Below are 57,671 nucleotides of genomic sequence, written 5' to 3'. Positions count from 1 at the left end.
GTGTTTTCGATTGGCGGAGGCGCATTCGGTACGGTATCGCCTCAGCAAACGTTTTTTGGCCCGATTAATACGCTGCTGCCGGAAGGCAAAACCCTGAACTACACCATTGAGGGTACGGACAGTAAAGGTTATGGCGTGGCATTTTGGGGCAATCAGACGGGCCTGGCCTACGATTCGCGCCGCATGAAAGAAAGCGAGTTGCCCCGTACCCTGCCGCAGCTCACCACCTTCCTGCAGACTCATCCTCAGGAGTTTGGCTTTAACGTGGAAAACGGCGGTTCCGGTCCGGCGTTTATTGAATCTGTCACGCGTACGCTGGTGCCTGGCTTTGATTTCACCAAAGGCGATGCGGATGTAAAAAGCCTGACGGCCTTACAACCGGCCTGGAACTGGTTCAAACAACTGCGTCCTGATTACATTATTACCGCCTCTAACGCCGACAGCGTAACGCGACTGGTGAGCGGTGAGTTTCTGCTGGTCCCCGCCTGGGAAGACTATCTGGTGGGCTTAGAAAACCACGGCGAAGTCCCCAAAACCATCCGACTCTACATCCCCGATTTTGGCATGCCCGGCGGCGGAAATATGGTGGCGATTCCCAAGAATGCGCCGCACAAAGCGGCAGCATTACTGTTTATCCACTGGCTGACGCTGCCCACGACACAAAGGCTGTTTCAACAGGTTTATGGCATTACGCCACAAAATAAAGAAGTGAATCGCGATGCTGGTCTGATCAACAGCAAAGAACGTGTTCATGGCACCCAGTTCATGCCTAAACCGCTGGGCGACGAAGTCAGAACCGAATTTTCTAACCAGGTCTTACTTAAGTAAGCCTGTGCTAACCCGACAACAGAAGGTAACGCTGAGCATGCCGACAAAAAAACACCCTGTACGCGTAGTGAATTCCCGCCTGATTGCACATCGTGGTGCGCCTCTGCTGGCACCAGAAAACACACTGCCTTCTTTTCAGGCGGCCGTTGAGCATGGCGCGACGTGGATAGAGGTGGATGTCAAACTGACCAAAGACAGGCACCCGGTCATCATTCACGATGATGCGGTGGATCGGACAACAAATGGCACCGGCTACGTCGCCAATTTAACCCTGGACCAAATCCGGTCGCTGGATGCGGGCGTCTGTTATGGCCACCTGTTCAAAGGCGTTAAAGTCCCTACACTGGCTGAAACCGTGGGATTTGTGCTGGATAAAGGTATTGGCCTTCAGCTGGAGATCAAACCAACGTCTGGTCAGGAAATTGAAACCGCGGAAATTGCCATTACGCAGCTGAAATCGCTGTGGCCTGCGGATGAAAAGAAGCTCTTTATCAGCAGCTTTTCTGAGCTCTCGCTGAAGGTTGCGGAAAGGATCATGCCTGACGTCCCGCGTGGACTGGCCGTGTGCGTTCCTCCCAGCGATCCTGTGGCATTACTGGCCAGAACCGGCTGTCAGATCCTGCACTTCCTGGCGGACTTTGCGACGGATGACGACCTGAAACGCCTGGCCGATTCCGGTATTGAATTTGCGATTGCCACAATTAATGACCCTGCTGTCGCCCGTAAATATTTACACAGTGGCGCGCAAACGATATTGAGCGATATACCTGATTTAGCCATTTAATAATAAATACATTATCAAGGCGTTATGCGCCCTGATAATCAACACCAGGGAAAACCATAAAAATACGGCCACATGATGTAGCCACGTAACGCTTTTAATTATTTCGTCATAACGAAACTGACATTTTTGAACAATGCCGCCTTGTGCGGAAATAAACCTCATGCTTCACCAACATTAAAGGGTAGATGATATGCAACGTAAAATAAAAATATGCGCGCCGCATGCACTGTGTTTGCTGATCTCATTTTCTGCATGCTCCGCTGAAATTTATAATAAAAACGGTAATAAACTTGATCTGTACGGTAAAGTCGATGCGCGTCATGTCTTTTCGGACAATACCGCCGAAGATGGTGATAACTCTTATGCGCGCCTGGGTTTTAAAGGTGAAACCCAAATTAACGATCAGCTGACAGGCTATGGTCAATGGGAATATAACTTCCAGCTGAACCACAGTGAAGGCGGCACTGACGCACAAACCGGGAATGCGACGCGTCTGGGTTTTGCAGGTCTGAAACTGGCTGACTTTGGCTCATTCGATTACGGCCGCAGCTTTGGCGTGCTGTATACCGCATCGGCTTACACCGATATGGCACCGATTTACGGTTCCGGCACCATGACCACCAACGACAACTTCCTGTCAAAACGCTCAACCGGCCTGGCCACCTGGCACTCGCCAGACTGGAACGGCCTGAAGGTCATTCTTCAGTATCAGGGGAAAAACGACCGCTCAACCGCTAAGCTGGCAAACGGCGACGGCTACGGTGCCGGTCTGACCTACAGCATTACCGATGGTTTGAGCATTGCTGCGGCCGGTATGAAAGCCAATCGTACGCTGACACAGCAAGCTGACGGTCAGGGTGACGATGCGACGGCATGGGTGACCTCGGCCAAATACGATGCGAACCAAATCTACCTTGCCGCGATGTACGGTGAGGCCAACGATGTGACCCCGTACGGCCAGCTGTCGCAGATTGCTGATAAGACGCATAACTTCGAAGCCATTGCGCAATATCAGTTCCTCAATGGCTTACGCCCTTCCATTGGTTTTGTCACGCAGCGTGGGGAAAACCTGCAAGGCGCAGGCAACTTTGCCGGTGGAAGCCAGACCATGCAGAAATATATTGCGGTGGGCACCTATTACTACTTCAACAAGAACATGCTGACCTATGTGGATTACCGCATTAACCTGTTGAAAGATAATGACTTTACTCGTGCTACCGGTATCACTACGAAAGACAGCGTCGGGATGGGCCTGACCTATCAGTTTTAATCGCAGTGACCGTGCTTTATCACATGCTTTGCCCTGTGTCGCTTCAATCCTGAGAATCGCTGTTTTAGCGAGGCCGGCAACTGCCGGCTTTTTTTATGACCGGCGTCGCCAGGATAACTAAAGGACAGTGGCAGACCGATGCGTCAACGGTGAGGGGTTCTGATCAAGGTTTTCCAGCCATTTCACATAGGCCTGATCCCACAGCGCAGCCGGCGTGCCCGCTTTACCCAGGCCAAAACCATGCCCGCCGCTGGAAAGCTGAATCAACTGAACCGGCACGCGATTGCGGCGACAGGTATCGCGCATTAACTGCGTGTTAAAGGGTTTCGAAGTGTGGTCGTCACCGGCCTGAGCCAGGAAGGTTGGCGGATAAGCGTGCGTGACATAATTTTGCACAGACCAACTGGCTTCTTCCTGTGGGCTGGCATCATTACCGACCATCATCAGATGTGTATTGGTATGTTGATAAGGGGCTTCCAGGGTAATGACCGGATAAATCAGCCCGACACTGTCCGCTTTGGGGATTTCATGATCCACTCTGTCAATGGGGGGATAGGACTGAAAGTCCGGACGCGCCGCCGCCATCCCCAGCAAATGCCCACCGGCCGAAAATCCTAATACATGCACTTTTCGTTCGAATGAGCGAAGCAGACGCAGCGCGCGCTGGGCATCCTGTAAAGGCGCCAGATTTCCGGCCTGCCACTTTTCACGCGGCAAACGGTAGCTGAGAACATAGGCGGTATAGCCGTTGGCATTTAACCAGTGTGCAACGGGCCAGGCTTCACGTCCCATACCGATCCAGCGGTAGCCGCCGCCTGCCGCGATGAGCACCGCTTCACCGTTGGGGTTTTCAGGTCTGAAACGCTGAATCGCCGGGCTGACGATATTCGACCAGGAGCCCCATGCATCAACACGTAATTTTCCGCCAGGGCCGCCACCGCCGGGCGGTTCGTCCGGCCAGAGGGGAATAATATCATCGCGGGCAAACAGTTTGCTGGTAGCCAGTGAAAGCGCAAGCGCTCCTGTGCCGAAAATAAAGCGTCGACGCGTAATCATGATGCCTGTTAAATCTATGCCAGAAAGGTCAGACGGCCCTGTCGGTCCGCTGCGTTTTTATTATGTATCGCACGTTTGGTGAAGACGCTGGCGATTATGTACGCAATCGGGCATGAAAATCCATTAAAAAACGCGCCATTTTAGCGCGTTTATTGACGATTTAACTGCGGTTAATCTTCCTGCTGGAACTGCGTCATCACCGTTTGCTCACACTGCTGCGTATTTTTACGCAATTTAGCGCGCTCTTCGTCACCCAGCTGCAGCCATGCGCTGGCGACTTCATTCGCCAGTTCCTCGTCAAATTCAGGTTTATTGAAGGCGGAAGAGGACTGCGATCCTGCGACGCTGGATTTCATTTTTTCGACATACTGATCGGCTGTCGATACGCTTTTTTCACTGCTCACGATGTGACACAGCTGGCTGGCGTAAGCACTTTGTTCCGTGTCGTCTGCCGCCAGCGCACTGCCAGAGGCCAGTACGCTCAGCAACAGTATCTGAGATATCTTCATCGTCTTCTCCTGTTATCAGTTAACCCACTTTCATGACTGGTGCTGCTTTGCATCCAGTCGGGCCTGGCGCCAGTTTAGCAGCGGCGTTACCGACACGCCGTGCACCACGATGCTGCATACCACCAGCGTCAGCGCCATATCAACCATCATCGTTGCCTGCGAGCCGCCCATACCATGGACCCAGGCAAACGCAATATAATTAAGACTACCTATACCGCGAATCCCCAGCCAGCCGATGAGCAAACGGTGAGGAAGCGATACGCCGCAGCGCAGCGTGACCAGCCATACGGCGAGTGGCCGGACGACCACAAACAGCAACAGGCCGAGCATCACGCCCTGCATGTTCCAGTGATGGGCCAGCGTCACGCCGAGGACCACCATCATTGTGGCCGCCAGTAAACGCTCAATAGTATCGCCAAAAGACAGCGCGTCGCCTACCACTAAACCGACCGATTTCACCATACCGCTACCGTGTTGCTGTAAACGCTGGTTGGGATTGACCAGTGCTTCCGCAGGCAGCACCCGATCGTCATCCGGCATATCATCAGGCTGATAACGTTTGAACACACCCAGTTCAGCCCGACGTAATCCCAGGCCTGCCGCAAAGGTAGCCAGAAAGCCCGACGCGCCCAGCGATTCAGCAAGGGCATAGCTCAACGCAATGAGCGCCAGCGCCAGAAAGTCATTGGGTGCGACATCACCATGCGCATGACGAAGCCGTGCGGCCAGCAGGCCGACTAACCGCCCCAGACCAAACCCCAGCAGAATGCCGCCGCCAATGGCCCACGCCACATCAATGGCTGCCCAGCGTGCCAGCATACCCGTGCCCAGACTTTCACCGTTAAACAGCAACAGGGCCAGAATGAGTAACGGCAGCGCCGAACCATCATTCATGCCCGCCTCACTGGATATCGCAACGCGCAGGGCATCATCGTCCTGCGCATCGCTGACGGAAATCAGGCTGGCCAGTACAGGATCGGTGGGCGCAACAATAGCACCAAAGGCCAGCGCAATCGGCCACGACAGCCCCACCAGCCAGTGAGACAGCAGCGTCATTGCGGCGACCGTCAACAACATGGCCGGAAACGCCAGCAGGCTGCCCGCGCGCCATTGCCTGGCTTTCAGCGGCAGACGCAGCTTGAGCCCGGTGATGAACAGCGACGCGGCCATCGTTATCTCGGTAATATGCGCGACCAGTTCAGCATGGCGGAGGATATCGATTTCAATCACATCAAATCCCCACGGCCCACAGGCGATCCCGGTTAATAAAAAAAGACCAAAAGAGGTCACGGGGCCGCGGTGGATCCACCCTGATGCCAGCGACATTAATAACAGCAGACAGCCCGTCGCAGCTGTCCAGGCAATGAAGTTCATAACGCACCGTTTTAATTGAGTTTATGACTAAGCCTGGCACATTTGCTGGCGGGCGGAAGAATCAGTCCCTGAGGTGACGACTGGCGAGGCGGATCAACAGGCTGACAGCGGCGGCAACGGTGGATAACACGACAACGCCATTCCAGCCCCAGTGCGCCAACGCCAGGCTACCCAGTGCCGCCCCGCTGGCCATACCGATAAACACCACGGTAAACAGCAGGGCATTTAGCCGGCTACGCGCCTCGGGAACCAGACCGTAAATCAATGTCTGATGGGCCACCAGGGTCGCCTGCACGCCTAAGTCAAAACCTATTGTGCTGATAATAATGACGGCCAGTTGAGCAGACAGCGGCAGGAAAGGCAGTAAAAACATCAGCGCGAAAGAGAGCGTCACCAGACCGGCACCAAACTGGGTGACGCGCGCCGGGCCAATACGATCCGCCACGTTCCCGGCCAGCGGCGCGGCCAGCGCGCCTGCCGCCCCTGCCAGACCAAAAGCACCGGCAATGGCACTGTCAAAATGGAAGCGGTCGCTAAGCATGATCGCCAGCGTTGACCAGAACGCACTAAAACTCACGGAGAGCAGTCCCTGTGCCAGCGCCGCACGCCGCAGGGTTTGATGCGCACGCCATAAGTGCACCAGTGACAACAGCAGGCGGGGATAGCTTACCGACGTACCCGGCGTAAAGCGCGGCAGTACGCGCCACAGCGTCAGGCTGATCAGCAACACGGCCACAGCCGCAATCATGTACATGGTGCGCCAGCCAAAATACTCCGCCACCACACCGCTAACGACACGGGATAATAAAATGCCGACCAGTAAACCCGTCATCACCGTGCCAACCGTTTTACCCCGGCTGGCCACCGGGGCGAGCGCGGCCGACGCCGGAACAATGTCCTGCGCCACGGTCGCCGTCAGGCCGGTGATAAAACTGGCGATAAGCAGTGCGCTGATGCCGCCGGAAAAGCCACACAGCAGAAGCGCCATGACTAGCAGTAACCCTTTGATCAAAATAATGGTGCGACGATCGTGGCGATCGCCGAGCGGGGCCAGCAGCAGGATCCCCAGCGCATAACCCGCCTGGGTTAACATGGGCACCATACCGACGCTGCCAACGCTTATCTGGAACTGCTTGCTGATGATGTCGAGCATGGGCTGACTGTAGTAAATCGATGCCACGCTCAGACCCGCACCGGTTGCTAACGTAAAAACAAGGGGCGCAGGCAGGCGCTCAGTTGAATGCCGGTTCAGGTTGTGTACCACTGTCATAGTGAAATCCTCGAAAAAAGCGTGTGGCAAGTAAAGCCTGTTTTTGGCATACGCGGTAGACTGATAAAAAACAAAACGGTTATACGTGGGGCGCATGAGCAATTTCAGCAATAACGATCGTATCGCATTGATGCATACCTTTATTCGCATTGTCGAAAGCGGCAGTTTGTCTGCCGCCGCAGTGCAACTTGGCTCAACGCAGCCCACTATCAGCCGTCGGTTGCAGGCGCTTGAGCACGGGCTCGGCGTGAAGCTGATACTGCGCACGACTCACGCGCTCAAGCTCACCGATGATGGCGAACGCTGTTATGCACAGGCACGTCAACTGCTCGCCACCTGGCATGCGCTGGAAGACGATCTGACCGGCGCAGGCAGCGATCCCGTCGGGACACTGCGGGTACGCGCGCCGCATGCATTTGGTCAGGATCAACTGGTCGCCCCGCTGGTGGACTTTATGCGCCGCTATCCCCGTTTACGCATTGAGTGGATGCTTAACGACAGAACACCCGATTTTGTGGCCGAGAACGTTGACTGCGCCATTCAGGTCGGCGCGCCTACCGATCCTTCGGTCGTGGCGGTGCTGCTGGCCGAAGTGCCGCGCATTGTTGTCGCGGCCCCTGAGCTGCTCCGGCAGCATGCACCGATCACCCGGGTCGAACAGCTGGGCGCGTTGCCCTGGCTCGCGTTAACCAGCTTCTACCGTAACGAAATCGCGTTACAGCATCAGGACAAAGGTGAACCGGTGAATCTGCCGATCGCCCCTGTTTTAAGCAGCGACAGCCTCTATGCGGTACGCAAAGCCGCGCTGGCGGGCCTGGGGGCCGCCATCGTCTCGTCGTGGGTGATACAAGAGGATTTAGCAGAGGGCAGGCTGGTCCAGCTCATGCCGGAATGGCAGGCTCCGGCGTTACCGGTATGGCTGACCTATCCCTGGGCGAGCTATTATCCTGCCCGGCTGACTGCGTTTTTTGCCATGATCAAGGCGGTGTTGCCTCATTTGGCGGGGGCACGGCCGGCGTCAGGCTGACGCCGGCATCTCGCGGGAAAAGCGACCTCAGTCGCCGGCGCGGATAACGCGTGCCGTCGGTTACACGTTTTTCTTCTCTGCCCGCGACATGCTGTCCAGCCAGCCCATCACGAAGGCCGACAAAACGAAGGTCAGATGGATGATCACGTACCACATCAGCTTATCGTTTTCGACATTGCGCGCGTCCATAAACACCCGCAGCAGGTGGATGGAGGAGATAGCCACAATCGACGCCGCCACTTTGTTTTTCAGCGAGCCGGAATCCATCTTACCCAGCCAGCTCAGCTTCTCTTTACCCTCATCAATATCGAGTTTGGAGACAAAGTTTTCATAGCCAGACAGCATCACCATCACGAGCAGCCCGCCGACCAGCGTCATGTCCACCAGTGACAGCAACAGCAGGATCAGATCGTTTTCTGCAATGCTAAAAATGTTGGGCAACAGGTGAACAATTTCCTGGAAAAATTTGATGGTCAGTGCCAGTAATCCCAGCGAAAGTCCAATGTAAACGGGAGCCAACAGCCAGCGCGATGCATACATCAGGTTTTCGGTAAAACGTTCCATAATTTCCCAGTCATAAGCAGTAAAGTCGCGTATTATAACCGATCATCTGTGAAGTTATTTCAGCCCTTCAGGAGAAATTTCAGGTGCGGGCGGCAAGGGTAAAGAAAGGCGGAAACAGGCCCCGCCTTCCGGGCGATTTTCCGCCCAGATCTGACCGCCGTGACTCTCAATGATGGTTTTACAAATGGCCAGCCCCAGTCCGACGCCAGGCACGGCCGACTCTTTGTCGCCACGCGAAAACTTATCAAAAATGCGGGTCATGTCCTGTTCCGCGATGCCCGGACCGCCATCCCAGACGGCAATTTCCAGGCGGGCATGATCACACCAGGCGCGGATCCCGCGCGGCACGCAGTTACCGGCGTATTTGAGGCTGTTTTCGATCAGGTTGGTAAACACCCGCTCCAGCAAGGTGCTGTCTCCCTTAATCAGGACGATATCCGCAGGCAGATCGAGTTCGACCGCCTTTCCTTTCAGCGACGGTGCCATGCTACTGAGCGCCCCGCCGATCACCTCTTCGAGAGCCAGCCACTCTTCCCGTAAATTCAGACCGCCGGACTGAATACGCGCCATATCCAGCATATTGCTGACCAGACGAATCGTGCTCAGGGTCTGTTCGCGAATCTGGCTGGCCTGGGGCACATACTTTGAATTATCACTGGCCAGGTCGAGCATCAGCATTTCCGCCTGACCAAACAGCACGGTTAAGGGCGTGCGTAAATCGTGAGACAGCGCCGACAACAGGGCATTGCGTAACTGTTCACGCTCGGCGGCCAGCCGCGAAGCTGCTTCACTCTGCGACAGCGCCAGACGTTCCAGCGCGTTCGCAATCAGGACGGTGAAGGTTTCTAACAGCCGCTGCTGTTCGGGAATCATCAGCTGGCGCACGTTTTCTGGCTCGACGACCAGCAGCCCGCGACAGGATTCTCCTACCTTCAGCGGCAGAATCTGATAGGGCACGGCCGGTAACGTGTCTGTGCCTGCGCCGGCTGGCTGACCTTTGCTGTAGCTCCATTTGGCGATAGCCCAGTCCGGTTCATTTCCCGGCAGCGCGTTGCCCAGGGTTTGCAGCTCGCCCTGCTCATCCGGCAGCAGCAGCAGGGATCGGGCCTGCAATGTGGCGTCGAGCACGCGCTGACTGGTGGCCGCGATATCCTCGGGTGTCAGACCGCTGCCCAACGATTTAGCCATTTCATACAGTTGCCGGGTGCGCTGTTCGCGATAACGCGCGACGCGCGCCTGGTAGCGCACGCCCGCCGTCAGGTTACCCACGATCACGCCGACCGCCAGCATTACGCCAAAGGTCACCAGGTACTGTAAATCGGAGACGGCAATCGTGCCTTTCGGTGCCACAAAAAACAGATCAAAGGCAATGATGTTGATGACTGTGGCGATCACGGATGGCCATCGGCCATAACGCAGGGCCACGATCACCACCGCCAGCAGGTAGATCATCACGCAGTTGGCCGGATCAAAGCTGATCAGCACCGATTGTCCGGCGGCGGTGACCAGAATACACAGCACCAGCGCCATCATGACGCCGCGCAACTGCATGCGCCATTTGTCGCTGTTAACCCGGTCGCTGGCTAAGGGATGCGGCGCATCCTGCATGGGCTCATTGAGTGCCACTACCAGCAAATCCAGATCCGGGCCCAGTTGCCCCAGCCGCTCAGCAAAACTGTCGCGTCGCCAGCGTCGCACGGGACGCCGTCCGGTCACAATCTTGCCCAGATCGTGTTCCCGCGCGTAGCGCAGCACCGCCTGAGCGTCGTCGGGATCGGAGAGCGTTGCCGTTTCCGCGCCCATCTCCTGCGCCAGTTTGAGCGTCCGCAAAATGGCGCGGCGACGGGCCTCCGGTAAGCGGTTGAGGCGCGGCGTTTCAACATAGACAGCATGCCATTCGCTGCCGAGCCGGGCGGCCAGCCGTGCCGCCGTACGAACCAGTTTCTCGCTGCCCGTATCGTCTCCGATACAGAGCAAAATCGCGTCGCGCGTGTGCCAGACCTTGTCCCGTCCCTGGCTGTCGCGCCAGGCGCGCATCTGGTCGTCTACCCGATCGGCCGTGCGGCGCAGTGCCAGCTCACGAAGCGCAAACAGGTTGCCTTTGCGGAAGAAATTTTCGATGGCCCGCTCGGCGCGATCGCCAATGTAGACCTTGCCCTCTTTCAGGCGTTGCCGGAGATCATCAGGCGGCAGATCCACCAGCACCACTTCATCGGCGCTGTCAAAAAACGGGTCTGGTACGGTTTCACGCACCTGAATGCCGGTAACGCCGCCGACCACATCATTCAGGCTTTCCAGGTGCTGAACGTTCACTGTGGTCAGCACATCGATGCCCGCATCCAGCAGTTCTTCAATATCCTGCCAGCGTTTGGGATGTCGCGAGCCTTTCACGTTGGTATGAGCCAGTTCATCCATCAGGATGACCGCCGGATGACGTGCCAGCGCGGCATCCAGATCGAATTCAGCATGGCGGGATCGGCCGGTAGCGCGACGCGGCAGCACCACCAGTCCGTTAAGAAGCTGGGCCGTTTCCGGCCGCTCGTGGGTTTCCACCACGCCGACCAGCACGTCGAGTCCCTGGGCACGGAGCCGCTGCGCCTCCTGCAGCATGGCGTAGGTTTTCCCTACCCCCGCACAGGCACCAAAATAGATCTTGAGCTTACCGCGATGGCTGTCACTGTTGGCCTGTAACAGCGCATCCGGATCGGGGCGCAGCGGTTCGTGATTCATAGCGTCCTTTTACTTATTTAAGATCGTTCAGCGCCAGATTGAGTTGCAGCACATTCACCGTGGGTTCGCCGATAAATGGGAGCAGCGGACGTTGGGTCAGGCTGTCCACCAGCGCATCCACTTTCGCCAGCGGCAACTGACGGGCCGCCGCCACGCGCGGTGCCTGCCACAGTGCTGCCTGTGGCGAAATCTCTGGATCAAGCCCACTGGCTGAACTGGTCACCAGATCCACCGGCACCGGCCCATTGGCCTGCGGATTGGCTGCACGTAACGCGGCAACGCGTTCAGCCACCGCTTTGTCGAGTGCCGGATTACTCGCGGCCAGGTTACTGCCACTGGATGCCAGGGGATTATACGGTTTGTCGCCGGTGGCAGAAGGACGGCCCCAAAACTCGCCAGGCTGGCTAAAAGCCTGCCCAATCAATGCAGAGCCCCGTTCTTCACCTTCTACCTTTAACAGCGATCCGTTAGCCTGCCAGGGAAACAGCCACTGCGCCAACCCGGTCGTGAGCAAAGGATAAACTACGCCACATACAACCGTTAGCAGCAGCAGCAGAAAAATTGCCGGACGTAACTGACTCATTTTATTCTCCTCAGGCCATACCAAACAGCACAAGCAACATATCGATCGCTTTGATACCGATAAACGGCACCAGCAGTCCACCTAATCCATAAATCAGCAAATTACGGCGCAGCAGTGATGCGGCGCTTAATGGCCGGTAGCTCACGCCTTTTAAGGCCAGCGGAATCAGGAAGACGATTACCAGGGCATTAAAAATCACTGCCGACAGAATCGCGGAGGACGGTGAGTGCAGCTCCATCACGTTGAGCATATTGAGCTGAGGATACGTAGCCGCAAACGCCGCCGGAATAATGGCGAAGTATTTGGCTACGTCGTTGGCGATACTGAACGTGGTTAACGATCCGCGCGTCATCAACATCTGTTTACCGATATGGACCACTTCCAGCAGCTTGGTCGGGTTGGAATCCAGATCGACCATGTTGCCTGCCTCTTTTGCGGCCTGCGTCCCCGAGTTCATCGCGACCGCGACATCGGCCTGCGCCAGCGCAGGCGCATCGTTGGTGCCGTCGCCGGTCATCGCCACCAGGCGGCCTTCGGCCTGATACTGACGGATCAGCGCCAGTTTGGCTTCGGGTGTCGCTTCCGACAAAAAGTCATCCACGCCCGCTTCGGCTGCAATCGCGGCGGCGGTCAGCGGGTTATCACCGGTAATCATCACGGTTTTAATGCCCATTTTGCGCAGTTCGGCAAAGCGCTCTTTGATCCCGCCCTTGACGATATCTTTCAGCGCGACCACGCCCAGCACTTTCGGGCCTTCAGCGACCACCAGCGGGGTGCCGCCCGCACGGGCAACCTCTTCCACCCGGGCGTTTACTTCTGCCGGGAACGCACCGTGACTGGCTTCAATATGACGGCGCACCGCATCGACCGCCCCTTTACGAATCAGGCGGTTCTGCACGTTCACACCGCTCATGCGCGTCTGGGCTGAGAAGGGAATAAAACTGGCTCCCATGCTGCTCAGGTCCCGCTCACGCAGATTAAATTTTTGCTTCGCCAGGACCACGATACTGCGACCTTCCGGCGTTTCATCCGCCAGCGAGGCCAACTGGGCGGCATCGGCAAGCTGTTCTTCTGTGACGCCGGGGGCCGGTAAAAACTGGGTCGCCTGGCGGTTACCCAGTGTGATGGTGCCGGTTTTGTCCAGCATCAGCACGTCCACATCCCCGGCCGCTTCGACAGCACGACCACTGGTGGCAATCACGTTTGCCCCCAGCATTCGGCTCATCCCCGCAACGCCGATGGCGGAGAGTAAACCACCAATCGTGGTAGGGATCAGGCACACCAGTAACGCAACCAGCACGGTGATGGTCACCGGCGTACCGCCCCAGGCGGAGAACGGCCACAGCGTGACGGTAGCTAACAGAAACACAATCGTCAGGGACACCAGCAGAATCGTCAGGGCGATTTCATTGGGCGTTTTACGGCGCTGTGCGCCTTCCACCATCGCGATCATGCGATCCAGGAAGGTTTCGCCGGGGTTTGCACTGCAGGTGATGACCAGCCAGTCGGACAGAATACGCGTCCCGCCGGTTACCGAGGCAAAGTCACCGCCCGATTCACGAATCACCGGCGCGGATTCCCCGGTGATGGCACTTTCATCAACCGATGCGCCCCCTTCGACCACCTCACCATCGCACGGGATAACGTCACCCGCTTCCACTAATACCGCATCCCCTTTGCGCAGCTCATCGGCCGCAATCTGCTGCCATTTTGCTCCGTAATGCGCAGCCGACAGTTTTTTCGCAAAGCTGGTTTTTTTGACGCCTTTCAGGCTGTTCGCCTGGGCTTTACTGCGCCCTTCGGCCAGCGCTTCTGCCATGTTCGCAAACAGCACGGTAAACCACAGCCAGACAGACACCGCGCCGGTAAAACTGGCGCTGCCGGTCTGATAGCCAGTAGACATCAGCACCGCCAGTACCGTGGTCAGGAGACTGCCCAGGTAGACGACAAACATCACCGGATTACGAAACTGAACGCGTGGGTCGAGTTTTTTCACGGCATCGATTGCTGAAGTGCGCAAGAGCGCTGCGTCAAACACCTGTTGTTGACGACTCATGATTAATGTCCCTGAATAAGTTGCAGATGCTCGGCTACCGGACCCAGAGCCAGAGCGGGGATAAAGGTCAGTGCGCCCACCAGCAGGACGGTGCCCACCAACAACGCGATAAACAGCGGACCATGCGTTGGCAGCGTCCCGTTACCGACCGGCTGAATTTTTTTACCGGCCATAGAACCGGCAATCGCCATTACCGGCAGGATGATGCCAAAGCGCCCCAGGAACATGCAGATGGCCAGCAAAACGTTCCAGAACGGCGTGTTCGCGCTCAGACCTGCAAAGGCACTGCCGTTGTTGTTGGCGGCCGACGATACGGCGTATAACACTTCACTGAAGCCGTGGATGCCTGGGTTAGCCATACCGGCCCGGCCAGCGTCGGTCATCATGGCGATGGCTGTACCGATCAGCACCAGCGCGGGCGTCACCAGAATGGCGAGGGCGGTCATTTTCATTTCCCAGACTTCGATTTTTTTGCCGAGAAACTCGGGAGTACGGCCAATCATCAGTCCGGCGATAAACACCGCCAGCAACACGAACAGCAACATCCCATACAGGCCCGCACCGACACCGCCGAAGATCACTTCGCCCAGTTGCATCAGCAACATAGGTACCATGCCGCCCAGGGCCGTGAACGAGTCATGCATCGCATTCACCGCACCACAGGACGCGGCGGTCGTGATAACCGCAAACAGGCTGGAATTGAGAATGCCAAAGCGCGTTTCTTTTCCTTCCATATTGATGGCGCTGTCCGCGCCCAGCGTCAGGAAGTGCGGATTCCCGTTCACTTCCGCCCACATCACGAAGGCCGCCGCCACAACAAACATCAGCGTCATTGACCACAGCAGCATGTTGCCCTGACGACGGTCTTTCACACATTCGCCAAAGGCAAAGCACAGCGCGGCCGGTAGCAGGAAGATACTGAGCATCTGCACGAAGTTGGTCAGCGCGGTGGGGTTTTCAAACGGGTGAGCAGAGTTCGCGTTAAAAAAGCCGCCGCCGTTGGTGCCCAGCATTTTGATGGCTTCCTGCGAGGCCACCGGGCCCATTGCCAGCGTTTGCTGCGCCCCATCCAGGCCGGTAATCGTCTGATAAGGCAGGACGTTCTGAATGCTGCCCTGGCTGACAAAAAACAGCGCCATCAGCAGACTGACGGGCAATAACACGTAAAGCGTCACGCGCGTCAGATCGCGCCAGGCGTTACCCAGGGTTGCAATCGAGCGATTCGCAAAGCCCCGAATCAGGGCAAAGGCGACAGCGATACCGGTCGCGGCAGAGAAAAAGTTCTGCACGGTCAGGCCCACCATCTGGCTGAAATAGCTCAGGGTGCTCTCGCCTGAATAAGCTTGCCAGTTGGTGTTAGTGACGAAGCTAATCGCGGTGTTAAGCGCCAGATCCCAGCTCAAGGCCGGAAAGTGTTGTGGATTGAGCGGGAGCTTGTCCTGAAGCAGCAGTATAGCCATCAGGAGGATCAGGCCGAAAAGGTTGAATAGCACAATGGCCAGCAGGTATTGCGGCCAGCGCATATCGCCTTGCTGTACCCCGGCGACGCGCCAAAACAGCGCTTCGGCACGGGTAAAAAGGGGTTTGTCCGCCACCAGCGCTGCCAGACCACGTCCCAGCGGCTGTGCCAACACCATCAGCACCAGCAGATACACCGCGATCAGTAAAAATGCATTGGCCGCCATCAGAAGGCCTCCGCATTCAACAGGGCATACACTAAATAGCCCAGCAACAACACGACCAGCACAATGCCGGTTATCACGCCTGCACTCACAGCAACCTCCAGAGGTTTGGATTTGCTGAATAGCTTGCGCTGAGTTACATAAAGAAAGGGTTAAAAAGCACTGGCACGCTGTAAAAAAGGTATAAAAATGGCGACGTTGGCTCAGGCAACGTCCAGCAACCAGACCCGGTTGAGGTCGATCGTTGGCCAGGCCGCGAGACTCTCCGAGCAGACAATGCTGTCCGTGCAAAAACTGTCCCCCAGATCGACCACTTCTGGTCTGACGGGGCGCTTAGCGTGCAACGACCAGAAAACATGTACGCGCGGCTTCTGAAGCGATTGTTCGCCCGCCTTGACCACCAGTGCAATACGTCCCGATGCCAGCCGCACCAGCGACCCCACCGGATACAGACCGATTGTCGTAACGAACGCATGCAGCAGCGTTGTGTCAAAATGCCCGCGCCAGGCCAGCATCGACTGTAAAGCCTGTGCGGGTGTCCAGCCCTCGCGGTAAGGACGCGTTGAGGTCAGGGCATCGTACACATCACAAATGGTGGCCATACGGGAATAGACGCTAATCTCATGGCCTTTATGGCGGTAGGGATAACCGCTGCCGTCATATTTTTCATGATGATGCAGGGCAATATCGACCAGGTCATCCCCTGCGTTCGCTTCCATCAGCATCTGTGCACCCGCTATCGGATGCTCGCACATGATGGCAAACTCGTCGTCGCTCAGCTTATCCGGTTTATTCAGGATACTGAGCGGTACGGCCGCTTTGCCAATGTCATGTAGCAACCCTCCCATGCCAACGCGCTGAAGTTGATGCGCATCCAGGCCGAGCTTTTTACCCAGGGCGATCATCAAGCCGCAGACCGCCATGGAGTGCAGGTAGGTGTAATTATCGTGATCTTTCAGTTGTGCCACGCGCAGAAGTGCGCTGGGCTCGCGCTCAATCGAACCGGCTATTTTATCCACAATATCAATCATACTGCTCAGATCGAGGCCGCAACCCATTCGCGCTTCGTTAAACAGCGCCAGGACCTTGATTTTGCCTTGTTCAAACAGCTGCTGTGCCTGTTCACGTTCCTGCGTAAAGGGAGCCTGCTGGCAGGGTGCGGTATGGACTGGCTCAGGAGGTGGTGATGAAATCGATTTCTCTTCATCAATCCATAACCGCTGAATACCTTCACGACGGAACATCGCAACCTGCTGCGGATCGGTGATCAGCATCTGATTACGAATACGTTTGTCTTTAAACCACCAGACCTCAAGTTTGTGGACGAACATGCCCGTTTTCAGTTCGTCGATCGTTATTAGTTTTATCACAATCGCCCTCCAGAGCATCAGTGGGTGATACCGTCATATCGGCAGGCGATGGGTTTTATGCAGGGCATTTTGTGCGAACTGTGGCACAGAACAACGTTTAAACATGTTGCGCGACTTTTGACCTTAACGCCGCGCGCAAAAACGGGCAATGCGCGGTCGTTACGCCACGTTGAGCAGTTTGGCCATCATCACCACATCATGAAGTTTACCTTCACGTAAGGATGCCTGACGACGCACCCCTTCGCGCTCAAAACCCAGCCTTTCATACAGCGCCAGCGCCCGATGATTGTCATGAAACACCTCAAGCTCCATGCGGGTGATGCCCAGCCAGTTACGTGCATAATCCATTGCCGTGCGGATCAACAGCTCGCCAATGCCGCGCCCTGAGAACGCCGGATTGACACCGATGCCGAAGCTGATGCAGTGACGCGTACGCGGATTATGATTTGTAAACAAGGTCAGCTCACCAACCATTTCGCCGTCTACTTCGGCAACAAAATTGATGAAGCCCTCGGCATCCATTTTTGCGAATTTCTTTTCCCAGGTGGCGACGCTGGGAAAAGGCAATTGCAGCGTCCAGGGGAAAACCGCCGGATGGCCGTATAGACGTTGGTAAGCCGCTGCATCATGTGGTTCACGGCCGCGCAGAGTGATATCCATAGAGAATCCTTTTTTTTAATCGGGCGTACACATGCACTAAGCTGTAATTCTTATCGAACGGAAAGAGTAACTGTATGTTGTATCGTCGTTTCGAACGTTTTATCAATATTTTTCAGGATGCCCCCACCGATATGCCGCCCTCACGGGTCTGGCCTTTTTATTTTTACTACCTGCGCCAGGTGTGGCCAAGCTTCGCCGCACTGCTGGTGGTGGGGCTGGTGGGCGCGCTCATTGAGGTGGCGCTGTTCAGTTATCTGAGCCGCATCATTGATCTGGTTAACCATTCCACCCCGGCTACGCTGTTTCACGATAACTGGCCAACCTTACTCTGGATGGGCTGCGTCGCCCTGATACTGCGGCCGGTGTTTATTGCGCTGCACGATATGCTGGTTCACCAGAGCATTAATCCCGGCATGACCAGCATGATTCGCTGGCAGCACCACAACTACGTTCTGCGTCAGAGCATGAATTTTTTCCAGAACGATTTTGCGGGCCGGATTGCGCAGCGCATTTTGCAAACCGGCAACTCGCTCCGCGATTCTGCGGTGCAGTTGGTCGATGCCATCTGGCATGTGCTGATCTACGCCGCGACGGCGCTGGTGCTGTTCGCCGAAGCGGACTGGCGTTTGATGATTCCGCTCATTATCTGGATTGTGCTTTACAGCGCGGCGCTGCGCTATTTTGTGCCGCGCGTAAAGGCCCGTTCCGTGGTGTCCTCAGAAGCGCGCTCGAAACTCATGGGCACGATTGTGGATGGTTACACCAATATCGCTACCATCAAGCTGTTCGCCCATAGCGACCTGGAGCGGCAGTACGCACGTGAGGCGATTCAGGAGCAGACAGACAAAACGCAGCAGGCTAACCGCATGGTAACCAGCATGGATTTGACGCTGTCGACGCTCAACGGCGTTCTGATTGTCGCCACGTCCGGCCTGGCGCTGTGGCTGTGGAGCGCATCGCTGATTAGCGTCGGTGCCATTGCCCTGGCGACCGGCCTGGTTATCCGTCTGGTTAATATGTCCGGTTGGGTGATGTGGGTGGTGAACGGCATTTTTGAAAATATCGGCATGGTGCAGGACGGACTGAACACCATTTCCCAACCGCTTAGCGTGCAGGATGCGCCCCAGGCGAAACAGCTCAGAGTGACGCAGGGGGAGATTCGCTTCGACAACATCCGTTTTAACTATGGTGGCGAGCGGCAGGTGATTAATGGCCTGAACCTGACCATTAAACCGGGGGAAAAGATTGGCCTGATTGGACCTTCCGGTGCCGGAAAATCAACGCTGGTCAATCTGCTGTTGCGTCTTTACGACCTGAACGGCGGGCGCATCCTGATTGACGGTCAGTGTATTGCCGACGTGACGCAGGAAAGCCTGCGCAGCCAGATTGGCATGATCACCCAGGATACCTCGCTGCTGCACCGCTCTATCCGCGAAAATCTGCTCTATGGCCGGCCCCATGCCAGCGAGGAAGAACTGCAACTGGCTATCCGTCGCGCCCGCGCCGACGAATTTATCCCGCTGCTGTCGGATTCCCAGGGCCGGACAGGGCTGGATGCGCATGTCGGTGAGCGCGGCGTAAAACTGTCTGGCGGGCAGCGTCAGCGTATAGCCATTGCGCGCGTGTTGCTGAAAGACGCGCCGGTTCTGATCATGGATGAAGCCACTTCCGCCCTTGATTCAGAGGTGGAAGCGGCGATTCAGGAAAGCCTGGAGTCGTTGATGCAGGGTAAAACGGTGATTGCCATCGCTCACCGTCTGTCCACCATTGCAAAAATGGACCGGCTGGTGGTGCTGGAACACGGCCAGATTGTCGAAATCGGTAGCCACCAGGAACTGCTGGCACAAAATGGCCTGTATGCCCGGCTCTGGCAACACCAGACCGGCGGGTTTGTCGGGGCGGACTAGTCGCCGCGTCGGTAGGGCAAGGCGTCCCTGGCTTCTTCGGCCCACAGGTGAACGCCCTGCCGCTCCTGCTGCAAAAAATCGTCAACGGCGGCGCGCAGGCCGGGATGACACAGGTAGTGCCAGGAGTGGGTAATCTGCGGTTCAAAACCACGCACCAGCTTGTGTTCGCCCTGCGCGCCCGCATCGAAGCGTTGCAGGCCTTCGGCGATGGCGAAATCCATCCCCTGATAAAAACAGGTTTCGAAGTGAAGCTGGTTAAATTCCGCCAGGCAGCCCCAGTAGCGACCATACAGGCTTTCCCCGTCTTTAAGGTAAAAAGCCATCGCTGCGGGCTGCTGCTGCAAACGGGCAATGACGACGCGAATGTTTTCCGGCAGACGCGCGGCCAGTAAGCTAAAAAAGGCACGCGTCAGATAAGGACGCTGACCACGCACCGCGTACGTGTTGGCATAGCAGGTGTACACAAAATCCCATTGATCTTCACGCAGTTGATCGCCGCGATACCAGTCAAATTCAAAGCCGTTCAGGGCGACCTGCTCCCGTTCCTTGCGCAGCTGTTTGCGCTTGCGTGACATCAACGTATCCAGAAAGTCCTGGAAGTCGCGATAGCCGCGATTGTGCCAGTGATACTGGCAGCCCAGCCGCGCCAGCCAGTCGGGTTGTTCCGCCAGCAGCGCGTTAGCGTGAGAGTCGGTGAAATTGATATGCGCGCCACTCAACGCCTGGCGCTCCAGCCAGTCTGGCAGCCTCGACAGCAGTCGGATAGCGGCATCGGATTTGCCCAGCACGCGCGCGCCCGTTACCGGGCTGAAGGGAATGGCACCGAGCCATTTCGGATAGTAAGCGATACCGGCTCGCTGACAGGCATCGGCCCAGGCGTGATCGAACACGTATTCACCCTGTGAATGGCTTTTTTGGTAGCCGGGTAGCGCGGCGCAGAGTTCACCCTGCTCACGCCAGACCAGATGGGCTGGCTGCCAGCCCCTTTCCGGCCTGACGCTGCCGCTGTCTTCAAGGCTCAGCAAAAAGGCATGGCGTAAAAAAGGCTGATCATCAGGCAGCAGCGCATCCCATTCAGCGGCGGGAATGTCGGATAACGTGCTCAGGGTAAACAACGACATGCATAACTCCAGACGGCAAGCGGTGACGTTTCAGTCAAGCAGGTTTTACGTTACAGGGAAAGGGAGACGGCACGTAATGTTTGCCCTCCCCTGTACGACAGGCGGCCTTCCCGGCGGTCAGTTTGATTTTGACGTTAACCGGTGTAACTGTTCAAATACCTGTCAGACAACACAACTTTTACAGGAACCGGCATGGCAAAAGCACTGGTGATTTTTCTGCACGGCGTAGGCAGTAACGGCGACGATCTGGCACCTGTCGGCGATTATTGGGCAACCTTGTTACCCGATGTGGTCTTTGCCTCACCGGATGCGCCTTATGCTTTTGAACAGGGCATGGGCTATCAGTGGTTCAGTCTGGCGGGCATTACGCCGGAAAACCGTTCAGGGCGGGTTCGCGAAGCTCGTGAGGCGTTTGACCGCGTTCTGCGTGACCTGATGGCGCAGCATGATATGGCAGAATGCTGGGAGAAGGTCATCCTGGTGGGCTTTTCTCAGGGCTCGATCATGGCGCTAGATCTACTGGCCTCTGGCCGTTATCCCCTGGCGGGCGTGGTGGCATTTTCCGGCCGACTGGCCTTTGACGGCCCACTGACACCACTCGCGCATACGCCAGCCCTGCTGATCCATGGCCGGGCTGATGCGGTGATCCCCGTCAGCGAAAGCGAGTCAGCCGCGGCCCGCCTGAAAGCTGCGGCGGTTCCGGTCGAGGCATTGATTGAGCCACAGACTGGCCACACGATTTCAGCCGAGGGCGCCCTGCACGCCGCCAGCTTCATCGCTCAGTGTCTGCAGGACTGATGGCATCCGGTTTCGCGGCGGCGTTAACCCAACAGGTTAATCAGCGCGAAACCGGCAAAACTCATCAGCAACGAGCCAATGACATGCACCAGCGCGCTGCTCATCGCCCAGAGATATTTTCCGGACTGCAACAGGGTCATTAATTCTGCGGTAAACGTGGAAAACGTGGTGAGCCCGCCACATAAGCCTGTAATGATCAGTAACCGCCAGGCGGGATCGAGCTGGGGATTTTTAATAAACCAGGCCATGGCCCCCCCGATCACAAAGCCGCCAATCAGATTCACCAGCAACGTACCCGGTGGAAGATTGGGGAAAAACGCATTGAAACGCATACCGAACCACCAACGCAGTACACAACCTACGCTGCCGCCCACGATCACAGCGAATAGCGGTTTTAACATCTTATACTCCCGTTAACAGGCATTGTGCAGAAGACGGTGGAGGGTCAGCAAATACCGGCACCTGACGCTCCCGCTCCCACGAAAGGATAAAGGATAGTGTCAGGCGTCATCAGCCGCAGGGGAAACCTGCTGGCGGTTGGGGAAGGTGGAACGCCATCACCTTGCGCAGGCAATCATACGATGCCTTTTTCTGACTGGCAACTCAGACCATGTGAACGCGCGCGCCCGTGATGTGCGGCTGACATGCAGCGTTAAAAACCCGACGCGGGTAGCCTTAAAAGGGGGGAGAATTCAGGTTTCCCCTTTTTCCGTTTTCCGCTTAAATAAATGACGGCTTTTACGCTTGCCGCGCCCGCACAATGATTGTCGCCCCGGGTGAGGCGCTCACGCTTTCTGGAGAATCCTGTGCGCACTGTCATTTTTGATACTGATATCGGCGTGGATGATGCCTTTGCGCTGGCCTATGCCGCGCGGACGCAACATCTGCTGGGCATTACCACGGTATTCGGCAACGTTGCCGTGGGCCAGGCGGTGAAAAATGCGCGGCTCTTTTGCCAGAAAATGGCGATTGACGTGCCGGTGTACCGCGGCTGCGCCCGTCCGCTGGCACGGGAACCGAGCGCACCTGCCAGGCTGCATGGTGAAGACGGTTTAGGGGATGCGTTTGATAATCCGTTTAGCGACGACGCGCCCGGTGCCGTGCAGTTTATTATCGACAGCGTTCGTGCTAATCCCGGCGTCATTACGCTGGTGGCAATCGGCCCCCTTACCAATATCGCCAGCGCCATCAACCAGGCACCGGATATTATCCCGCTGGTCAAAGAACTGGTCATCATGGGCGGCGCCTTTGGTACCGATGGCCACAGCGGGAATGTGACACCGTTCAGTGAATTTAATATCTGGAAGGATCCTCATGCTGCGGATCAGGTCCTGTCCTCGGCCTTGCCGGTTATTCTGATCCCGCTGGATGTTACCCATAAAGTGTTGATCAATAGCGATGAGGTGGATCAACTACAACAGCCGATCCTGCGGGCGATCTGCCGCCCTTATCTGGCGTACAGTCTTGAGAAGGAAGGATTTGCGGGAATGGCGTTGCATGACACGCTGACGATATCCTGGCTGTGTTTGCCCGAGGCATTTACGCTGGTGGAAAGCCCACTGCGAGTGATTACCGAAGGCATCGCCTGTGGTCAGACGGTGCGCCAGATCAGCACGCTGGCTTCCCGTCACAACCCTTTTCGCGATTTGCCCCGACAACGCATCGCATTGGGCGTGGATGCCGACGCCGTGCGTCGCCACTTTTTCCAGTCGCTCTCCGGAACGGCGTAGCGCGTGCGGAGACAGCGCACACCGTTGTCTCCGGCTTCAGCGATCAAAATCGATAACGCCCTTAATTAACGCTCGATTGTTGATGACCTGCGCCTCAAAGTGTTCTGCCAGCGTCGAAAACGCGAAACGCCGGTTGAGCATCATATCGGCACGTAACGTCCCGGCCGCCATGAGTTCACGCACCCGATCAAAATCCTCACGGGTGGCGTTACGGCTACCCATGATCGTGCTCTCCTTCTTGTGAAACTCACTGTCAGGAATCACCAAATCCCCTTTATGCAGACCGACATACACGACTGTTCCGCCATGGCGAATCAGGCTTACGGCCGCGTTCATCGCCGCAGGATTGCCTGTGGCATCAAGCACCTTCAACGGCAGCCTGCCATCAAATTCGTTTCGCAGTGAGGTTATAAACGCCGCATCAGCCGGATTGAGTGCACAGAGGCCCAACTGCTGACTGACGTGCTGACGGCGGTAATCACTGGTATCCGCGACCACCACCTGCGCGCCGTTAGCAGCGGCAATGGCGGCAGCCCCCAGGCCGATCGGCCCCGCCCCCACGACCAGCACCTGCTCGCCCTGCGCCACCGCCGCTCGCCGCACCGCGTGGGCGCTGATGGCAAAAGGCTCAATGAGCGCTGCGGCTTCTGGCGCAAGATCGTCCACCACCAGCAGGTTAGCTGCCGGTACGCAAAGATAGTCGCTAAAGCCGCCATCCTGATGGACACCCATCACCGAAATGTTTTCGCAGCAGTTGGTTTTACCGCTGCGGCAGGCATCGCATTCAAAACAGGAGAGATAGGGAATCAGTGCCACCCGCTGTCCTGCGGCTAAATCGTGAACGGCAGCGCCTGTCTCCACCACCTCCGCACAGAGTTCATGGCCGAGGACACGCGGATAGCTAAAAAAGGGTTGGTTTCCTGCCCAGGCGTGAATGTCGGTGCCGCAAATGCCTGCGCTGACGATTTTAAGCAGCGCTTCAGTCGCGGCAGGCCGGGGTTGAGCGCGTGTAGCCCAGACCAGCGAACGCGGTTCTGCGATGACTAAGGCTTTCATAGTGGTCATGGCTACTCTCCGGTTATCAAAAGCGCAGTTATGGCGAATCTGGCTGAGGCACCGTATTCCCCTCTTCTCACTTTGTGAACCAGAACGGCTTTTTTGGGCCTTCAATGGTTTTTAATGCATAAAAAACCGGAGCCCCCGCATGAGCCGCAGCCAAAATTTACGCCATAACGTCATCAACCATATGCTGGAAAGCATCGCCCAGGGCCACGTTCAGTCGCCGCTGCCACCGCAGGCCGCCCTGGCCGAAATGTTCACAGTCAGCCGCACGACCGTGCGTCATGTGCTGAGTTATCTGCATGAGCGGGGCGTGCTGGAAAAAGTCAAAGACAGCTGGGTTATTGTGCGCGCGCCGGAGGCGCAGGACAGCCTGAACGCGGTGATGCCGCCGATTGATCAACAGGCCAGTCTGGTTGAAAAGCGTTTTTTCGATCTGATCAATCAGCGACAGTTGCAGCCCGGCGATACCTTCAGCGAGCTGCAACTGGCAAAGCAGGCCAATGTCAGCCCGGTGGCCGTGCGCGAATTCTTACTGCATTTTATGCGCTACAACCTGCTGGAACCGGTCAAACGCGGCCACTGGCAGATGAAAAAGTTTTCGCAGACGTATGCGGAAAAGCTGTTTGAGCTACGTGAAATGCTGGAAACCCATGCCCTGACGCGTTTTTTAAACTTGCCCATGGACGATGAACGCTGGATTCAGGCGCGCGATCTACTGGATCGGCACCGATCGATGCGTGAGACCATTGCCAGCAACTATCGCCATTTTGCGGCGCTGGATAAGCAACTGCACTCGCTGATTCTGTCTGCCGCCAATAACCCGTTCTTTAATCAGTCGCTGGAGATTATTTCCGTTATTTTCCATTCGCACTATCAGTGGGATGAAAGCGATCTGAAGCAGCGCAACATCGTTGCCCTGGAGGAGCATATGGCGATTTTGTCTGCGTTAATCGGTCGCCGGGATGTGGATGCGCTTTGCGCCCTGCACAGTCATCTGGCCACAGCCAAGCGATCCATGATCCGCAGCATTAATCAGTACAATTAAAAACCGATTAAAAACCGATTAAAAACCGCAAAGCATTAGCTCTCGCACGATTTTGAAACAACTTTACAACATCTCTGCTTTATCGCCCTTACTCTTCATCGCAACGCGCTGGCGGCCCTGTGCCGTCGGGCATCCTTAATGCTCACAATAATGATAAATCGCCTGCTCAGGGAGATTGCCATGGAAAACAGATCGGTTATTGATCGTTCAACCTCGCCCGCCGCCGCTGCACCTGATGAGGCGTTTGTGCCGTTGCGCAGTGATATCGTGCGCTCGCCGCGCATCCGTAAAGTCCAGATTACCGCCATGCTGTTGCTGCTGCTTGCCGCCATCATTAACTACCTTGATCGCAGCTCGCTGTCGGTGGCCAATATGACGATTCGTGAGGAGATGGGGCTGAGCGCGACGGAAATTGGCGTGCTGCTCTCGGCATTTTCGCTGGCTTACGGGCTGGCACAACTGCCCGCTGGCGCCCTGCTGGACCGCAAAGGCCCACGTATTATGCTGGGCGTGGGCATGTTCATATGGTCACTTTTCCAGGCCGCGTCCGGACTGGTGCATAACTTTACGCAGTTCGTGTTGGTGCGCATTGGCCTCGGGATGGGTGAAGCGCCCATGAATCCATGCGGCGTAAAGGTCATCAATGACTGGTTCAATATTAAAGATCGCGGGATGCCGATGGGGATGTTTAACGCCGCCTCGATGATCGGATTATCGGTGGCGCCGCCTATCCTGGCGGCCATGATGCTGCTGCTGGGCTGGCGCGGCATGTTTGTGACTATCGGTATTTTAGGGGTTTTCCTCGCGATCGGCTGGTACATGACTTATCGCGACCGTGATAACAACACCTTAAGTGCGGAAGAGATCCATTATCTGCAGGCGGGCAGCGTGGCATCGCGTAAAGCGCCGATCAGCTTTCGTGAATGGCGCGGCCTGTTTAAGCAGCGCACCATGTGGGGCATGATGATTGGCTTTAGCGGCATTAACTACACCGCCTGGCTGTATATTGCCTGGCTGCCGAGTTATCTGCAGTCGACCTATCACCTTGATCTTAAGAACACAGGCTTACTGGCGGCGATTCCTTTCCTGTTTGGCGCAGCCGGCATGTTGCTCAACGGCTATGTGGTGGATGCGTTAGTGAAACGCGGCTGGGATGCGGTTAAAACCCGTAAGGTGTGCATTGTCAGCGGCATGGTTCTGTCTGCGGGTTTTACCGCCTTCGTCACGCGCGCCACTGAGACCACCAGCGCCGTCACCCTGATTGGCATGGCCCTGTTTTGTATTCACTTTGCGGGGACCTCATGCTGGGGCCTGATCCACGCTAACGTGACCGCGCGCATGACAGCCTCCGTAGGCAGCATTCAAAACTTCGCCAGCTTTATCTTCGCGTCCTTTGCTCCGGTGATTACCGGCTGGATACTGGACACCACGAAGTCCTTCAGCCTGGCGCTGATGATTTGTGCCTGCGTAACCCTGATGGGCGCACTGGCCTATCTGGTGCTGGTTCGCAAGCCCATCACCGACGGAGCCTGACTCAGGTCAGCGCCCTGATGCTCACGCCATGACGGGCGCCGTAACGCTGAATACCAGCGATCGCTGTCCCGACAGTGAGCGGCGGCGGCGCAGGCAGCAGCGGTGCCCGCTCACGGAGCGCCGCGTCAAACTGCGAAACACTGGTGACATCATGAGGAAAACGCGTTTCATCCACACCGACCAGCGCGCCTTCGTCTTTGGCGAAGGTAAGCAACTGCTGCCAGCGGGCGATGTCGGCCAGCCCGATGCTGTCGGCCCCTTGTGAGTACAACAGCATATCGATGTAGCGGAACGGCGGCTGTTTTTCCAGAAAACGCTGCAGCGCATCTGCCGAGGCGGCAGAGGGGAACATCAGCCAGAAGGGAATCGCCTGTTGCTGCATACTGCACCAGGGATCCAGCAATATAAAGCTGTCTACCGTAAGCCGGGTGGGCAGCACGCCTGCCGCCAGATACCAGTCACGGTAGATTTCCGCCACCACAAAACTCAGCGCCTCCGGTTGCTCATAACGAATTTCCATCAGCGTCCAGCGTTGAGCTTCTGCCAGTTTTTTCAGAGGAGAGATCAGGTAACCATCCAGCCCCCATTCGGCTTCAGGGACATGATCGGTGATGGCAGGCGGCGTCCAGCGCGCCCGATCAACCCCTGCCCGCGCCAGATATTCCGCAACGCGGGGGCCGCCCTGCAAATACTCGCTTTCCGTTGCCCCACCGGGTGCGCCAAACTGGAAAAACGAACGGTCGCTGGTGCGGGTGACCGGCCACTGGCGCGTGCAGTGATTGATAAACAGGGTCGCGCCTGCGGGCAATCCTCCCAGCAGAAATTCATTAAAGGCGAGTGGCATATCGCGTAATTTAAGCCGGAAAGCCTGCATATTTTCGAGCAGCAGCCGGTCCTGACTCGGATCCTGCCTGTGATGGACCGCCAGCCTTGGCCAGGTGGCCAGCAGCGCCGCGGCCACCGCTTTGCCTTGCTCAAAGCCGGCCTGGGCATCGTCCGGATCGCTGGGTTCCACGCGCACCGGGCACAGAAACGTTTGCGGTAGCCAGGGCGTTCCCATCGCCGCCGCCAGATGGACCAGCGCACCGTTCGATGCGCCGATAAATGCCGCCGGATACTCGCGCTGCGGGTAGGCACTCACCATCCATTCGGCGATGCCTTCCACATCCAGCTCACCCGCCTGTTTCGGGCTGATTCCGTCCGCCTGGCCACTTATCGCATGGCCCCATTCACGTAACCGGCTCGGTAGTCGATCCAGTGAAGGCAGTAACCGGTCCAGCATCGATGACGAACGGGTAAGGGGCTCATCGCGTAGTGCACTTGCCAGAGCCAACAGCATGGTTGCTGCGGAATCAAAGCGGGCGATGCCCTTCGGCGGTTTACTCATCGGCGTTCTCCTGCTGAATACGGGCCAAAAAGGGTCGGATCGCATGGCAGAAGCTCCATGGATAGACATAGTGCAGCCGGTGGGTACCGCCGCGCAGGGTGATTTTTTCACACTGAGGTAACAGCCCCGCCAGCTCATCCAGCCAGCGCGCCGGACAAACCGGGTCCCGCGAACCCCGGAGCAACAATGTGGGGGCCGTCAGATACGTCAGATGATATTCAATCGGATCGTTAAGCATGGCGCGCAGCGTGCCAAATACACGGGGGAGACCGGCTTTCGCCCAGTCGATGCGGGCCAGCGAGTCAGGTGAACGGTGGGCTTCCAGTCGGCTGTTGCGCCAGCCGCGCCAGAGCTGGCGCAACAGGCTTCGCGCATGGCGATCGGCTGTGGGGCCCTGTAGCACCAGTCCGGCCACGGCGTCCGGGTGTTTATCCGCCAGCGCCGCCAGCACCTGACAGCCAAAGGCGCTGCCGACCCAGATTGCCCGCCGGAAACCATTATGCTGGAGCCACTGCCACAGGATATCGGCCAGTTCACTGACGGAAAGCACCGGTGCCGATGCGGGCAACGCGCTACCGCCAAAGCCTGGCAGGTCGGGGACCAGCACGTGATAGTCCCGACCCAGCGCGAGGGCCAGCGCCTCCATCGAACGGCCTGACATCGCCAGACCGTGAAGCAGGACGACAGGTAAACCATGAGGTGCGTCGGGCGTCACGCGGGTGAACATGCGCCAGTCACCGATCTGTTGATAGTAACCCGCCAGTCCCGCATGGTGACTACGCGGTGAAACAGGCGGCGTTTGTTTCATTTGCTGCCAGCGCTTCGCGCCCCACAGCACTGCGCCTATACCTAAACCAACCCCTGCGGCCACGGCTATGCCCTGTCGCCTTTTACACCGGATGGTACGCCTCATCAGCTGCTCCTGTTCCTGGGTACTTATTGAGTGTAGGACGGGATCGGCAGAGAGGCAGTGAATACGCTGCGTCAGGCGACAGGGTTACGCAGGCAACCGATTTTTTCTATCTCGACTTCCACCACGTCGCCACGGAACATGAACAGGGGCGGCGTCCGTTTTTTCCCTACGCCGCCGGGGGAGCCGGTGATAATGACATCGCCGGGTGATAGCGGACTGAAGGCAGAGATATATTCGATAATGCTGGCGACCGGATGCACCATGCTGGCGGTGGTATCGTTTTGCACTTCACGACCGTTCAGTCGGGTTTTAATCGATAACTGTTGGGGATCAGGAATCTCGTCCGCAGTCGTCATCCAGGGGCCAAATCCTCCGGTCTGCGGCCAGTTTTTCCCGGCGGTAAACCAGGTAAACTGCATGTCGCGCACGGTGGCATCCATAAAGCAGCTGTAACCCGCAATGACGTCCAGCGCGTCGGCGGCCTTAACCCGATGCGCCGGTTTACCAATAATCACCGCCAGCTCACCCTCGTAATCGAATTCCTGGGTAGTCAGCGGTTTTTGCAGCGGTTGCTCATGGCCGGTCAGTGAATCAGCAAAACGGATAAATAAGGTTGGCGCGTCCAGCGTTGCGGCAAACTCCTGGCGTTTATCTGCGTAGTTCATTCCTACGCAGAAAATTTTTCCAGGCTGCTCAATAACGGGAAGAAACTGCACGGCGGAAAACGCGTGATCGACGGGCATGTTCTGAAAGGCGGCAAGATCGGCCAGAGAAGAACGTGTCAAAAAGGTTTTTAAATCCGGGCAGGCTTTGCCCAGGCGCATCCCGACATCGATCACGCCCTGTTCCCGTACGATACCCACGCTTTTTTTCCCCTGAGCGGGAAGATAAAAACTGCATAACTGCATTGCTGCCTCTTTTATTATGTCGGGCGATCCACCCGTGTTGAGAATAAATCGGCGCGCAGAGTAGCAAAAAACATGACGGAAATCGTACTGCGATTGGCACAGTGGATGTCCAGTTGTATCACAGTATGTCAGGCGGAATGCAAGGCCAGTGCGGGCTGAACAGAGAGGCGGAGACAGGCGAGAAGAACGGCAAAATGAGGTGATAATCACCGGTCATTCCCTGACCGCGACTATCGAGGGTAAAACGTGGCGCTTAGTTCAGCGCACCGGGTGGTACGTGTTTAAAGGTTTCCACATACGCGTGAAACACGTACTTAAAAAAACGTTTCATACAGCATCCAGTTAAAAATTTGTTGAATAACTACAGGAAAAGTATAGCTCCTGCTGTTTTAATCAGCAATAAATTTTGAACCAGATCACAAAATACGATTTTGCGGGCGTTACTGAAACAGCCCGAGATGCTCGGTGAGGATGGTGGAGCCGATGGCGATGAGGACCAGTCCGCCCAGCACTTCGGCCCATTTACCTAAAACAGGCCCAATGAAGCGGCCGACCAGCACGCCAGTGGTAGCCATAACGGTAGTGGCGGCACCGATTGTCAGAGCCGTGGTGACGATATTAACCTGAAGGAAGGCCAGCCCCACGCCAACCGCCAGCGCATCCAGGCTGGTGGCAACGGCGGTCGCCGCCAGGACCATAAAACCATGGCTTTGCGGCGCTTCGCACGGTTCAGACGCCGTTTTACGGAAGCCTTCCATCATCATTCGGGCACCCAGGAAAGCCAGCAGGAAAAAGGCTATCCAGTGATCCCACGCGGCAACATACTGGCTGGCAGCAAGACCCAATGCCCAGCCAATCAGCGGCGTCAGGGCTTCGATACAACCGAAAATCAGACCGGTGCGCACGGCTTCTTTCAGGCCCGGGCGATGCAAGGTCGCACCCTTGCCCAGCGCAGCAGCAAATGCGTCCATCGACATTCCAAAAGCAAGAATCAGGGTGGCGATAAAGGTCATGATTTGTTCACTTGGGATGAAAAGCCAGCATTTCGTGCTGAATTCATCACACATATGGCTCGGTTATTAAAAAGTGCGCGCAGTCTATCACGCAATAATCGTTATAAAAAGACAATAAAATCAGGGATTTAAGTATAGCAAAGGCTATAACTCATAACAATCGCTATGAATGTCTCTAAGTTAATGTCATTTAAGCCTTTTCTTTGCAATGCACAGCGTGACTTCCTGCCCTGAACAGTCCGTCATTGAACCTGCTCGCGGAATGCCGGAAAATGGCGGGCTGGTAAATACGGAATTTTTGTCCATGACTAACCCCTTCGAATCCCTGATCATTCCCGGCGGCATTTTACTGTTGGGCTTTCTCTCTGCCCTTCTGCTTCCCGCTCCCGCGTTTAGCCTGGCCGTCGCGCAGCACCTGCAACAGATGTTCCATCTGCAGGACCTTAATCAGCTTTATACCGTGGTCTTTTGCCTGTGGTTTTTACTTCTGGGCGCGCTGGAGTTTTTTGTTATTCGCTTTATCTGGCGCCGCTGGTTTCGGGCGTAATCACGCCGTCAGGGCGACATCTGCCTGCTGCCCCTCTTTTTTTAAAAGACTGAATTACTGAGAGGCTGGCGGTGGTGAACCTTTGATCATGCAAAGCGTCAGCGATGCGGCGCGCTTCCTTGCCGTCGGTCAGTCACCTGGCTGGCTCTGAGGTCACAAAAATGTAACATTTGTTTTACAAGATAGCCTTCGCCGCCTTATCGATTAAAAATTCAACGCAAAGAATAAATTTCAATAATCCCTTTTTTTCATTAGGTTAGATTATTCCTTTCGCTAAGTGACATTTTCATACCGCACCATTATGGGGCAATCCCGCAACATCCTCTTTTACTTAACCCATTGAGTTAGCTGCAAAAAAGGCTTATGGCGCGCCTGTTATTATGATTCTTTCTTATGCTGAATCATTTCTGCATTTAAAAAATAAACAAATGTTTAATTCGAACGCGAGAATGTTATATTTGGGCAACAAAGCATAACGTTCAGTTAACTCGTTATCGTCGCTTTAACCTATACCTGAGTCTTAACCCGGAAATAGCGCAACGCGCTCGACAGAAGCGTGACTATTTCGCCTGCAACACTGTTGAGCTTCAGGTCAACAGAAGAGGAGATGTCGCCTCATGTGCAAATCAGCTGTAAATCTTGCGCTCACAATGAGTGTTAGCGGAAAGGACACCACCGGGGCGCAGGAGCGTAAAGACGTCGATGTGCTACTCATTGGCGCTGGCGTCATGAGCGCCACCTTAGGCACCTGGCTGCAGGATCTTGAGCCAGACTGGTCCATTGAAATGGTGGAACGGCTGCCGCATGTGGCGGAAGAGTCCTCTAATGGCTGGAATAATGCCGGTACAGGCCATGCCGCGCTGGCCGAGCTGAACTATACGCCGCAGAGAGCTGACGGCAGTATCGATATCGCGAAAGCCATTGCGATTAACGAAGCCTTCCAGATTTCTCGCCAGTTCTGGGCCTATCATGTCCAGAAAGGCAATCTGCATACGCCAAAAAGCTTTATCCACAGCACACCGCATATGAGCTTTGTCTGGGGCGATGACAACGTTAACTTCCTGCGCAAACGCTTTAACGCATTACAGAAAAGCACTTTGTTCCGTGGCATGGCTTACTCTGAAGATCCACAGCAAATTGCGAAGTGGATTCCGTTGGTGATGAAAGGCCGTCCCGCCAGTCAAAAAGTGGCCGCGACCTGGACCGATATGGGCACCGACGTCGATTTCGGTGAAGTGACGCGTCAGTTGATTGCCTCACTGGAGAAAAAAGCCAGTTTCCGTTTGCGCATGAGCCAGGAAGTTCGCGACATTACACGCCTGAACGATGGTCGCTGGCAGGTTACCCTTGTCAGCCTGACAGACGGTTCACGTCGTACGTTAACCGCCGGTAAGATTTTCATTGGCGCAGGCGGTGCGGCGTTGCCGTTGCTGCAGAAGGCTGGCGTTCCCGAAGCCAATGGCTATGCGGGCTTCCCGGTCGGCGGCTCTTTCCTGGTGACCGAAAATCCCGATGTTGTGAAACAGCATATGGCGAAGGTCTATGGTAAAGCGAGCGTCGGTGCGCCGCCAATGTCCGTGCCGCATGTGGACACGCGCGTTCTGAACGGCAAACAGGTTCTGCTGTTTGGGCCGTTCGCGACCTTCTCGACCAAGTTCCTGAAGCAGGGTTCGCTGCTGGACATGTTTGCCTCGCTGAACAGTACTAACCTTATGCCGATGATCAAAGTCGGACTGAAAAGCTTTGATCTGGTGAAGTACCTGATGGATCAGGTTCTGCAAAGCGACCGTGACCGGATGGACGCGCTGCGCGCCTATGTTCCGCAGGCGAAGCAGGAAGACTGGCGTCTGGTGACCGCAGGTCAGCGCGTGCAAATCATCAAGAAAGATGAAAAAGAAGGCGCAGTATTGCGTCTGGGCACAGAAGTGGTGTCGTCGGAAGATGGCTCGATTTCGGCACTGCTGGGTGCTTCGCCGGGCGCCTCAACAGCGGCACCGATCATGCTGGAACTGCTGCACAAGGTCTGTCCAGAGCAGATGGCGTCACCGGAATGGCAAAATAAAATTCGTGCCGTTGTGCCGTCCTGGGGCCGCAAACTTAACGGTGACGTCGCCCTGACTGAAAAAGTGCTGGCTGAAACCAGCCGCGTCCTGCAACTGCCGTATACGCCTGTAACGCCGGTGGCCGCGAATGACGAAGGCCGTGAAACTGCCTACGTCGTCGGTAAATAACCGTCTTCTACCTGTCTGAGGCCTCGCTTGCGAGGCCTTTTTGTTTGCCGCTTGCCTGGTTGACTCCCCCATTCTCTATTAGGGTTAGTGCATCGTCTGACGTAATGCAGGAGAAAATGGCATGGCTCAACCGAACACGGCACACGAACTCACGTTACTTGATCGCTACTGGCGCGCCGCTAACTATCTGTCTGTCGGGCAGATTTATTTGATGGACAATCCGCTGTTACGCGAGCCATTGAAGCCAGAGCATATTAAACCGCGCTTACTGGGCCACTGGGGCACCACGCCCGGACTGAATTTTATGTATGCCCATCTGAACCGGATTATTCGTCAGCGCGACCTCAACCTTATTTATGTCTGTGGTCCCGGCCATGGCGGGCCTGGCATGGTTGCGAATACCTGGCTTGAGGGGAGCTATAGCGAAATCTATCCGCATATCCGTCAGGATGCCGACGGCATGCAGAAGCTGTTCAAACAGTTTTCTTTTCCGGGCGGTATTCCCAGTCATGCGGCACCCGAAACCCCGGGCTCGATCAATGAAGGTGGAGAGTTAGGCTACTCACTTTCTCATGCCTTTGGCGCTGTCTTTGATAACCCCGATCTGATCGCGCCCTGCATCATTGGCGACGGCGAAGCCGAAACCGGGCCGCTGGCCTCCAGCTGGCACGGGATTAAGTTTCTTAATCCCCAGCGCGACGGTGCCGTGCTGCCCATTCTGCATCTGAATGGTTATAAGATTGCGAATCCAACGATTCTGGGCCGCGCCAGTGACGACGATCTGCGTCAGCTGTTTCGCGGTTACGGCTATGAACCGCTGTTTGTCTGCGGTCATGAACCTGAAGAGATGCATCCGTTGATGGCCGACACGCTGGATCGCGCTTTTTCAGAGATTGCCGGCTTTCAACAGGCCGCCCGGCAGGGCTCACCAATGAAGGCCATTCCCCGCTGGCCGATGATTATCCTGCGCAGCCCTAAAGGCTGGACCGGGCCGAAAACGGTAGATGGCAAGAAAGTGGAAGGTTTCTGGCGGGCGCACCAGGTGCCCGTAGCGGCCTGCCGCGAAAACGAAGACCACCGTAACATTCTGGAGAACTGGCTGCGCAGCTATCAGCCTGACGATCTGTTTGATGAACAGGGGCGGCTTAAGCCGGAACTGCAGGCGCTGGCCCCACAGGGCGACAAACGTATGGGCGCGTCCCCGTTTGCCAACGGTGGTTTACTGCGCCGTGAATTAGTTACGCCTGATATTCGCGAATTTGCTTTCGATACACAGCAGCCCGGCTCGCAGGCCGGACAGGCAACTGAACAGTTTGGCCGTTATCTTAACGCCCTGTTCCAACGCAATCGGGACAATTTCCGCGTGTTTGGTCCGGATGAAACCGCCTCTAACCGCCTGACGCCGGTATTTGACACCACCAGCCGCACCTGGCTTGAAGCTATTGAGCCTTATGATGAGCAGTTGGCCCCCGATGGTCGGGTAATGGAAATTCTCAGTGAACATCAGTGTCAGGGCTGGCTGGAAGGATATCTGCTTACCGGCAGGCACGGATTATTTAACTGCTACGAAGCCTTTATTCACATCATTGACTCGATGTTCAACCAGCATGCCAAATGGTTAAAGGTGACACGCAAGCTGGGCTGGCGTCAGCCCATCTCCTCGCTTAACTATCTGCTGTCTTCTCACGTCTGGCGTCAGGATCATAACGGTTACAGTCATCAGGATCCGGGCTTTATCGATCACGTTGCCAATAAAAAAGCCGACATCGTGCGTATTTACCTGCCGCCCGATGCAAATACGTTGTTATGGGTGGGCGACCACTGTCTGCGAACATGGGACCGCATCAACGTGATTGTGGCCGGCAAACAGCCTGCGCCGCAGTGGCTGGACATGGACAGCGCCATCGCCCATTGCGAGGCCGGAATGGGTGAATGGCACTGGGCCGGCACAACCCCGCAGGGCGCAGAGCCGGATGTGGTGATGGCCTGCGCGGGTGATGTGCCCACCATGGAAACGCTGGCGGCCGTCGATCTGCTGCGAAGTTATCTGCCGGACCTGCGCATTCGGGTGGTTAACGTGGTAGACCTGCTGGCGCTGCAAACGCAGAAACAGCATCCTCACGGCAAGTCAGAAGAGGCGTTTGATGCGCTGTTTACCGCAGACAAGCCGGTGATTTTTGCCTTCCATGGTTACCCCAGTCTGATCCACCGGCTGACCTATCAACGCAATAACCATCGTAATTTCCATGTGCATGGCTTTAATGAAGAGGGCACAACTACCACGCCTTTCGACATGACGGTGCTGAACGAGCTGGATCGCTATCATCTGGCGCTGGCGGCCATCAGGCATATCCCGGGACTTGCCGATCGCCATCCTGAACTGCCTGACGATCTGCAGCAGCGCCTGGCAGAGCATCATCGCTATGTACGGGTCTATGGCGAAGATGTGCCGGAGGTGCAGAACTGGAAGTGGCCCTCCGCCAGCGCCCCCGGCGCACCGGACTAAACCGCTTTCAGAGCATCGGCCAGCATCCAGATCGTCGTTACCACCAGTGACAGCGCCATCAGGCTGTTGAACAGCTGGCGTTTCCAGGCGATTTGCAGGTGACCGCGCAGGCGGTCACCTAACGCCGCCCACAATAATATGCAGGGCAGGTTGAGCAGCATAAAACTCGCCATCACGATCAGGACGTGACTGTTGGCGCTGTACAACAGCGCCACGTTGCTGGCCATTAACCAGGCTTTAGGATTCACCGCCTGAAAGCAGGCACCGCCGAGAAACGTCATCGGCTGAGGCTTGTGCCGGGCCTCAGGTGCAGCCGCACGAAATATTTTCCAGGACAGCCACAGCAGATAGCTACATCCCACCAGCGTAAGCGGCAAGCGGATGGATGCCATCCAGTGCAGCAACAGCCCCAGTGTCATGCCCGCAATAACCGTTTGCAGGCCGCATCCAAGTAAAATGCCAAACACCATCGGCAGCGTCCGGCGCATACCAAAATTCACGCCGGAAGTGGCAAGCAACAGGTTGTTAGGACCCGGCGTAATCGACATCACGGTGACATAACTGAAAAAAGAGGGATCAAGCATCATGGTATTCCTGACAGGGAGACAGAGCACCATGCTACGTTGCGAAAAGTGATGGTAACAGGGACAGGAAATGGCTATTTTGATGGGTACAATCACGCTGATGTCAAACTGTACCTGTCGTGCCAGGAGGCAATTGTGTCCCTTGAAATTCAGCCTGAACAAACGCTTTACCAGCAACTGGCCGATAGCTTCGCAGAGGCCATTCATCAGGGTACTCTCAAGCCGGGTAAGCGCTTACCGGCTATCCGTCGCGTCGCCCAGTCGCACCAGGTGAGCGTGAACACCGTGCTGAATGCCTGGCAGCTGCTGGAGAACCGTGGCCTGATTGAGGCACGACCGCAATCAGGCTATTACGTGCGCGGCGTCCTGCCTGTGGTCACCCGGCATACTCAGCACGCTGCTCGTGTGATACGCGATCCCAGCAACGAAAAGCTGGATTTGATCGATAAAGTGTTCGCCGCGCAGAATCATCCTGATTACATCAATATCTCGCTGGCCTGCCCGCAGGACAGCGAACTGTTCCCCTCGGCCCGGTTAGCCCGCATCACCGCCTCATTGCTACGACGCAATCCCAACCTTATCGGTCGCTATGCGCTTCCGCCCGGTAGTGAGCGCTTACGGGAGGAGATTGCGCGACGCGCATTACATGCGGGCCAGTCACTCACCGCCGATGATATCACCCTCACCCATGGTTGCATGGAGGCGTTGCAGCTGGCATTGCGCGCGGTGACGCAGCCCGGCGACTGCGTAGGGCTGGAATCACCTACCTACTTTTTTTTGTTCCCTTTGCTGGCTTCACTCGGCCTCAAAGCGCTGGAAATCCCCACCGATCCGCAGCGTGGTTTGTCGCTGGATGCGCTGGAAATGCTGCTGCAGGAAGAGCGACTTCAGGCGATTGTGGCGATGCCCACGGCGCAAAATCCGCTGGGTTACTGTATGAGCCTGCCCGACAAGAAAAGGCTCGCAAGGTTGGTAAATACTTACAAAGTTCCGCTCATCGAAGACGGCCTTTACGATGAATTGCAGTTTGACTGGCCGCTGTCCCCTGCCGTGAAGGCCTTTGACGAGCAGGGCTGGGTTTTATACTGCACCAGCTTTACCAAAACCGTTGCGCCGGATTTCCGTGTCGGCTGGATTGCGGCCGGACGCTTCCACGATGCTATCGCACGGCTTAAAGCCGTGTCATCGATGGCGGAGTCCGCTCTGCTGTCAGAGACGCTGGCAGAGTTTCTTGCCAATGGCGGTTATGACCATCATCTGCGTAGCCTGCGGCGCTGTTATGCCAGCAATCTGGATGAGGCGCGAGGGTTAATTGCCCAGCATTTTCCCCAGGGCACGCAGGCCACGTTGCCGCGCGGCGGCTTTGTTTTTTGGGTGGAACTGCCGGGCAACGTGAACACGACCGAGATGTTCTCTCGTCTGCTGAAAGAGCAGATCTGCGTGACGCCCGGCGCGCTGTATTCGCTGAGTGAGCGCTATAACCATGCACTGCGCCTCTCGTGCTGCTATCCGTTTACCGATCGCTACATTCGCGCTATCGCCCGCGTCGGTGCCATCGCCTATGAACTTGCGGGCCTGCCGCCGGGTCGGGCTCAGGGCGTTCCGTTCCGTCCCCAGATGGTATAACCATGGCGTTCAGTCAGACGCTCGTAATAGGTCCGGACAGCCGGCAGGTCGGGATGATCCAGCGGGGTTTCAAACCAGCGGTTCACGGCAAGGCCAATCGGGATATCCGCCAGCGTGAAGTTGCGTCCGGCGACATAGCGACCGGTGTGCTCCAGCTGCTGGTTGAGAATCCCCATGGTATGGGACCAGCCTTTGCAGGCCGCAGCTAACAGGCGGGGATCCTGATGCGCGGGCGAATGGCGCACCAGCGACATAAAGGCATAGCGCCACGAGGTGTTAAGTTCGGTTGATTGCCAGTCCATCCACTGATCCACCGGCGCGCGCGCGCGCGGATTTTCCGGGTAAAGCCACTCGCCGCTATAGGCCGTGGCCAGATAGCGCAAAATAGCGTTGGATTCCCACATGACAAAGTCGTCGTCGAGTAATACCGGGATCATGGCATTGGGATTAAGCGCCATAAATTCTGGCGAGTGAGTGGATTTGAAACCTTCGCCCCACTCTTCGCGTTCGTAAAGCAGGTCCAGCTCGTCACACAGCCATAATACTTTGCGCACATTGATTGAGGAGGCGCGTCCAAGAATTTTTAACATAGCAGGCTCCATCCGGTTGCTTAACTTATTCATAGCCCTCTTAACTGACATAAGCAATTGCCCGGGCATGAAAAAACCGCTTTATCTCAATGAAAAGGAGTGACAATGAAGGTTGCGTTTAAACAAGTGGACGTTTTCACCTCGATTGCGTTCAACGGCAATCCGCTGGCCGTCATCATGGATGCGCAGGGCCTCGACGACAGCCAGATGGCGGCGATTGCACGCTGGACCAACTTATCCGAGACGACCTTTGTCCTGCCGCCAGAAGACAGCCAGGCTGACTACCGCGTGCGCATCTTCACCGTACAGGGCGAGCTACCGTTTGCAGGTCATCCCACGCTGGGTACCGCCCATGCCCTGCTTGAGGCGGGCTGGAAAACCAAAACACCAGGCAGGATGGTGCAGCAGTGCGGCGTCGGCAATGTGGTGGTGACAATCGCATCCGATGGTACGCTGGCTTTTGCCGCGCCCAGCGCCACCCTGACGCCCTACCACGATGCCCTGATCAGCACAGCATTAAACAGCGACGCGCTGGATCATTCACAGCCTGTCACCGTGGCGGATATGGGCATTCGCTGGTTGCTTATCCCGATGGTCAGTGCCGAGGCGGTGCGCGCCGTCATACCCGACGTCAACGATCTTGAGCGGTTAATTACCCACGCCAGCGTGGATGGTGTAATGCCCTTTGGCCCGCTGCCCTCGGGAGAAACAGAACAGTATGAAGTGCGGGGATTACTGGTTGAGCACGGCAGCCTGACAGAAGATCCGATTACCGGCAGCGCAAATGCCTGCCTGGCGCGCTACTTCGCGGCTCAGGGTAAACCGCACAATTACCGCGTTCGTCAGGGCACGCAGGTCAGACGTCAGGGCCGGGTGAACGTGGCTTATGAGGGCGAAACCATCTGGATTGGCGGAAAAACAGTGACGATCGTTGAGGGCACAATTGACGTTACGCCCTGAGACACGACAGGGCGACGGAGTCGCCCTTACTGTTACAGTCCCTGCCCGCCCGATGCTTCGATGCGTTGCGCGGTGATCCAGCCGGTTTCCTCGCTCAGAATGGCGCAAATGGCGTCGCCAATATCATCAGGTAATCCGACCCGCCCCAGAGCGGTCAACGCAGCGATGCTTTCATTCACGGCTTTATCGTCACGCACCCGTCCACCGCCAAAATCCGTTTCAATCGCGCCCGGCGCCAGGATATTAACGCGGATTCGACGTTCCCCCAGCTCTTTGGCCTGGTAACGGGTCAGCACTTCCATCGCCCCTTTCATCGCCGCATAGGTGCCCGAGCCAGGATAGGTCAGGCGCGTTAATCCACTGGAGATATTCAGAATGCGCCCGCCGTCGCTGATAACAGGCAGCAGTTTTTGCGTCAGGAAGTACGGCCCTTTGAAATGCACATTCATAAGCGCATCAAATTCCGCTTCCGTCGTCTCGGCAAAAGGTTTGTAGTGACCATGCCCGGCATTATTCACTAAATAATCAAATGTCTCACGCTGCCAGTGCTGCTGTAAGGTGTTTTTGACATCAGAAATGAAGCGGTCGAACTGGCTAACATCACCCACATCCAGCTGTAGCGCTATGGCGCGGCCGCCTGCGCGCTCAACAGCGTTGACGACGTCCTGTGCTTCGTTTTGATGATTGCGGTACGTCAGGATGATATCCCGGCCTTTTGCCGCCAGTTTTAGCGCTGCATTCTTGCCTAAACCGCGATTTGCGCCCGTAATCAAGACGATTTTACGATTCATGTTGATTTCCTGTTGCAAAATTGAACACAGATTCAGGATATTCGTTAAAAATTGTTCTATAAACGCTTAAGAATGCGCAGCACTGTTCCACTTACAACAACAATCGGCAGGCTATATGGATAAAATTCATGCAATGCAGGTGTTCGTCAGAGTTGCAGAGATGGGCAGTTTTACGGCGGCGGCTGACAGCCTTGGGTTACCAAAAGGCAGCGTATCACGGCAAATTCAGGCGCTGGAGAATCTGATGGGCACACGGCTGCTGCATCGTACTACCCGCCGCGTGCAGCTGACTCAGGATGGCCTGGTATACTATGATCGCTGTCTTGATTTGCTGGCGATGATTGGCGATATGGACAGCCTGTTTCAGCACGATCCCGCGACGTTAAGTGGCAAACTGCGGGTCGACATGTCCGTGGCAATGGCGAGCGATCTTATTCTTCCGCGTCTGCCTGAATTCCTTCAGCACTATCCTGGCGTGGAAATTGAACTCAGCAGCAACGATCGCCAGGTTGACGTCATTCGCGAAGGTTTTGACTGTGTGATTCGCGTTGGCGAGCTAAAAGATTCGGGACTGATCGCCCGCCGTATAGGTACGCACACCTTGATTAACTGTGCCAGTCCTGACTATCTTGCGCGTTTTGGCAGGCCGATTCGGCTTGAAGAACTGTCGCAGCATGCAATGGTGCATTACAGCCAGCCGTTAGGTCAGGCGGCGCAGGGCTTCGAATACTTCGATGGTAAGCAGTGCCACTATGTGCACACGGGCGGCGTCGTGACGGTGAACAGCACCGAAACCTACCGCGCCGCCTGCCTTGCGGGCCTGGGCATTATTCAGGTGCCGACGGTGGGCATCCAAAAATATCTGGAAAGCGGTCAACTGGTCGAGGTGCTCCATGCGTTCCCGGCCAAACCGATGCCCATTCACTTGCTCTATCCCCATCGCCGGAATGTCGCGCGTCGGGTTCGGGTGTTTATGGAGTGGTTAAGTCAGGTGCTCCAGGAGTATGTCACCTGACAGGCTATAATGTGATTTTAAGGTTCAACAGGAAAGTGAATGTCTATGACAGACGAGCAGGACAACGTAAAAGGCGCCAAACCGCTGATCGATATTAAAACCGGCAACAAGTCCGTTGATCGCTCCATCGTGCGCGTATCACGCTTCGCCGCCTGGTTCCAGGCGATACCGGCGGTAGCGCACTTTATTCGCGCGCTGGATCGGTTTAACGATCGCCTCGGCAGCCAGTTTGGTGCCGCCATTACCTATTTTTCGTTTCTGTCGCTCATCCCCATTTTAATGGTGTCTTTTGCTGCCGTGGGTTTCGTGCTGGCCTCGAATCCGGACCTCCTGACCGATATCATCAACAAAATCGTCAGCAGCATCAGCGATCCGTCGCTGGCGACCACGTTAAAAAACACCGTGAACACGGCCATTCAGCAACGCGCAACCGTGGGCATCACCGGTTTGTTGCTGGCGTTGTATTCCGGTCTCAACTGGATGGGGAATTTACGCGAGGCTATTCGCGCGCAGTCACGCGACGTCTGGGAGCGTCAACCTGACGATAAAGAGAAGATCTGGAAACGCTATATTCGCGACTTCTTGTCTCTGACCGGCCTGATGCTGGCGCTGGTGATTACTTTGTCACTGACCTCCGTCGCCGGTTCCGCCCAGGCGACTATCGTTAATGCGTTAGGGCTGGATGGCATTGAATGGTTGCGCCCGGCACTGACGATCATCGCGACGTCCATCTCTGTACTGGCAAATTATCTGCTGTTTCTGTGGATTTTCTGGATTCTGCCTCGCCATAAACCGCGCAAAAAAGCCCTGCTGCGTGGCACCTTACTGGCGGCCATCGGGTTTGAAGTCATTAAGTTTGTGATGACGTTGACGCTGCCGAAACTCGCCAGCTCGCCCTCGGGTGCGGCTTTTGGCTCGGTGTTGGGGCTGATGGCGTTCTTCTATTTCTTTGCCCGCCTGACATTGTTCTGCGCGGCCTGGATTGCCACCGCCAAATACAAAGACGATCCACGCATGCCTGAAAAAGGCGCAATGGCCACCCACGAACAGCAGTAACCAGCGAAAAATCCCTGCCCCCGGTTATTTATCAGCCACTTTACAGCATGAATAACCAGGGGATCACTTTTCTTCAGCGCTTTCACAGAGTATCTCGCCATGTTTATCTCTGTTAACGCTGCCATTCTCCGACATTTCACATCAGGCAAAGATTTTCTACTTTTAGGCAGAGAAAGCCGCGGCTGACGCGGTTTCCAGCCATTGAATGCCGCTATACAGGTGCGTAAGATTCCTTAACGGTATTTAAAAATAAGAAACATTTATGCAAGCCTCCATCTCAGAAACTCTTGATAAACAACATGAGCCAACGCCAGTGAACTCACGCAGTAAAGTCGTTATTGCTTCACTGGTTGGCACCGCCATCGAATTTTTCGATTTCTATATTTATGCCACCGCCGCGGTCATTGTCTTTCCGCATATCTTTTTTCCTCAGGGTGATGCCACTGTCGCCACGCTACAGTCACTGGCGACCTTCGCGATTGCGTTCGTTGCGCGCCCTATCGGCTCAGCGCTGTTTGGTCACTTCGGTGACCGTGTCGGTCGTAAAGCCACCCTGGTAGCCTCGCTGCTGACCATGGGGATCTCTACCGTGGTCATTGGTTTGTTACCCAGCTATCAGAGCATTGGCGTTCTGGCCCCGCTGCTGTTAGCACTGGCCCGCTTTGGTCAGGGCCTGGGACTCGGCGGCGAATGGGGCGGTGCGGCCCTGCTGGCCACGGAAAATGCGCCAGCCAAAAAGCGTGCGCTGTACGGTTCCTTCCCGCAGTTGGGTGCGCCCATTGGATTCTTTTTTGCCAACGGCACCTTCCTGCTGCTCTCCTGGTTGCTGACCGACGAGCAGTTTATGCAGTGGGGCTGGCGCGTGCCTTTTGTACTGTCTGCCGTGCTGGTCCTGATTGGCCTGTATGTGCGCGTGTCGCTACATGAAAGTCCGGTCTTTGCCAAAGTGCAGAAAGAGAAGAAGCAGGTGCGCGTGCCGATTGCCTCACTTCTGAGCAAACATCTGACGGCGACCATTCTGGGCACCTTCATCATGCTCGCCACCTACACGCTGTTTTACATCATGACAGTTTACTCAATGAGTTACGGCACCGCCGCCGCGCCTGCGGGGCTGGGCATCTCACGTAACAGCATGCTGTGGATGTTGATGATGGCGGTCATTGGCTTCGGCGTGATGGTCCCCATCGCGGGCCTGCTGGCTGACCGCTTTGGTCGCCGGAAAACCATGATCACCATTACGCTGATGATTATTGGTTTCTCATTCCTGTTCCCTGTGATGTTGGGTTCCGGCTCTCAGGCGCTGGTGATGGCCTTCCTGCTGCTGGGATTAAGCATTATGGGCCTGACATTTGGCCCGATGGGTGCGCTGCTGCCCGAGCTGTTCCCGACAGAAGTGCGCTATACCGGCGCGTCGTTCTCATACAACCTGTCGTCGATTCTGGGGGCCTCCGTTGCGCCATATATCGCAACCTGGCTGAACGTGCACTACGGCTTATATGCCGTCGGATTGTACCTGGCCTCTATGGCCTTCCTGACGCTGATCGCCCTGATTGCCTGTAAAGAAACCCGGCATCAAACGCTGTATGAAGTGTGATCTCAGGTCACGCTCATAAAAAAACCCGGCTCAGGCCGGGTTTTTTATGCGTTTTCGCGGCGAAAGCGCGCTATTTCGACTTAAGCCAGGCCATAAAATCATCGATAAAAACCCGGGTTTTTAGCGGCAGCAGACGGTTGGGTAAGGTGATGGCCCAGGGCGTCATCGGTGTTGTGTTTTCACTGTGCCAGTCCGGCAAAACACGACGCAGTGGACCATTAAGCAGATAGCCGTTTGCGATAAATCTACACACATTGCGCAGCCAGACTCTTCCCGAAGCGCATTTGGGGAAAAGGCGGGGACTGACTGAATGCCGACCCGACCCGCAGCGCACGGCTGTCGCTTCTGTCGCCGTATGCTATGCCCTCAGACATCATCACGAGTATTTTGCTGGCAACCTTACGGCTGGCATGTTCCTTATTCTTGCCGGGTGTCAGTATGTTGGTTACAGGAGCCTTTTACCGCCTGTTATCGTGTCGCCAGGCGCATGCTAAAACAAAAAGGCGCAGCCAGATGGCTGCGCCTTTTTGTCTTACATTTGCTGAAAACGGTGGCGGTGCGACTTAGCCTGCAACCGCGATGCGTTTCATATCGGTCATGTAACCACGCAGTTTGCGGCCAACCTGCTCGATAGGATGCTGACGAATGGCTTCATTAACGTCGCGCAGTTGGGCGTTATCCACCTGCGTGCCGTCAATAGCTTTACCCAGATCGCCCGGCTGCAGTGAGGCCATAAACTCTTTCAGCAGCGGCACCGCCGCAAAAGAGAACAGGTAGTTACCGTACTCAGCGGTATCAGAAATAACCACGTTCATTTCATACAGGCGTTTACGGGCAATGGTGTTCGCGATCAGCGGCAGCTCGTGCAGTGACTCGTAGTAAGCCGACTCTTCGATGATGCCAGCATCTACCATGGTTTCAAATGCCAGCTCAACGCCCGCTTTGACCATGGCAACCATGACAACGCCTTTGTCGTAGTATTCTTGCTCTTCGATTTTGCCGTCGAACTGAGGGGCGGTTTCGAACGCGGTTTTACCGGTCTCTTCGCGCCAGGTCAGCAGCTTCTTATCGTCATTCGCCCAGTCCGCCATCATGCCAGCAGAGAAATCGCCTGAGATGATGTCATCCATGTGCTTCTGGAACAGGGGAGCCATGATGGTTTTCAGCTGCTCAGACAGTGCGTAAGCACGCAGTTTCGCCGGATTAGACAGGCGATCCATCATCAGCGTAATGCCGCCAAATTTCAGGGATTCGGTGATGGTTTCCCAGCCAAACTGAATCAGTTTCTCAGTGTACGCCGCATCGTGACCTTCAGCCACCAGCTTATCGAAGCACAGCAGAGAACCGGCCTGCAGCATACCGCACAGAATGGTCTGCTCACCCATCAGGTCAGATTTCACTTCCGCAACGAAAGAGGATTCCAGCACGCCAGCGCGGTCACCACCGGTGGCAGAAGCCCAGGCTTTGGCGATAGCCATACCTTCACCTTTCGGATCGTTTTCCGGGTGAACCGCGATCAGCGTCGGTACCCCGAAGCCACGCTTGTATTCTTCACGGACTTCGGTGCCCGGACACTTCGGCGCCACCATAACGACGGTGATATCTTTACGGATGGTTTCGCCCACTTCGACAATGTTGAAGCCGTGTGAATAGCCCAGCGCGGCACCGTCTTTCATCAGTGGCTGTACAGCCTGAACCACGGCGGAGTGCTGTTTGTCTGGCGTCAGGTTAACCACCAGGTCCGCCTGAGGAATCAGTTCTTCGTAAGTGCCCACTTTGAAACCGTTGTCGGTGGCTTTGCGATACGAGGCACGTTTTTCGGCGATGGCTTCTGCACGCAGGGCATAAGAAACATCCAGACCGGAATCGCGCATGTTCAGGCCCTGGTTCAGGCCCTGCGCACCACAGCCCACAATCACAATCTTTTTGCCTTTCAGGAAGCTGGCGCCATCCGCGAACTCGTCACGCCCCATAAAACGACATTTGCCCAGTTGCGCTAACTGGTTGCGCAGATTCAGTGTGTTGAAGTAATTAGCCATGGGTACTCCGGTTAAATGTTGTGTTTGCTTTTGTCTGTTGACGGCGTGAGATTCAGCACCGCGAATGACCCCATCATATGACAGGATTTCTGTTGCTTAAATTGATATATTAACAACATTACATTGCAATAATCGCAATGCATTCCTGAGGTGGAACCTGTATGGATTTACGCGATCTCAAATTGTTTTTACATCTGGCAGAAAGTTGCCATTTTGGCCGCACCGCACGGGCCATGCACGTCAGTCCGTCCACGCTGTCACGCCAGATTCAGCGGCTGGAAGAGGATGTCGGCCACGCGTTGTTTCTGCGTGATAACCGCACCGTCACGCTCACCGAAGCGGGCGAAAGACTGAAGTTATTTGCACAACAAACCTTACTGCAGTATCAGCAATTGCGCCATGCCATGGATCTCAACGGTCCGTCACTCAGTGGTGAACTGCGCCTGTTTTGCTCGGTGACCGCCGCGTACAGCCATCTGCCGCCCATTCTGGATCGTTTCCGCGCCGAGCATCCTCAGGTGGAAATCAAACTGACTACCGGCGATGCGGCCGATGCGATTGAAATGGTCCAGTCGGGCAATGCCGATCTGGCGATTGCCGGTCGACCTGAATCGCTGCCTGCCAGCATTGATTTCACCACGCTGGGACTGTTGCCGCTGGGACTGATTGCACCTGCACTGCCCTGTCCGGTGCGCAGTCAGGCGACAGAAGAGGCACCGGACTGGTCACAGATTCCGTTTATCCTGCCCGAGCAGGGACCGGTCCGGCGGGCGATCGAGCTATGGTTCCGCCGTCATCGCATCGTTAACCCATTGATTTATGCGACCGTTGCCGGTCATGAAGCAATCGTGTCGATGGTAGCGCTGGGCTGTGGGATTGCGCTGCTGCCGGATGTGGTGCTGGAGAACAGCCCTGAGCCGGTACGAAACCGTGTGCTGCCGCTGGAAAGCGTGGCGTCCGTCGCACCGCTGGAGCTGGGTGTTTGTGTACAAAAAAAGCGGCTTGGAGAGCCGCTTATCAGTGCATTCTGGCACCAGCTATAGTTACTGGCCTGCCAGGAAGAAGCGGAATGCCGGGTTATGCGTTTCGTCGTGGAAATCGTAACCCAGGTCGGCAAGGTGCTCTTCAAAACGCGGTTCGTCGTTGCCAAGCTCGAAGGCCGTGAGGACCCGGCCGTAGTCCGTGCCGTGGCTACGGTAATGGAACAGTGAGATATTCCAGTGCGTGCCCAGCGTTTGCAGAAACTTAAGCAATGCGCCGGGCGCTTCCGGAAACTCAAAGCTGAACAGGCGCTCACGCAGCGGCTTGGAAGGCCGTCCGCCCACCATGTAACGCACGTGCAGCTTCGCCATCTCATCGTCAGACAGATCCACCACCTGATAGCCGTTTTCCGTTAACTGGCTGATGATCTCTGCGCGCTCATCCATCCCGCGCGTCAGCCGCACGCCCACAAAAATGCAGGCTTTGTCGGTGTCGGCATAGCGATAGTTAAACTCGGTAATTGAGCGACCACCCAACGTCTGACAAAACTTCAGGAAGCTGCCCTGCTGTTCCGGGATCGTGACCGCCAGCAGAGCTTCGCGTTGTTCACCCAGCTCACAACGTTCAGAAACGTAGCGCAAACCATGGAAGTTAACGTTAGCTCCCGACAACACGTGCGCCAGGCGTTCGCCCTGAATATCGTGCTGCTGGACGTATTTCTTCATGCCCGCCAGCGCCAGCGCGCCTGAAGGTTCTGCCACGGCACGCACATCTTCAAACAAATCTTTCATTGCCGCGCAGATCGCATCACTGTCCACGGTGACGATGTCGTCGAGATATTCCTGGCACAGGCGGAAAGTTTCGTTACCGATGCGCTTCACGGCCACACCTTCGGCGAACAAGCCCACGCGCGGTAAATCCACCGGCTCACCAGCCTCCAGCGCCGCTTTCAGGCAGGCCGAATCTTCTGACTCGACAGCGATCACTTTGATTTGCGGCATCAGCTGCTTGATGAGCACCGCCACGCCCGCGGCCAGACCGCCGCCGCCCACCGGAACAAAAACCCGATCGAGATGCGCGTCCTGCTGCAGCAGTTCCATCGCCAGCGTGCCTTGTCCGGCGATGACCGCCGGATGGTCAAACGGTGGCACAAAGGTGTAACCCTGCTGCGTCGCCAGTTCAATGGCTTTGGCTTTCGCCTCGTCAAAGTTGGCACCATACAGGAAGGCTTCACCGCCAAATGCACGCACCGCATCCACCTTGATGTCCGCTGTCGCCAGCGGCATGACGATCAGCGACTTGATGCCCAGCTTCGTCGCCGATAACGCAACGCCCTGGGCGTGGTTACCGGCCGACGCGGTGACAACACCGCGTGCTTTCTGCTCTTCATCAAGGCCGGCAATCATCGCGTAGGCACCGCGCAGTTTAAAACTGTGCACCGGCTGGCGATCTTCTCGCTTCACCAGAATGGTATTGCCCAGACGTGCAGAGATTTTTTCCATCTTCTGCAGTGGGGTAACCTGTGCCACTTCGTATACCGGTGAACGTAACACCGCACGCAGATACTCGGCACCGCAGGGCGCCTCGGGTAGCGGTTGAGCCTCAGCCATCTTAGCCTCCCAGCTTACTCTTATCGCGCACAGCACCTTTATCGGCGCTGGTCGCGAGCGATGCATAGGCGCGCAGGGCAAACGACACGTCGCGCTGACGGTTCATCGGCGTGTAAGCTGCGTCGCCACGGGCTTCCTGCTCTTCACGGCGGGCATGCAGTTCATTATCCGGTACGGCCAGTCTGATACCGCGGTTTGGGATATCGATATCGATGATATCGCCATCTTTCACCAGCGCGATAGTGCCGCCGTTAGCGGCTTCAGGTGAGGCGTGACCAATTGACAGGCCAGAGGTGCCGCCAGAGAAGCGACCGTCGGTGATCAGGGCACAACTTTTACCCAGCCCCATCGACTTCAGGTAAGTGGTGGGATACAGCATTTCCTGCATGCCCGGCCCACCTTTTGGCCCTTCGTAGCGGATCACAACCACGTCACCCGCTACCACTTTGCCACCGAGGATAGCTTCCACAGCGTCATCCTGGCTTTCATAAACTTTGGCCGGGCCGCTGAACGTCAGAATCTCTTTATCGACGCCCGCGGTTTTTACGATACAGCCATCTTCGGCAATGTTGCCGTAGAGCACGGCCAGACCACCATCCTGGGAATAGGCATGTTCGCGCGTACGGATACAGCCTTCAGCGCGGTCATCATCCAGCGTGTCCCAACGGCAACTTTGCGAAAACGCCTGAGTCGTTCGAATACCGGCTGGACCCGCACGGAACATGTCCTTCACCGCCTGATCCTGAGTCAGCATGATGTCGTACTGATCGAGCGTTTCACGCAGGCTCTGCTGCAGAATGTTACGGGCGCTGGTGTCAATCAGCCCGGCACGATCCAGCTCGCCGAGAATACCGATGACGCCACCCGCACGGTGCACATCTTCCATGTGATATTTCGGCGTGCTCGGTGCCACTTTGCACAACTGAGGAACTTTGCGTGACAGGCGATCGATATCAGAGATGTTAAAGTCCACCTCACCTTCCTGCGCGGCAGCCAGCAGGTGCAGAACGGTATTTGTAGAGCCGCCCATAGCGATATCCAGCGTCATGGCATTTTCAAACGCGGCTTTGGTGGCGATGTTGCGCGGCAGCATATTCACATCATCCTGCTCGTAATAGCGTTTGGTCAGGCTGACGATGCGCTTACCGGCGTTAATGAACAGCGCTTTACGGTCGGCATGGGTGGCCAACAGTGAACCGTTACCCGGTTGTGACAGGCCGAGAGCTTCGGTCAGGCAGTTCATTGAGTTTGCGGTGAACATGCCCGAACAGGAGCCGCAGGTTGGACAGGCGGAGCGTTCAATCTGCTCGCTGTCAGCATCGCTGACGTTCGGGTTAGCCCCCTGGATCATGGCATCCACCAGATCCAGCTTAATGATCTGATCGGACAGTTTGGTTTTACCGGCTTCCATTGGGCCGCCGGAAACAAAGATCACCGGAATATTCAGGCGCAGCGCGGCCATCAACATGCCGGGGGTGATTTTGTCGCAGTTTGAAATGCAGACCATGGCATCAGCACAGTGCGCGTTCACCATGTACTCGACAGAGTCGGCAATCAGCTCACGTGAAGGCAGAGAATACAGCATGCCGCCATGGCCCATGGCAATACCGTCGTCCACCGCGATCGTGTTGAACTCTTTGGCCACGCCACCTGCCGCTTCGATTTGCTCGGCAACCAGCTTACCCAGGTCACGCAGGTGTACGTGGCCCGGCACAAACTGGGTGAATGAGTTAACGACGGCGATAATCGGTTTGCCGAAATCATCGTCGGTCATTCCTGTTGCGCGCCAGAGGGCACGGGCACCAGCCATGTTGCGGCCGTGGGTGGTGGTAGCGGAACGGTACTTAGGCATGCTCTTTACTCCAGTCAAAATAAGATCGCGGACATCCAGCGACATCCGCGCAAGGTCTGGTTATGCGTTAACCGGGTCCAGCCAGCCCCATTTGTCTTCGGTCTCGCCGGTAAACAGGCCAAAGAATGCCTGCTGAATGCGTTTGGTGACGGGCCCACATTTGCCTTCGCCAACCTGAATGCGATCCACGCTGCGTACCGGGGTGATTTCTGCCGCCGTGCCGGACATAAAGACTTCGTCAGCCAGGTACAGAGATTCACGAGACAGTGCCTGTTCACGCACTTCGATGTCCATATTACGCGCCAGCGTGATGATGGCATCGCGGGTGATGCCCGGCAGTGCAGAGGAGGTAAACGGCGGGGTAAACAGCACGCCATCTTTCACTTCAAACAGATTTTCGCCTGCGCCTTCTGAAATCAGGCCATTGGTATCCAGCGCAATGCCTTCCTGATAGCCATGGCGGCGCGCCTCACTGCCTACCAGCAGGGAAGACAGATAGTTGCCGCCCGCTTTTGCTGCGGTTGGCAATGTGTTTGGCGCAACGCGGTTCCATGAAGACACCATGGCATCAATGCCGTTTTCCAGCGCTTCAGCACCCAGGTAAGCGCCCCACGGGAACGCTGCAACAATCACATCCGTGGTGAAGCCATCCGGTGGGTTCACGCCCAGACCGACATCACCCACGAAAGCCAGCGGACGGATGTAGGCGCTTTTCAGGTTGTTCACGCGAATCACTTCACGGCAGGCTTCCATCAGTTCATCAACGCTGTGCCTGATCGGGAAACGGTAAATTTTGGCGGAATCGTGCAGACGCTGCATGTGCTCGCGGTGACGGAAGACGACCGGGCCTTTGTGTGAGTCGTAGCAGCGCACGCCTTCAAATACCGAGGTGCCGTAATGCAGAGCGTGAGACATCACGCTGACTTTCGCCTCTTCCCACTTAACCATTTCGCCGTTGAACCAAATGAAATCTGCTTTCTTGGTGCTCATTATTATTTCCTTTCGCGACTACGCGCGGATTTGTTGTGATGTCTGTTGTTGAATCTGGACGCAGGCGACATCCATCAGTTTGCTTAACTGGGAAGACAGTAAATCGACAGAGCGCTGGCTGGCAACGGTCATTTCGATATTAATGTTTTCGGCGTTAGCCACAGTCGCCATGTTCATTGAACACACCTGAAAGCCACGATGGCGTACTACACGTAAAATGCGTTCCAATATTTCAGGTCGAAAGCGCGCTTCGATAGACAATTGATGCTGGTTCATACGGTTTTCTCCATCATGTTGGCGTTGCTGGCACCGGGCGGTACCAATGGCCAGACGTTTTCATGCTCATCAATTGACACGTGCAGGAAATAAGGACCTTCACTGTTCAGCAGAGCATCGATTGCGGCGTCGACCTGATCTTTACGGGTGATTCGCTGGCCCGGGATATCAAATGCGCTGGCCAGCGTGAGGAAGTCGGGGTTGTCGGTCAGGATGGTTTCACTGTAGCGACCGTCAAAAAACAGCTGCTGCCACTGGCGAACCATGCCCAGACGCTGGTTATCCAGCAGCAGAATTTTCACAGGCAGTTTGCCACGCTTAATGGTGCCCAGTTCCTGAATATTCATCATGATAGAGCCGTCGCCCGAGACACAGATGACGGTATCGTGAGGGCGCGCAACCTGTGCGCCGATTGCCGCAGGCAGGCCAAAGCCCATTGTGCCTAAGCCACTGGAGGTGATGAAATCTTCAGGCGCGTCACAGGCTATATGCTGGGCCGCCCACATCTGATGCTGACCTACGTCGGTGGTAACAACAGTGTTTGCCGGTTTGCGATCGGACAGTTGTTTCAGTAATAACGGCGCATAGATGGCTTCACCGGGATGATCGTAGCGCCACGCATGCTGTGCTTTCAGCGCCATGACTTCGTCGCGCCACGCCTGAATCTGTAAAGGCTGGCTCAGGGCCGGCAGGACATGGTTGAGATCGCCTTGCAGCGACACATGTGCACGGCGCAGCTTATTCAGTTCTGCAGGGTCCACATCCAGATGGATCACGCTGGCCAGCGGGGCGAAGGTGTCCAGTTTACCGGTGACGCGGTCGTCAAAACGGGCACCCACCGCGATTAACAGGTCGCAGGACTGGACGGCCAGATTAGCGGCCTTAGTGCCGTGCATGCCCAGCATGCCCAGATAACATTCGCTGTCGGCATCCACACTTCCCAGGCCCTTCAGCGTGGCAACAGCGGGAATGCCGGTTTCCTGCATCAACGCGCGCAGTGCCGGCACCGCTTGCGCCATGCCGACGCCACCGCCGACATACAGCATAGGTTTTTTGGCCTGCGCCATCATTGCCCGCGCGTCAATAATTGCCTGATGCGGCATCGACATCGCTTCTTCCACCGGCATCAACTGCGGTGAAGGTTCCCCTTTTGCCAGCTGAATATCCTTTGGGATATCGACTAATACCGGCCCGGGGCGACCCGACTGCGCAATGGCGAACGCCTCGGCCATCACGGAAGGCAAATCATCCAGCGATTCAACCATGAAGCTGTGTTTGGTGCAGGCTAACGACAGACCGAGAACATCGATTTCCTGAAAGGCATCCGTACCGATGAAGGCAGAAGCGACCTGACCGGTCAACGCGACAACCGGCACGGAGTCCATCATGGCATCAGCCAGGCCGGTGATCAGATTTGTTGCACCGGGGCCCGAAGTGGCAATGCAGACACCGGTTTTACCGGTTGAACGGGCATAGCCGATTGCGGCCATCACCGCGCCCTGCTCGTGACGGCACAACAGGTGTTCGACGCCGCCGTCGTATAGCGCATCGTACACTGGCATGATGGCGCCACCAGGGTAACCAAATACGGTATCAACGCCTTGTGCGCGTAAAGCCTGAACTACCCATTGTGCACCTGTCATCGTTATTCTCCTGTCGCCTGAGGGGAACAACAGAATTTTATGCTACTGTTCATTGTTTGTTCCTTGCAGATTTACTGAATTTTGCCAGGTCAAAAAAAAACCCCCGGACCTTTCGGTGCGGGGGGTTTTTTAGAGTTCTGGCTTGATTTTTAAGCCTTTCTTGCTCCAAGCGTTGCCCCGCACAGTGGGTTAATAATCACCACCACGCTAATCACGACAAGGCTAATCACTAGTAGAAGGGCTTTCATAACGTATTCGATTCTTTAACTCGTTCGAAGTAATGCCTACAGAGTTATCATAGTTAGTAGGCTAATTACAATATTTTTTATCAGGTTTTTTATTGCGGCCCATTGCGTTCTTTCGTTATCAATTTGTAATTAAAAGATTATTTTATTGAGCCCCGACTTTGACAAAAAAACCATGCCGATGCGGTTATACCGCGTTCAAAGTCCGGTTCCACAAAAAAAGCGTGCGGATGTATAGTGCGCAAAAAAATCACGGCGCAGCTTACATTTTGTCCTTTTGGCCCTCGCCGTCATTGAAGCGCCAGGGCAGACTTGCCGCATTTGGGAGCGGCCATGTCTTTGTCAAAAGTTATGACACGTGCAGCCATCGGGGTTGATGCGCCGCTGGTGACTATTGAAGTCCATATCAGCAACGGATTGCCTGCCCTGACGTTGGTGGGCTTACCGGAAACTACCGTCAAGGAGGCACGCGAACGTGTCCGTAGCGCCATCATTAACAGCGGCTTTGACTTCCCTGCCCGGCGAATCACCATCAATCTGGGCCCGGCCGATCTGCCTAAGGAAGGCGGGCGCTACGATTTGCCCATGGCTGTCGCCATTCTGGTCGCGTCTGAACAGCTCCCTGCAGAGAAGCTGGGCGGATATGAGTTTCTGGGCGAGCTGGCGCTAAACGGCGCTCTGTGTGGTGTACAGGCCGCCATTCCGGCTGCCCTTGCGGCGATTAAAGCTGGCAGGCAGTTGATTCTCTCAGCAGAAAACCAGACTGATGTGGGTTTAATCCGTAAAGGCTCAACGCTGGTAGCCGCCCATTTGATCGACGTTTGTGCTTTCTTACACAACAGGGGTGAACTCACGATTGCCACCGCCCACGCCGATAACACCGACGAAATCACAGACGATCTTCGCGATATTGTCGGGCAGGAACAAGGACGCCGTGCCCTGGAGATCACGGCGGCCGGTGGACATAACCTGATGCTGATCGGACCGCCAGGCACAGGCAAAACCATGCTTGCCACTCGTTTACCGGGCATCATGCCGCCATTAAGCGATCAGGAGGCCTTAGAATGCGCAGCGATAGCCAGCCTGAGTAATGCGGGCCCTGTGCATCATTCATGGCGTAAAAGGCCGTTCAGGGCCCCTCATCATAGTGCTTCACTGTATGCGCTCATTGGCGGTGGCGCATTGCCCCGTCCCGGTGAGATCTCGCTGGCCCATAATGGAGTGCTTTTTTTAGATGAATTGCCTGAATTCCAGCGCAGCGTTCTGGATGCATTGCGCGAACCCATTGAGTCCGGTGAAGTCGCGATTTCGCGAGCCAGGGCTAAGGTGGTTTACCCTGCACGCTTTCAGTTAGTCGCTGCGATGAATCCCAGTCCGACAGGACACTATCAGGGACAGCATAACCGCACCTCGCCGCAGCAGATTTTACGCTATCTCAGCAAACTTTCCGGCCCCTTCCTTGATCGCTTTGATCTGTCGCTGGAGGTGCCATTGCTACCGCCGGGACTGTTAGGCCAGCAACAGCAGACGGGAGAAAGTTCTGTGGCGGTACGCGAGCGCGTGCTTGTTGCCCGGCAAAGACAGATTGCGCGTTCAGGAAAAATCAACGCTCATTTAGCTAATGCGGAGGTATTACGGTGGTGTGCGCTTTGTTCAGCGGATGCGAAGTGGCTGGAGTCTGTTTTAAATCAGTTGGGCTTATCAGTACGGGCGTGGCAGCGGATCCTGAAAGTGGCGCGCACGGTGGCCGATTTGGCCGGTGAAGAGACGATCAGCCGTTATCATTTGCAGGAAGCCGTCAGTTACCGAAGCATTGACCGCCTCATGACCTATCTTCATAACAACCTGCAGTAAAAAGGGGCTTTCGCCCCTTTTCATTAATCGTCGCTTTCTGTGTAGTCTTCAACGGTATCCATTTGTGGCTTACCGCCTGACAGCGTGTGAAAACGCTTAGGACGCTTGATACGGGTCATGTATTTGGACCAGACACGTTCTGCTTCCGTCTGCGGCTCACGGACACCACGACATACCTCGATGAACAAACGCTCTTCTTCTGTCGCTGGTTCACGTTTGGCAAGATCCAGCTCATTAAACGCGACGCCGTGGCGTTCAAGTAGCTGTGCTTCTTTAATCGTAAAGTCCCCATGACGCGAAAATCCGCGTGGGTAATGTTTGTTATCAAAGAAACGATTTTCCGTTGAGAAGCTTTCCGCCATGTTACACGCTCCTGTTTCTCTTATGGCCGTGCTATTTATGGCGCGGAGTATTAGATACGCTTGACAGAGTGTAAAACAAAACATTTAAATCTATACGACAAACAAATTTTGGGAGAAGGCTGTGGATACGGAATTACTGAAAACTTTCCTGGAAGTGAGCAGAACTCGCCATTTCGGGCGTGCTGCAGAAGCACTTTACTTAACGCAGTCTGCTGTCAGTTTTCGCATCCGCCAGTTAGAAAACCAACTGGGAGTGAATCTTTTTACCCGACACCGCAACAACATCCGTTTGACCTCGGCAGGTGAGCGTCTTTTGCCTTACGCGGAAAGTCTGATGAATACCTGGCTTATGGCGAAGAAAGAAGTGTCGCACACGCAGCAGCATCATGAGCTGTCCATTGGTGCCAGCGCCTCACTTTGGGAAGCCTATCTGACGCCATGGCTTCAGACACTCTACGAAAACAGGGAAAGTCTGCACCTGGAAGCGCGTGTGGCGCAGCGTCATTTGTTAGTTAAACAGTTGCATGAACGCCAACTGGATTTATTGATTACGACGGAAGCACCAAAGATGGATGAATTGACCAGCCAGCAGATAGGTCATATTTCGCTGGCACTGTTTCGTTCCCGGCAGACCGAAAAGCGTGAGAAATATGACTATATTAAGCTGGAATGGGGCGCGGACTTTCATCAGCACCAAAGTTATCTTTCCGGCGGGGACGATGTTCCGGTATTAACAACGACATCAGCACAGGTGACGCGTGAATTGTTGCACACGACAGGAGCCTGCGCGTTTCTGCCCGAGTTCTGGCAAAGCTTGTACAGCGACCTGATAGTGATGCCCGATACGTCTGTGGCGGTGCGGCCTTTGTATGCGGTATGGCTGCAAAACAGTGATCAGCAGACGTATATCCGTCAGTTGCTGAAGTTTCCAGTCGTGCCGAATTAAAGAGAGGGAAGAAAGCGAGGATTAAGCCAGTCTTTGCTGGCTGGTTTTCTGTTTTGCTTTTCTTAAGGCAAAAAAAAATCCTTCGCATACGCAAAGGATTTTTCTTTTTCTGGCAGGGGCGGAGGGACTCGAACCCCCAACACCCGGTTTTGGAGACCGGTGCTCTACCAATTGAACTACGCCCCTAAAAAGG

Annotated in this window: 52 protein-coding genes, 1 tRNA gene and 1 riboswitch (1 of these 54 running past the window's edge); of the genes, 20 read left to right on the top strand and 33 right to left on the bottom strand. The window is 55.8% G+C overall.

Annotated features, from left to right (window positions below; genetic code table 11):
- The 3 genes from RAC65_RS13000 to RAC65_RS12990 form a co-directional block, all read left to right on the top strand.
- Positions 1-828 carry the 3' portion of an extracellular solute-binding protein gene (locus RAC65_RS13000; RefSeq protein WP_164482707.1) on the top strand. The gene continues 276 nt to the left of window position 1, outside the view, so only the last 828 of its 1,104 coding nucleotides appear in the window; its start codon lies off the left edge, out of view; its stop codon occupies positions 826-828.
- A 37-nt stretch (positions 829-865) separates the two neighbouring features.
- Positions 866-1,612, top strand: a complete 747-nt coding sequence (locus RAC65_RS12995; RefSeq protein ID WP_006121123.1) for a glycerophosphodiester phosphodiesterase family protein — start codon at positions 866-868, stop codon at positions 1,610-1,612.
- A gap of 190 nt (positions 1,613-1,802) precedes the next feature.
- Positions 1,803-2,882, top strand: a complete 1,080-nt coding sequence (locus tag RAC65_RS12990; RefSeq protein WP_006121125.1) for a porin — start codon at positions 1,803-1,805, stop codon at positions 2,880-2,882.
- A gap of 117 nt (positions 2,883-2,999) precedes the next feature.
- Here the strand turns inward: RAC65_RS12990 and RAC65_RS12985 are convergent, their stop codons facing one another.
- The 4 genes from RAC65_RS12985 to RAC65_RS12970 all read right to left on the bottom strand — a co-directional run bounded on the left by RAC65_RS12985 (position 3,000) and on the right by RAC65_RS12970 (position 7,091).
- Positions 3,000-3,938, bottom strand: a complete 939-nt coding sequence (locus RAC65_RS12985) for an alpha/beta hydrolase (RefSeq protein ID WP_375096786.1) — start codon at positions 3,936-3,938, stop codon at positions 3,000-3,002.
- 170 nt (positions 3,939-4,108) lie between these two features.
- Positions 4,109-4,447, bottom strand: coding sequence for a hypothetical protein (locus RAC65_RS12980; protein WP_006121127.1), 339 nt, complete (start codon positions 4,445-4,447; stop codon positions 4,109-4,111).
- A 30-nt stretch (positions 4,448-4,477) separates the two neighbouring features.
- Complete coding sequence (locus RAC65_RS12975; protein ID WP_375096785.1) at positions 4,478-5,821, bottom strand: cation:proton antiporter; 1,344 nt, start codon at positions 5,819-5,821, stop codon at positions 4,478-4,480.
- A gap of 61 nt (positions 5,822-5,882) precedes the next feature.
- Positions 5,883-7,091 (bottom strand): MFS transporter, encoded by a 1,209-nt coding sequence (locus RAC65_RS12970; protein ID WP_058701475.1) that lies wholly within the window; start codon positions 7,089-7,091, stop codon positions 5,883-5,885.
- A gap of 94 nt (positions 7,092-7,185) precedes the next feature.
- Here RAC65_RS12970 and RAC65_RS12965 point away from each other — a divergent pair, with 94 nt between their 5' ends.
- Complete coding sequence (locus tag RAC65_RS12965) at positions 7,186-8,118, top strand: LysR family transcriptional regulator (protein ID WP_375096784.1); 933 nt, start codon at positions 7,186-7,188, stop codon at positions 8,116-8,118.
- A 60-nt stretch (positions 8,119-8,178) separates the two neighbouring features.
- Here RAC65_RS12965 and RAC65_RS12960 read toward each other — a convergent pair whose 3' ends face one another.
- From RAC65_RS12960 to RAC65_RS12925, 8 genes are all read right to left on the bottom strand, one after another.
- Entirely contained in the window at positions 8,179-8,682 is a 504-nt protein-coding gene (locus RAC65_RS12960; RefSeq protein WP_006121131.1) for a TIGR00645 family protein, read from the bottom strand.
- A 54-nt stretch (positions 8,683-8,736) separates the two neighbouring features.
- Positions 8,737-11,412, bottom strand: coding sequence for a two-component system sensor histidine kinase KdpD (gene kdpD / locus RAC65_RS12955; RefSeq protein ID WP_033738288.1), 2,676 nt, complete (start codon positions 11,410-11,412; stop codon positions 8,737-8,739).
- Positions 11,413-11,425: 13 nt separating this feature from the next.
- Positions 11,426-11,995 (bottom strand): potassium-transporting ATPase subunit KdpC, encoded by a 570-nt coding sequence (gene kdpC / locus RAC65_RS12950; protein ID WP_006121133.1) that lies wholly within the window; start codon positions 11,993-11,995, stop codon positions 11,426-11,428.
- A gap of 10 nt (positions 11,996-12,005) precedes the next feature.
- Entirely contained in the window at positions 12,006-14,051 is a 2,046-nt protein-coding gene (gene kdpB, locus RAC65_RS12945) for a potassium-transporting ATPase subunit KdpB (protein ID WP_054632913.1), read from the bottom strand.
- Between the two features lie 2 nt (positions 14,052-14,053).
- On the bottom strand, positions 14,054-15,736 hold the full coding sequence (gene kdpA / locus RAC65_RS12940) for a potassium-transporting ATPase subunit KdpA (protein ID WP_058701458.1): 1,683 nt from the start codon (positions 15,734-15,736) through the stop codon (positions 14,054-14,056).
- Positions 15,736-15,825: a K(+)-transporting ATPase subunit F gene (gene kdpF, locus RAC65_RS12935; protein ID WP_033738296.1), complete on the bottom strand. Its 90-nt coding sequence runs from the start codon at positions 15,823-15,825 to the stop codon at positions 15,736-15,738. The genes kdpA and kdpF overlap by 1 nt, the downstream gene beginning before the upstream one ends.
- Positions 15,826-15,936: 111 nt before the next feature.
- Positions 15,937-17,103, bottom strand: coding sequence for an HD-GYP domain-containing protein (locus RAC65_RS12930; protein ID WP_039342807.1), 1,167 nt, complete (start codon positions 17,101-17,103; stop codon positions 15,937-15,939).
- A gap of 159 nt (positions 17,104-17,262) precedes the next feature.
- Positions 17,263-17,763: a GNAT family N-acetyltransferase gene (locus tag RAC65_RS12925; protein WP_006121137.1), complete on the bottom strand. Its 501-nt coding sequence runs from the start codon at positions 17,761-17,763 to the stop codon at positions 17,263-17,265.
- 74 nt (positions 17,764-17,837) lie between these two features.
- On the opposite strand from RAC65_RS12925, the gene RAC65_RS12920 reads away from it, so the two are divergent.
- The gene (locus RAC65_RS12920; protein WP_039342812.1) at positions 17,838-19,670 is read left to right on the top strand and encodes an ABC transporter ATP-binding protein; all 1,833 of its coding nucleotides are present in this window, start codon (positions 17,838-17,840) and stop codon (positions 19,668-19,670) included.
- Here the strand turns inward: RAC65_RS12920 and RAC65_RS12915 are convergent.
- Entirely contained in the window at positions 19,667-20,791 is a 1,125-nt protein-coding gene (locus RAC65_RS12915; RefSeq protein WP_006121139.1) for a GNAT family N-acetyltransferase, read from the bottom strand. The genes RAC65_RS12920 and RAC65_RS12915 overlap by 4 nt on opposite strands.
- 192 nt (positions 20,792-20,983) lie before the next feature.
- Here RAC65_RS12915 and RAC65_RS12910 point away from each other — a divergent pair, with 192 nt between their 5' ends.
- A complete protein-coding gene (locus tag RAC65_RS12910; protein ID WP_325992865.1) occupies positions 20,984-21,589 on the top strand; it encodes a dienelactone hydrolase family protein in 606 nt (201 codons plus the stop codon).
- Positions 21,590-21,612: 23 nt separating this feature from the next.
- Here RAC65_RS12910 and crcB read toward each other — a convergent pair whose 3' ends face one another.
- Complete coding sequence (crcB, locus tag RAC65_RS12905; protein ID WP_006121140.1) at positions 21,613-21,990, bottom strand: fluoride efflux transporter CrcB; 378 nt, start codon at positions 21,988-21,990, stop codon at positions 21,613-21,615.
- Between the two features lie 93 nt (positions 21,991-22,083).
- Positions 22,084-22,160, bottom strand: a riboswitch (Fluoride riboswitch).
- A gap of 235 nt (positions 22,161-22,395) precedes the next feature.
- Here crcB and RAC65_RS12900 point away from each other — a divergent pair.
- Positions 22,396-23,319 carry a nucleoside hydrolase gene (locus RAC65_RS12900; RefSeq protein ID WP_039342816.1) on the top strand — a complete coding sequence of 308 codons (924 nt, stop codon included), beginning with the start codon at positions 22,396-22,398 and terminating at the stop codon, positions 23,317-23,319.
- 36 nt (positions 23,320-23,355) lie between these two features.
- Here the strand turns inward: RAC65_RS12900 and RAC65_RS12895 are convergent, their stop codons facing one another.
- Complete coding sequence (locus RAC65_RS12895; protein ID WP_039342818.1) at positions 23,356-24,384, bottom strand: zinc-binding alcohol dehydrogenase family protein; 1,029 nt, start codon at positions 24,382-24,384, stop codon at positions 23,356-23,358.
- A gap of 139 nt (positions 24,385-24,523) precedes the next feature.
- Between RAC65_RS12895 and RAC65_RS12890 the strand changes: the two genes are divergently transcribed.
- Both RAC65_RS12890 and RAC65_RS12885 read left to right on the top strand, forming a co-directional pair.
- Positions 24,524-25,426, top strand: a complete 903-nt coding sequence (locus RAC65_RS12890) for a GntR family transcriptional regulator (RefSeq protein WP_054632905.1) — start codon at positions 24,524-24,526, stop codon at positions 25,424-25,426.
- Positions 25,427-25,606: 180 nt separating this feature from the next.
- On the top strand, positions 25,607-26,959 hold the full coding sequence (locus RAC65_RS12885; RefSeq protein ID WP_375096783.1) for an MFS transporter: 1,353 nt from the start codon (positions 25,607-25,609) through the stop codon (positions 26,957-26,959).
- A 1-nt stretch (position 26,960) separates the two neighbouring features.
- Here RAC65_RS12885 and RAC65_RS12880 read toward each other — a convergent pair whose 3' ends face one another.
- The 5 genes from RAC65_RS12880 to mntP form a co-directional block, all read right to left on the bottom strand.
- Positions 26,961-28,346: a hypothetical protein gene (locus RAC65_RS12880; RefSeq protein WP_006121145.1), complete on the bottom strand. Its 1,386-nt coding sequence runs from the start codon at positions 28,344-28,346 to the stop codon at positions 26,961-26,963.
- Positions 28,339-29,259 carry an alpha/beta fold hydrolase gene (locus RAC65_RS12875; protein WP_193751024.1) on the bottom strand — a complete coding sequence of 307 codons (921 nt, stop codon included), beginning with the start codon at positions 29,257-29,259 and terminating at the stop codon, positions 28,339-28,341. Before RAC65_RS12875 ends, RAC65_RS12880 begins: the two co-directional genes overlap by 8 nt.
- A 71-nt stretch (positions 29,260-29,330) precedes the next feature.
- Positions 29,331-30,167, bottom strand: coding sequence for a fumarylacetoacetate hydrolase family protein (locus tag RAC65_RS12870; protein WP_006121146.1), 837 nt, complete (start codon positions 30,165-30,167; stop codon positions 29,331-29,333).
- A 253-nt stretch (positions 30,168-30,420) separates the two neighbouring features.
- Complete coding sequence (gene azuC / locus RAC65_RS12865; RefSeq protein WP_112900613.1) at positions 30,421-30,498, bottom strand: stress response protein AzuC; 78 nt, start codon at positions 30,496-30,498, stop codon at positions 30,421-30,423.
- A gap of 109 nt (positions 30,499-30,607) precedes the next feature.
- Positions 30,608-31,180: a manganese efflux pump MntP gene (gene mntP, locus RAC65_RS12860; protein WP_033738352.1), complete on the bottom strand. Its 573-nt coding sequence runs from the start codon at positions 31,178-31,180 to the stop codon at positions 30,608-30,610.
- 304 nt (positions 31,181-31,484) lie between these two features.
- On the opposite strand from mntP, the gene RAC65_RS12855 reads away from it, so the two are divergent.
- The 3 genes from RAC65_RS12855 to RAC65_RS12845 all read left to right on the top strand — a co-directional run bounded on the left by RAC65_RS12855 (position 31,485) and on the right by RAC65_RS12845 (position 36,464).
- Positions 31,485-31,727, top strand: a complete 243-nt coding sequence (locus RAC65_RS12855) for a DUF1158 domain-containing protein (RefSeq protein WP_033738354.1) — start codon at positions 31,485-31,487, stop codon at positions 31,725-31,727.
- A gap of 617 nt (positions 31,728-32,344) precedes the next feature.
- Positions 32,345-33,958: a malate dehydrogenase (quinone) gene (mqo, locus tag RAC65_RS12850; protein ID WP_033738313.1), complete on the top strand. Its 1,614-nt coding sequence runs from the start codon at positions 32,345-32,347 to the stop codon at positions 33,956-33,958.
- A gap of 121 nt (positions 33,959-34,079) precedes the next feature.
- On the top strand, positions 34,080-36,464 hold the full coding sequence (locus RAC65_RS12845) for a phosphoketolase (RefSeq protein WP_375096782.1): 2,385 nt from the start codon (positions 34,080-34,082) through the stop codon (positions 36,462-36,464).
- On the opposite strand, the gene RAC65_RS12840 is transcribed toward RAC65_RS12845, so the two are convergent.
- Positions 36,461-37,048: a LysE family translocator gene (locus tag RAC65_RS12840; protein ID WP_058708221.1), complete on the bottom strand. Its 588-nt coding sequence runs from the start codon at positions 37,046-37,048 to the stop codon at positions 36,461-36,463. The genes RAC65_RS12845 and RAC65_RS12840 overlap by 4 nt on opposite strands.
- A gap of 135 nt (positions 37,049-37,183) precedes the next feature.
- Here RAC65_RS12840 and RAC65_RS12835 point away from each other — a divergent pair, with 135 nt between their 5' ends.
- Positions 37,184-38,674 (top strand): PLP-dependent aminotransferase family protein, encoded by a 1,491-nt coding sequence (locus RAC65_RS12835; RefSeq protein ID WP_375096781.1) that lies wholly within the window; start codon positions 37,184-37,186, stop codon positions 38,672-38,674.
- Here the strand turns inward: RAC65_RS12835 and RAC65_RS12830 are convergent.
- Positions 38,641-39,264 (bottom strand): glutathione S-transferase family protein, encoded by a 624-nt coding sequence (locus RAC65_RS12830; RefSeq protein WP_058708222.1) that lies wholly within the window; start codon positions 39,262-39,264, stop codon positions 38,641-38,643. The genes RAC65_RS12835 and RAC65_RS12830 overlap by 34 nt on opposite strands.
- 105 nt (positions 39,265-39,369) lie before the next feature.
- Between RAC65_RS12830 and RAC65_RS12825 the strand changes: the two genes are divergently transcribed.
- On the top strand, positions 39,370-40,224 hold the full coding sequence (locus tag RAC65_RS12825; protein WP_033738318.1) for a PhzF family phenazine biosynthesis protein: 855 nt from the start codon (positions 39,370-39,372) through the stop codon (positions 40,222-40,224).
- Between the two features lie 32 nt (positions 40,225-40,256).
- Here the strand turns inward: RAC65_RS12825 and RAC65_RS12820 are convergent, their stop codons facing one another.
- The gene (locus RAC65_RS12820) at positions 40,257-41,015 is read right to left on the bottom strand and encodes an SDR family NAD(P)-dependent oxidoreductase (RefSeq protein WP_006121151.1); all 759 of its coding nucleotides are present in this window, start codon (positions 41,013-41,015) and stop codon (positions 40,257-40,259) included.
- 115 nt (positions 41,016-41,130) lie between these two features.
- Here RAC65_RS12820 and RAC65_RS12815 point away from each other — a divergent pair, with 115 nt between their 5' ends.
- The 3 genes from RAC65_RS12815 (at position 41,131) to RAC65_RS12805 (ending at position 44,680) form a co-directional block, all read left to right on the top strand.
- On the top strand, positions 41,131-42,030 hold the full coding sequence (locus RAC65_RS12815) for a LysR family transcriptional regulator (RefSeq protein ID WP_033738321.1): 900 nt from the start codon (positions 41,131-41,133) through the stop codon (positions 42,028-42,030).
- Between the two features lie 39 nt (positions 42,031-42,069).
- Positions 42,070-43,086, top strand: a complete 1,017-nt coding sequence (yhjD, locus tag RAC65_RS12810) for an inner membrane protein YhjD (protein ID WP_262959594.1) — start codon at positions 42,070-42,072, stop codon at positions 43,084-43,086.
- A gap of 262 nt (positions 43,087-43,348) precedes the next feature.
- Positions 43,349-44,680, top strand: a complete 1,332-nt coding sequence (locus tag RAC65_RS12805; RefSeq protein WP_033738323.1) for an MFS transporter — start codon at positions 43,349-43,351, stop codon at positions 44,678-44,680.
- Positions 44,681-44,750: 70 nt separating this feature from the next.
- Here the strand turns inward: RAC65_RS12805 and RAC65_RS12800 are convergent, their stop codons facing one another.
- Positions 44,751-44,933, bottom strand: coding sequence for a hypothetical protein (locus RAC65_RS12800; RefSeq protein WP_054632899.1), 183 nt, complete (start codon positions 44,931-44,933; stop codon positions 44,751-44,753).
- A 310-nt stretch (positions 44,934-45,243) separates the two neighbouring features.
- Positions 45,244-46,719, bottom strand: a complete 1,476-nt coding sequence (gene ilvC / locus RAC65_RS12795; RefSeq protein WP_033738325.1) for a ketol-acid reductoisomerase — start codon at positions 46,717-46,719, stop codon at positions 45,244-45,246.
- A gap of 161 nt (positions 46,720-46,880) precedes the next feature.
- Between ilvC and ilvY the strand changes: the two genes are divergently transcribed.
- Positions 46,881-47,762 carry an HTH-type transcriptional activator IlvY gene (gene ilvY, locus RAC65_RS12790; protein ID WP_039342836.1) on the top strand — a complete coding sequence of 294 codons (882 nt, stop codon included), beginning with the start codon at positions 46,881-46,883 and terminating at the stop codon, positions 47,760-47,762.
- On the opposite strand, the gene ilvA is transcribed toward ilvY, so the two are convergent.
- From ilvA to ilvL, 6 genes are all read right to left on the bottom strand, one after another.
- Positions 47,763-49,310 carry a threonine ammonia-lyase, biosynthetic gene (ilvA, locus tag RAC65_RS12785; RefSeq protein WP_006121157.1) on the bottom strand — a complete coding sequence of 516 codons (1,548 nt, stop codon included), beginning with the start codon at positions 49,308-49,310 and terminating at the stop codon, positions 47,763-47,765.
- A gap of 1 nt (position 49,311) precedes the next feature.
- On the bottom strand, positions 49,312-51,162 hold the full coding sequence (ilvD, locus tag RAC65_RS12780; RefSeq protein ID WP_006121158.1) for a dihydroxy-acid dehydratase: 1,851 nt from the start codon (positions 51,160-51,162) through the stop codon (positions 49,312-49,314).
- Positions 51,163-51,222: 60 nt separating this feature from the next.
- Positions 51,223-52,152 carry a branched-chain amino acid transaminase gene (locus RAC65_RS12775; protein ID WP_375096780.1) on the bottom strand — a complete coding sequence of 310 codons (930 nt, stop codon included), beginning with the start codon at positions 52,150-52,152 and terminating at the stop codon, positions 51,223-51,225.
- A gap of 18 nt (positions 52,153-52,170) precedes the next feature.
- Complete coding sequence (gene ilvM, locus RAC65_RS12770) at positions 52,171-52,428, bottom strand: acetolactate synthase 2 small subunit (protein ID WP_006121160.1); 258 nt, start codon at positions 52,426-52,428, stop codon at positions 52,171-52,173.
- Complete coding sequence (ilvG, locus tag RAC65_RS12765; protein WP_006121161.1) at positions 52,425-54,071, bottom strand: acetolactate synthase 2 catalytic subunit; 1,647 nt, start codon at positions 54,069-54,071, stop codon at positions 52,425-52,427. The genes ilvM and ilvG overlap by 4 nt, the downstream gene beginning before the upstream one ends.
- Positions 54,072-54,220: 149 nt before the next feature.
- Positions 54,221-54,319 (bottom strand): ilv operon leader peptide, encoded by a 99-nt coding sequence (gene ilvL, locus RAC65_RS12760; protein ID WP_071785161.1) that lies wholly within the window; start codon positions 54,317-54,319, stop codon positions 54,221-54,223.
- Between the two features lie 330 nt (positions 54,320-54,649).
- Between ilvL and RAC65_RS12755 the strand changes: the two genes are divergently transcribed.
- Positions 54,650-56,170 carry a YifB family Mg chelatase-like AAA ATPase gene (locus tag RAC65_RS12755; protein ID WP_164482722.1) on the top strand — a complete coding sequence of 507 codons (1,521 nt, stop codon included), beginning with the start codon at positions 54,650-54,652 and terminating at the stop codon, positions 56,168-56,170.
- A 23-nt stretch (positions 56,171-56,193) separates the two neighbouring features.
- Here RAC65_RS12755 and RAC65_RS12750 read toward each other — a convergent pair whose 3' ends face one another.
- Positions 56,194-56,532, bottom strand: coding sequence for a DUF413 domain-containing protein (locus RAC65_RS12750; protein ID WP_006121163.1), 339 nt, complete (start codon positions 56,530-56,532; stop codon positions 56,194-56,196).
- 121 nt (positions 56,533-56,653) lie between these two features.
- Between RAC65_RS12750 and hdfR the strand changes: the two genes are divergently transcribed.
- Complete coding sequence (gene hdfR, locus RAC65_RS12745) at positions 56,654-57,478, top strand: HTH-type transcriptional regulator HdfR (protein WP_006121164.1); 825 nt, start codon at positions 56,654-56,656, stop codon at positions 57,476-57,478.
- A 110-nt stretch (positions 57,479-57,588) separates the two neighbouring features.
- On the opposite strand, the gene RAC65_RS12740 is transcribed toward hdfR, so the two are convergent.
- Positions 57,589-57,664 (bottom strand) — tRNA-Trp (locus RAC65_RS12740).
- Positions 57,665-57,671: the final 7 nt, after the last annotated feature.

The organism is Pantoea sp. BS_8, assembly GCF_041954965.1.
Classification (GTDB): Bacteria; Pseudomonadota; Gammaproteobacteria; order Enterobacterales; family Enterobacteriaceae; genus Pantoea; species Pantoea stewartii.
The sequence above is the reverse complement of the archived record's forward strand: the minus strand, read 5'-3'. Positions and strand labels throughout refer to the sequence as shown.

Excerpts from the sequence above, each read along its gene's own strand:
- RAC65_RS12925 (WP_006121137.1), bottom strand. The coding sequence starts at position 17,763 with ATGGATATCACTCTGCGCGGCCGTGAACCACATGATGCAGCGGCTTAC.
- RAC65_RS12980 (WP_006121127.1), bottom strand. The coding sequence starts at position 4,447 with ATGAAGATATCTCAGATACTGTTGCTGAGCGTACTGGCCTCTGGCAGT.
- kdpB (WP_054632913.1), bottom strand. The coding sequence starts at position 14,051 with ATGAGTCGTCAACAACAGGTGTTTGACGCAGCGCTCTTGCGCACTTCA.
- RAC65_RS12995 (WP_006121123.1), top strand. The coding sequence starts at position 866 with ATGCCGACAAAAAAACACCCTGTACGCGTAGTGAATTCCCGCCTGATT.
- RAC65_RS12845 (WP_375096782.1), top strand. The coding sequence starts at position 34,080 with ATGGCTCAACCGAACACGGCACACGAACTCACGTTACTTGATCGCTAC.
- kdpA (WP_058701458.1), bottom strand. The coding sequence starts at position 15,736 with ATGGCGGCCAATGCATTTTTACTGATCGCGGTGTATCTGCTGGTGCTG.
- RAC65_RS12815 (WP_033738321.1), top strand. The coding sequence starts at position 41,131 with ATGGATAAAATTCATGCAATGCAGGTGTTCGTCAGAGTTGCAGAGATG.
- RAC65_RS12755 (WP_164482722.1), top strand. The coding sequence starts at position 54,650 with ATGTCTTTGTCAAAAGTTATGACACGTGCAGCCATCGGGGTTGATGCG.
- yhjD (WP_262959594.1), top strand. The coding sequence starts at position 42,070 with ATGTCTATGACAGACGAGCAGGACAACGTAAAAGGCGCCAAACCGCTG.
- kdpC (WP_006121133.1), bottom strand. The coding sequence starts at position 11,995 with ATGAGTCAGTTACGTCCGGCAATTTTTCTGCTGCTGCTGCTAACGGTT.
- RAC65_RS12855 (WP_033738354.1), top strand. The coding sequence starts at position 31,485 with ATGACTAACCCCTTCGAATCCCTGATCATTCCCGGCGGCATTTTACTG.
- RAC65_RS12990 (WP_006121125.1), top strand. The coding sequence starts at position 1,803 with ATGCAACGTAAAATAAAAATATGCGCGCCGCATGCACTGTGTTTGCTG.
- RAC65_RS12895 (WP_039342818.1), bottom strand. The coding sequence starts at position 24,384 with ATGACCACTATGAAAGCCTTAGTCATCGCAGAACCGCGTTCGCTGGTC.
- RAC65_RS12975 (WP_375096785.1), bottom strand. The coding sequence starts at position 5,821 with ATGAACTTCATTGCCTGGACAGCTGCGACGGGCTGTCTGCTGTTATTA.
- crcB (WP_006121140.1), bottom strand. The coding sequence starts at position 21,990 with ATGTTAAAACCGCTATTCGCTGTGATCGTGGGCGGCAGCGTAGGTTGT.
- RAC65_RS12805 (WP_033738323.1), top strand. The coding sequence starts at position 43,349 with ATGCAAGCCTCCATCTCAGAAACTCTTGATAAACAACATGAGCCAACG.
- RAC65_RS12960 (WP_006121131.1), bottom strand. The coding sequence starts at position 8,682 with ATGGAACGTTTTACCGAAAACCTGATGTATGCATCGCGCTGGCTGTTG.
- RAC65_RS12885 (WP_375096783.1), top strand. The coding sequence starts at position 25,607 with ATGGAAAACAGATCGGTTATTGATCGTTCAACCTCGCCCGCCGCCGCT.
- RAC65_RS12830 (WP_058708222.1), bottom strand. The coding sequence starts at position 39,264 with ATGTTAAAAATTCTTGGACGCGCCTCCTCAATCAATGTGCGCAAAGTA.
- ilvA (WP_006121157.1), bottom strand. The coding sequence starts at position 49,310 with ATGGCTGAGGCTCAACCGCTACCCGAGGCGCCCTGCGGTGCCGAGTAT.
- ilvD (WP_006121158.1), bottom strand. The coding sequence starts at position 51,162 with ATGCCTAAGTACCGTTCCGCTACCACCACCCACGGCCGCAACATGGCT.
- RAC65_RS12985 (WP_375096786.1), bottom strand. The coding sequence starts at position 3,938 with ATGATTACGCGTCGACGCTTTATTTTCGGCACAGGAGCGCTTGCGCTT.
- ilvC (WP_033738325.1), bottom strand. The coding sequence starts at position 46,719 with ATGGCTAATTACTTCAACACACTGAATCTGCGCAACCAGTTAGCGCAA.
- RAC65_RS12870 (WP_006121146.1), bottom strand. The coding sequence starts at position 30,167 with ATGCAGTTATGCAGTTTTTATCTTCCCGCTCAGGGGAAAAAAAGCGTG.
- ilvY (WP_039342836.1), top strand. The coding sequence starts at position 46,881 with ATGGATTTACGCGATCTCAAATTGTTTTTACATCTGGCAGAAAGTTGC.
- RAC65_RS12825 (WP_033738318.1), top strand. The coding sequence starts at position 39,370 with ATGAAGGTTGCGTTTAAACAAGTGGACGTTTTCACCTCGATTGCGTTC.
- RAC65_RS12820 (WP_006121151.1), bottom strand. The coding sequence starts at position 41,015 with ATGAATCGTAAAATCGTCTTGATTACGGGCGCAAATCGCGGTTTAGGC.
- kdpD (WP_033738288.1), bottom strand. The coding sequence starts at position 11,412 with ATGAATCACGAACCGCTGCGCCCCGATCCGGATGCGCTGTTACAGGCC.
- RAC65_RS12875 (WP_193751024.1), bottom strand. The coding sequence starts at position 29,259 with ATGAGGCGTACCATCCGGTGTAAAAGGCGACAGGGCATAGCCGTGGCC.
- azuC (WP_112900613.1), bottom strand. The coding sequence starts at position 30,498 with ATGAAACGTTTTTTTAAGTACGTGTTTCACGCGTATGTGGAAACCTTT.
- RAC65_RS12965 (WP_375096784.1), top strand. The coding sequence starts at position 7,186 with ATGAGCAATTTCAGCAATAACGATCGTATCGCATTGATGCATACCTTT.
- RAC65_RS12840 (WP_058708221.1), bottom strand. The coding sequence starts at position 37,048 with ATGCTTGATCCCTCTTTTTTCAGTTATGTCACCGTGATGTCGATTACG.
- RAC65_RS12970 (WP_058701475.1), bottom strand. The coding sequence starts at position 7,091 with ATGACAGTGGTACACAACCTGAACCGGCATTCAACTGAGCGCCTGCCT.
- ilvG (WP_006121161.1), bottom strand. The coding sequence starts at position 54,071 with ATGACAGGTGCACAATGGGTAGTTCAGGCTTTACGCGCACAAGGCGTT.
- ilvL (WP_071785161.1), bottom strand. The coding sequence starts at position 54,319 with ATGAAAGCCCTTCTACTAGTGATTAGCCTTGTCGTGATTAGCGTGGTG.
- RAC65_RS12775 (WP_375096780.1), bottom strand. The coding sequence starts at position 52,152 with ATGAGCACCAAGAAAGCAGATTTCATTTGGTTCAACGGCGAAATGGTT.
- ilvM (WP_006121160.1), bottom strand. The coding sequence starts at position 52,428 with ATGAACCAGCATCAATTGTCTATCGAAGCGCGCTTTCGACCTGAAATA.
- RAC65_RS12915 (WP_006121139.1), bottom strand. The coding sequence starts at position 20,791 with ATGTCGTTGTTTACCCTGAGCACGTTATCCGACATTCCCGCCGCTGAA.
- RAC65_RS12750 (WP_006121163.1), bottom strand. The coding sequence starts at position 56,532 with ATGGCGGAAAGCTTCTCAACGGAAAATCGTTTCTTTGATAACAAACAT.
- RAC65_RS12910 (WP_325992865.1), top strand. The coding sequence starts at position 20,984 with ATGGCAAAAGCACTGGTGATTTTTCTGCACGGCGTAGGCAGTAACGGC.
- RAC65_RS12920 (WP_039342812.1), top strand. The coding sequence starts at position 17,838 with ATGTTGTATCGTCGTTTCGAACGTTTTATCAATATTTTTCAGGATGCC.
- mntP (WP_033738352.1), bottom strand. The coding sequence starts at position 31,180 with ATGACCTTTATCGCCACCCTGATTCTTGCTTTTGGAATGTCGATGGAC.
- RAC65_RS12890 (WP_054632905.1), top strand. The coding sequence starts at position 24,524 with ATGAGCCGCAGCCAAAATTTACGCCATAACGTCATCAACCATATGCTG.
- mqo (WP_033738313.1), top strand. The coding sequence starts at position 32,345 with ATGTGCAAATCAGCTGTAAATCTTGCGCTCACAATGAGTGTTAGCGGA.
- RAC65_RS12880 (WP_006121145.1), bottom strand. The coding sequence starts at position 28,346 with ATGAGTAAACCGCCGAAGGGCATCGCCCGCTTTGATTCCGCAGCAACC.